The organism is Pseudomonas sp. B19(2017) (genome assembly GCF_002113165.1).
GTDB lineage: Bacteria > Pseudomonadota > Gammaproteobacteria > Pseudomonadales > Pseudomonadaceae > Aquipseudomonas.
Window position 1 is genome coordinate 1 of the sequence record NZ_NEJR01000002.1, and the last position, 55685, is coordinate 55685.

At 61.6% G+C, this 55685-nt stretch carries 51 protein-coding genes and 7 pseudogenes; 31 read left to right on the plus strand and 27 right to left on the minus strand.

The window, feature by feature from the left end; translation table 11 throughout:
- From CAF70_RS02955 to CAF70_RS02980, 6 genes and pseudogenes are all read left to right on the plus strand, one after another.
- A pseudogene (locus tag CAF70_RS02955) lies at positions 1 to 208 on the plus strand (channel protein TolC); the annotation flags it as partial.
- 277 nt (positions 209 to 485) lie between these two features.
- Complete coding sequence (locus CAF70_RS02960; protein WP_061302286.1) at positions 486 to 986, plus strand: hypothetical protein; 501 nt, start codon at positions 486 to 488, stop codon at positions 984 to 986.
- A 110-nt stretch (positions 987 to 1096) separates the two neighbouring features.
- Complete coding sequence (locus CAF70_RS02965; protein ID WP_085622658.1) at positions 1097 to 1396, plus strand: cytochrome c5 family protein; 300 nt, start codon at positions 1097 to 1099, stop codon at positions 1394 to 1396.
- A gap of 105 nt (positions 1397 to 1501) precedes the next feature.
- Positions 1502 to 2335, plus strand: coding sequence for a phytanoyl-CoA dioxygenase family protein (locus CAF70_RS02970; RefSeq protein ID WP_085622656.1), 834 nt, complete (start codon positions 1502 to 1504; stop codon positions 2333 to 2335).
- A 12-nt stretch (positions 2336 to 2347) separates the two neighbouring features.
- A complete protein-coding gene (locus CAF70_RS02975; protein ID WP_085622654.1) occupies positions 2348 to 2764 on the plus strand; it encodes a RidA family protein in 417 nt (138 codons plus the stop codon).
- 251 nt (positions 2765 to 3015) lie between these two features.
- Complete coding sequence (locus CAF70_RS02980) at positions 3016 to 3621, plus strand: TetR/AcrR family transcriptional regulator (protein ID WP_085622652.1); 606 nt, start codon at positions 3016 to 3018, stop codon at positions 3619 to 3621.
- Between the two features lie 84 nt (positions 3622 to 3705).
- Here the strand turns inward: CAF70_RS02980 and CAF70_RS02985 are convergent, their stop codons facing one another.
- On the minus strand, positions 3706 to 3978 hold the full coding sequence (locus tag CAF70_RS02985) for a hypothetical protein (RefSeq protein ID WP_085622650.1): 273 nt from the start codon (positions 3976 to 3978) through the stop codon (positions 3706 to 3708).
- A gap of 199 nt (positions 3979 to 4177) precedes the next feature.
- On the opposite strand from CAF70_RS02985, the gene CAF70_RS02990 reads away from it, so the two are divergent.
- The 6 genes from CAF70_RS02990 (at position 4178) to CAF70_RS03015 (ending at position 12439) form a co-directional block, all read left to right on the plus strand.
- Positions 4178 to 5653: an FAD-dependent oxidoreductase gene (locus CAF70_RS02990; RefSeq protein ID WP_085622648.1), complete on the plus strand. Its 1476-nt coding sequence runs from the start codon at positions 4178 to 4180 to the stop codon at positions 5651 to 5653.
- A complete protein-coding gene (locus CAF70_RS02995; protein WP_371915933.1) occupies positions 5650 to 6318 on the plus strand; it encodes a cytochrome c in 669 nt (222 codons plus the stop codon). The genes CAF70_RS02990 and CAF70_RS02995 overlap by 4 nt, the downstream gene beginning before the upstream one ends.
- A 326-nt stretch (positions 6319 to 6644) precedes the next feature.
- Positions 6645 to 8144 (plus strand): NAD(P)/FAD-dependent oxidoreductase, encoded by a 1500-nt coding sequence (locus tag CAF70_RS03000; protein WP_085622644.1) that lies wholly within the window; start codon positions 6645 to 6647, stop codon positions 8142 to 8144.
- Between the two features lie 76 nt (positions 8145 to 8220).
- The gene (locus CAF70_RS03005; RefSeq protein WP_085622642.1) at positions 8221 to 9852 is read left to right on the plus strand and encodes a 3-(methylthio)propionyl-CoA ligase; all 1632 of its coding nucleotides are present in this window, start codon (positions 8221 to 8223) and stop codon (positions 9850 to 9852) included.
- The gene (locus tag CAF70_RS03010; RefSeq protein ID WP_256573259.1) at positions 9849 to 10808 is read left to right on the plus strand and encodes an alpha/beta hydrolase; all 960 of its coding nucleotides are present in this window, start codon (positions 9849 to 9851) and stop codon (positions 10806 to 10808) included. Before CAF70_RS03005 ends, CAF70_RS03010 begins: the two co-directional genes overlap by 4 nt.
- Positions 10809 to 10858: 50 nt before the next feature.
- Positions 10859 to 12439, plus strand: coding sequence for a GMC family oxidoreductase (locus CAF70_RS03015; RefSeq protein WP_085622638.1), 1581 nt, complete (start codon positions 10859 to 10861; stop codon positions 12437 to 12439).
- 310 nt (positions 12440 to 12749) lie between these two features.
- Here the strand turns inward: CAF70_RS03015 and CAF70_RS03020 are convergent, their stop codons facing one another.
- From CAF70_RS03020 to CAF70_RS03070, 11 genes are all read right to left on the minus strand, one after another.
- Positions 12750 to 14174 (minus strand): coniferyl aldehyde dehydrogenase, encoded by a 1425-nt coding sequence (locus CAF70_RS03020; protein ID WP_085622634.1) that lies wholly within the window; start codon positions 14172 to 14174, stop codon positions 12750 to 12752.
- Between the two features lie 88 nt (positions 14175 to 14262).
- Entirely contained in the window at positions 14263 to 14913 is a 651-nt protein-coding gene (locus tag CAF70_RS03025; protein WP_061302297.1) for a hypothetical protein, read from the minus strand.
- Positions 14914 to 14946: 33 nt separating this feature from the next.
- The gene (locus CAF70_RS03030) at positions 14947 to 15600 is read right to left on the minus strand and encodes a c-type cytochrome (protein WP_085622632.1); all 654 of its coding nucleotides are present in this window, start codon (positions 15598 to 15600) and stop codon (positions 14947 to 14949) included.
- 9 nt (positions 15601 to 15609) lie between these two features.
- Positions 15610 to 17097 (minus strand): FAD-dependent oxidoreductase, encoded by a 1488-nt coding sequence (locus CAF70_RS03035; protein WP_085622630.1) that lies wholly within the window; start codon positions 17095 to 17097, stop codon positions 15610 to 15612.
- An 89-nt stretch (positions 17098 to 17186) separates the two neighbouring features.
- A complete protein-coding gene (locus CAF70_RS03040) occupies positions 17187 to 17903 on the minus strand; it encodes a hypothetical protein (RefSeq protein ID WP_085622628.1) in 717 nt (238 codons plus the stop codon).
- A 63-nt stretch (positions 17904 to 17966) separates the two neighbouring features.
- Complete coding sequence (locus tag CAF70_RS03045) at positions 17967 to 19301, minus strand: FAD-binding oxidoreductase (protein WP_085622626.1); 1335 nt, start codon at positions 19299 to 19301, stop codon at positions 17967 to 17969.
- 170 nt (positions 19302 to 19471) lie between these two features.
- Complete coding sequence (locus tag CAF70_RS03050) at positions 19472 to 20449, minus strand: YCF48-related protein (RefSeq protein ID WP_085622624.1); 978 nt, start codon at positions 20447 to 20449, stop codon at positions 19472 to 19474.
- A gap of 10 nt (positions 20450 to 20459) precedes the next feature.
- Positions 20460 to 22862: an RND family transporter gene (locus CAF70_RS03055; protein WP_085622621.1), complete on the minus strand. Its 2403-nt coding sequence runs from the start codon at positions 22860 to 22862 to the stop codon at positions 20460 to 20462.
- A 14-nt stretch (positions 22863 to 22876) separates the two neighbouring features.
- Positions 22877 to 24523, minus strand: coding sequence for a DUF1302 domain-containing protein (locus CAF70_RS03060; RefSeq protein WP_371915934.1), 1647 nt, complete (start codon positions 24521 to 24523; stop codon positions 22877 to 22879).
- Positions 24524 to 24546: 23 nt separating this feature from the next.
- On the minus strand, positions 24547 to 25971 hold the full coding sequence (locus tag CAF70_RS03065; RefSeq protein ID WP_085622617.1) for a DUF1329 domain-containing protein: 1425 nt from the start codon (positions 25969 to 25971) through the stop codon (positions 24547 to 24549).
- Positions 25972 to 26389: 418 nt separating this feature from the next.
- A complete protein-coding gene (locus tag CAF70_RS03070) occupies positions 26390 to 26758 on the minus strand; it encodes a hypothetical protein (RefSeq protein WP_143491538.1) in 369 nt (122 codons plus the stop codon).
- Between CAF70_RS03070 and CAF70_RS03075 the strand changes: the two genes are divergently transcribed.
- Together CAF70_RS03075 and CAF70_RS03080 are read left to right on the plus strand one after the other, a co-directional pair.
- Positions 26757 to 27791: an AraC family transcriptional regulator gene (locus tag CAF70_RS03075; protein ID WP_085622613.1), complete on the plus strand. Its 1035-nt coding sequence runs from the start codon at positions 26757 to 26759 to the stop codon at positions 27789 to 27791. The genes CAF70_RS03070 and CAF70_RS03075 overlap by 2 nt on opposite strands.
- A complete protein-coding gene (locus tag CAF70_RS03080; protein WP_085622611.1) occupies positions 27788 to 28885 on the plus strand; it encodes an AraC family transcriptional regulator in 1098 nt (365 codons plus the stop codon). Before CAF70_RS03075 ends, CAF70_RS03080 begins: the two co-directional genes overlap by 4 nt.
- 34 nt (positions 28886 to 28919) lie before the next feature.
- On the opposite strand, the gene CAF70_RS03085 is transcribed toward CAF70_RS03080, so the two are convergent.
- Entirely contained in the window at positions 28920 to 30698 is a 1779-nt protein-coding gene (locus CAF70_RS03085; RefSeq protein ID WP_085622609.1) for an acyl-CoA dehydrogenase C-terminal domain-containing protein, read from the minus strand.
- Positions 30699 to 31136: 438 nt separating this feature from the next.
- Here CAF70_RS03085 and CAF70_RS27540 point away from each other — a divergent pair, with 438 nt between their 5' ends.
- The 4 genes from CAF70_RS27540 to CAF70_RS03100 all read left to right on the plus strand — a co-directional run bounded on the left by CAF70_RS27540 (position 31137) and on the right by CAF70_RS03100 (position 34503).
- The gene (locus CAF70_RS27540; RefSeq protein ID WP_158090302.1) at positions 31137 to 31301 is read left to right on the plus strand and encodes a hypothetical protein; all 165 of its coding nucleotides are present in this window, start codon (positions 31137 to 31139) and stop codon (positions 31299 to 31301) included.
- Between the two features lie 153 nt (positions 31302 to 31454).
- Complete coding sequence (locus CAF70_RS03090) at positions 31455 to 32666, plus strand: acyl-CoA dehydrogenase family protein (RefSeq protein ID WP_085622607.1); 1212 nt, start codon at positions 31455 to 31457, stop codon at positions 32664 to 32666.
- An 11-nt stretch (positions 32667 to 32677) separates the two neighbouring features.
- Positions 32678 to 33706, plus strand: coding sequence for a phosphotransferase (locus tag CAF70_RS03095; protein WP_085622605.1), 1029 nt, complete (start codon positions 32678 to 32680; stop codon positions 33704 to 33706).
- A 26-nt stretch (positions 33707 to 33732) separates the two neighbouring features.
- Positions 33733 to 34503, plus strand: coding sequence for an SDR family NAD(P)-dependent oxidoreductase (locus tag CAF70_RS03100; protein WP_085622603.1), 771 nt, complete (start codon positions 33733 to 33735; stop codon positions 34501 to 34503).
- On the opposite strand, the gene CAF70_RS03105 is transcribed toward CAF70_RS03100, so the two are convergent.
- Positions 34451 to 34765 carry a helix-turn-helix domain-containing protein gene (locus CAF70_RS03105; RefSeq protein WP_256573258.1) on the minus strand — a complete coding sequence of 105 codons (315 nt, stop codon included), beginning with the start codon at positions 34763 to 34765 and terminating at the stop codon, positions 34451 to 34453. The genes CAF70_RS03100 and CAF70_RS03105 overlap by 53 nt on opposite strands.
- Positions 34766 to 35048: 283 nt before the next feature.
- Between CAF70_RS03105 and CAF70_RS03110 the strand changes: the two are divergent.
- A pseudogene (locus tag CAF70_RS03110) lies at positions 35049 to 35545 on the plus strand (hypothetical protein); the annotation flags it as partial.
- Positions 35546 to 35692: 147 nt separating this feature from the next.
- Here the strand turns inward: CAF70_RS03110 and CAF70_RS03115 are convergent.
- Positions 35693 to 36928, minus strand: coding sequence for an NAD(P)/FAD-dependent oxidoreductase (locus tag CAF70_RS03115; protein ID WP_085622599.1), 1236 nt, complete (start codon positions 36926 to 36928; stop codon positions 35693 to 35695).
- A gap of 346 nt (positions 36929 to 37274) precedes the next feature.
- Here CAF70_RS03115 and CAF70_RS03120 point away from each other — a divergent pair, with 346 nt between their 5' ends.
- Positions 37275 to 37469: an FAD-dependent oxidoreductase gene (locus CAF70_RS03120; RefSeq protein WP_371915937.1), complete on the plus strand. Its 195-nt coding sequence runs from the start codon at positions 37275 to 37277 to the stop codon at positions 37467 to 37469.
- Positions 37470 to 37486: 17 nt separating this feature from the next.
- Positions 37487 to 37837 carry a RidA family protein gene (locus CAF70_RS03125; RefSeq protein ID WP_085622595.1) on the plus strand — a complete coding sequence of 117 codons (351 nt, stop codon included), beginning with the start codon at positions 37487 to 37489 and terminating at the stop codon, positions 37835 to 37837.
- A 49-nt stretch (positions 37838 to 37886) separates the two neighbouring features.
- On the opposite strand, the gene CAF70_RS03130 is transcribed toward CAF70_RS03125, so the two are convergent.
- The gene (locus tag CAF70_RS03130; RefSeq protein ID WP_085622593.1) at positions 37887 to 38381 is read right to left on the minus strand and encodes a TorF family putative porin; all 495 of its coding nucleotides are present in this window, start codon (positions 38379 to 38381) and stop codon (positions 37887 to 37889) included.
- Positions 38382 to 38499: 118 nt separating this feature from the next.
- Entirely contained in the window at positions 38500 to 40221 is a 1722-nt protein-coding gene (locus tag CAF70_RS03135) for an amidohydrolase (protein WP_085622591.1), read from the minus strand.
- A 243-nt stretch (positions 40222 to 40464) separates the two neighbouring features.
- Here CAF70_RS03135 and CAF70_RS03140 point away from each other — a divergent pair, with 243 nt between their 5' ends.
- The 3 genes from CAF70_RS03140 to CAF70_RS03150 all read left to right on the plus strand — a co-directional run bounded on the left by CAF70_RS03140 (position 40465) and on the right by CAF70_RS03150 (position 44099).
- Entirely contained in the window at positions 40465 to 41376 is a 912-nt protein-coding gene (locus CAF70_RS03140) for a LysR family transcriptional regulator (RefSeq protein ID WP_085622589.1), read from the plus strand.
- Between the two features lie 237 nt (positions 41377 to 41613).
- Entirely contained in the window at positions 41614 to 42684 is a 1071-nt protein-coding gene (locus CAF70_RS03145) for a C45 family peptidase (RefSeq protein ID WP_085622587.1), read from the plus strand.
- A gap of 56 nt (positions 42685 to 42740) precedes the next feature.
- Complete coding sequence (locus CAF70_RS03150) at positions 42741 to 44099, plus strand: MFS transporter (RefSeq protein WP_085622585.1); 1359 nt, start codon at positions 42741 to 42743, stop codon at positions 44097 to 44099.
- 337 nt (positions 44100 to 44436) lie between these two features.
- Here the strand turns inward: CAF70_RS03150 and CAF70_RS03155 are convergent, their stop codons facing one another.
- Together CAF70_RS03155 and CAF70_RS03160 are read right to left on the minus strand one after the other, a co-directional pair.
- Entirely contained in the window at positions 44437 to 44811 is a 375-nt protein-coding gene (locus tag CAF70_RS03155) for a MerR family transcriptional regulator (protein ID WP_085622583.1), read from the minus strand.
- 72 nt (positions 44812 to 44883) lie between these two features.
- Positions 44884 to 45459 carry an NAD(P)H-dependent oxidoreductase gene (locus CAF70_RS03160; RefSeq protein WP_085622581.1) on the minus strand — a complete coding sequence of 192 codons (576 nt, stop codon included), beginning with the start codon at positions 45457 to 45459 and terminating at the stop codon, positions 44884 to 44886.
- A gap of 293 nt (positions 45460 to 45752) precedes the next feature.
- On the opposite strand from CAF70_RS03160, the pseudogene CAF70_RS03165 reads away from it, so the two are divergent.
- Positions 45753 to 46026 (plus strand): annotated as a pseudogene (locus tag CAF70_RS03165) (electron transfer flavoprotein subunit beta/FixA family protein); the annotation flags it as partial.
- Positions 46027 to 46104: 78 nt separating this feature from the next.
- On the opposite strand, the gene CAF70_RS03170 reads toward CAF70_RS03165, so the two are convergent.
- Together CAF70_RS03170 and CAF70_RS03175 are read right to left on the minus strand one after the other, a co-directional pair.
- Positions 46105 to 46533 (minus strand): DUF6691 family protein, encoded by a 429-nt coding sequence (locus CAF70_RS03170; protein WP_085622579.1) that lies wholly within the window; start codon positions 46531 to 46533, stop codon positions 46105 to 46107.
- Position 46534: 1 nt separating this feature from the next.
- The gene (locus CAF70_RS03175; protein ID WP_085622577.1) at positions 46535 to 46972 is read right to left on the minus strand and encodes a YeeE/YedE family protein; all 438 of its coding nucleotides are present in this window, start codon (positions 46970 to 46972) and stop codon (positions 46535 to 46537) included.
- 481 nt (positions 46973 to 47453) lie between these two features.
- On the opposite strand from CAF70_RS03175, the pseudogene CAF70_RS27800 reads away from it, so the two are divergent.
- The 3 genes and pseudogenes from CAF70_RS27800 to CAF70_RS03190 form a co-directional block, all read left to right on the plus strand.
- Positions 47454 to 47693 (plus strand): annotated as a pseudogene (locus tag CAF70_RS27800) (DUF2252 family protein); the annotation flags it as partial.
- Between the two features lie 52 nt (positions 47694 to 47745).
- Positions 47746 to 47952 (plus strand): annotated as a pseudogene (locus CAF70_RS03185) (cell division protein FtsH); the annotation flags it as partial.
- Positions 47953 to 47980: 28 nt separating this feature from the next.
- The gene (locus tag CAF70_RS03190; protein WP_085622573.1) at positions 47981 to 48406 is read left to right on the plus strand and encodes a potassium channel family protein; all 426 of its coding nucleotides are present in this window, start codon (positions 47981 to 47983) and stop codon (positions 48404 to 48406) included.
- Between the two features lie 242 nt (positions 48407 to 48648).
- Here the strand turns inward: CAF70_RS03190 and CAF70_RS03195 are convergent.
- A pseudogene (locus CAF70_RS03195) lies at positions 48649 to 48991 on the minus strand (cyclic nucleotide-binding domain-containing protein); the annotation flags it as partial.
- A 180-nt stretch (positions 48992 to 49171) separates the two neighbouring features.
- Between CAF70_RS03195 and CAF70_RS03200 the strand changes: the two are divergent.
- Together CAF70_RS03200 and CAF70_RS03205 are read left to right on the plus strand one after the other, a co-directional pair.
- Positions 49172 to 49741 carry a GNAT family N-acetyltransferase gene (locus tag CAF70_RS03200; protein ID WP_085622571.1) on the plus strand — a complete coding sequence of 190 codons (570 nt, stop codon included), beginning with the start codon at positions 49172 to 49174 and terminating at the stop codon, positions 49739 to 49741.
- 85 nt (positions 49742 to 49826) lie between these two features.
- Positions 49827 to 50273: pseudogene (locus CAF70_RS03205) on the plus strand (erythromycin esterase family protein); the annotation flags it as partial.
- On the opposite strand, the gene CAF70_RS03210 reads toward CAF70_RS03205, so the two are convergent.
- From CAF70_RS03210 to CAF70_RS03225, 4 genes are all read right to left on the minus strand, one after another.
- Entirely contained in the window at positions 50255 to 50950 is a 696-nt protein-coding gene (locus tag CAF70_RS03210) for a phosphoribosyltransferase (RefSeq protein ID WP_085622569.1), read from the minus strand. The pseudogene CAF70_RS03205 and the gene CAF70_RS03210 sit on opposite strands and share 19 nt — an antisense overlap.
- Positions 50951 to 51013: 63 nt before the next feature.
- Positions 51014 to 51658, minus strand: coding sequence for a hypothetical protein (locus tag CAF70_RS03215; protein WP_256573257.1), 645 nt, complete (start codon positions 51656 to 51658; stop codon positions 51014 to 51016).
- Positions 51659 to 51678: 20 nt separating this feature from the next.
- Positions 51679 to 53046 carry an MBL fold metallo-hydrolase RNA specificity domain-containing protein gene (locus CAF70_RS03220; RefSeq protein WP_085622565.1) on the minus strand — a complete coding sequence of 456 codons (1368 nt, stop codon included), beginning with the start codon at positions 53044 to 53046 and terminating at the stop codon, positions 51679 to 51681.
- Between the two features lie 2 nt (positions 53047 to 53048).
- Positions 53049 to 53963: a universal stress protein gene (locus CAF70_RS03225; RefSeq protein WP_085622563.1), complete on the minus strand. Its 915-nt coding sequence runs from the start codon at positions 53961 to 53963 to the stop codon at positions 53049 to 53051.
- A 184-nt stretch (positions 53964 to 54147) separates the two neighbouring features.
- On the opposite strand from CAF70_RS03225, the gene CAF70_RS03230 reads away from it, so the two are divergent.
- Entirely contained in the window at positions 54148 to 54696 is a 549-nt protein-coding gene (locus CAF70_RS03230; RefSeq protein ID WP_085622562.1) for a GNAT family N-acetyltransferase, read from the plus strand.
- Positions 54697 to 54725: 29 nt separating this feature from the next.
- On the opposite strand, the gene CAF70_RS03235 is transcribed toward CAF70_RS03230, so the two are convergent.
- On the minus strand, positions 54726 to 55652 hold the full coding sequence (locus tag CAF70_RS03235) for a universal stress protein (protein WP_085622560.1): 927 nt from the start codon (positions 55650 to 55652) through the stop codon (positions 54726 to 54728).
- Positions 55653 to 55685: the final 33 nt, after the last annotated feature.

Here is a 55685-nt window from a genome sequence, read left to right on the forward strand (position 1 = left end):
GCTGTACACCTCGGTGCGCGACTACAACAACAGCCGCTATGACTACATCCTCGACAACCTGAGCCTGAAGCAGGCGGCCGGCACCTTGAGCCCGCAGGATCTGCAGGACCTCAAGCGGTACCTGAAGCCGGACTACAACCCGGACAAGGACTTCCTGCCGCCGGATTTGGCGGCTGCAGCGCAGAAGAATCTCGAGCGCAGCCGCTGAGGCGTCTTGCTTGTGTATCGGGGTAGTGATAAATTCGACCCCAATGAGCCATTATAGACTCATATGATTCTAAAAAGACCCATTCGGGGTATCTCGCTACGCGTGAGGGGCTCACCTGGAAAGGGTAATCACGAAAGACTGCGCCCCTCACGCAACTACCTAAAGCCAGCACAGCTGTTTTCCCAGGACTTACTTCGCGAAAAATCGATCAGACGCTGACGACAGCACTGTTCAAATAATGCGCCGCCCTCCCCCGGGCAATTGCCAAGGAATAGAAATGCTTTTAAGAACCACCGCTATGCTACTTGCATTTTGCAGCCTGCCATTGTTGGCTGCCGAGCACGAACTTCCCTCGGGCAAGGACGTCATGCGACAGAACCAGGCACAGATACAGAACAACCTGGATGATGCCGACTACAAACGCAAAATCGTGGTTAAAAACAACATGGGCCTGGAGGGTCAGGAAAACGAAAAATTCTGGCCGATCTACAACACTTACCGTGCAGAAGCGCTGAAAATCAACAAGAACATCCTGGAAACCATGATCGACTACGGCCAGGCCTATAACAAAGGCTATGTGACCGATGAGCTGGCCACAGAGTTGCTCGATCGGATTTACACCCTCCAGGAAGACCACATAGAACTCCGTGAGAAGTACACACGGCGCATCGCTAGTGCTGTTTCACCTAAACGCGCCATGCGCTTCCTGCAGATTGAAACACAGCTGGATGCGCTACTCGAACTTGATATCAGCCGGAAAACTCCATTAGCGGAGTAAGTCAGCACAGTGATGCCCGCCCTGGACGAGATGCGTAGCAACTTCTCCAGCCAGGCGCGAGCGCTATAACAATATCCTTTATCTAAAAACAACATCTTGAGAGCATGACCATGAAAAGCGCCTTGGTATCTATATTTGCCGTCTGTGTGTCACTCACCTCCCTGGCCCATGCGGCACAGCCCCCAGAGAGCGTGTTCAATCGCAGTTGCCAGATGTGCCATAACGGCCAGCTACCGATGGCGCCGAAAAAAGGTGATGCCGAAGCTTGGAAGCCGCGGCTCGCTCAAGGCAAGGATGTGCTGGTCAAGCATGTCACGGAAGGTTTCAACGCCATGCCTGCCCGCGGCTTGTGCACGGATTGCACAGCAGAGGACTACGCAGCGGTGATCGAATGGATGTCCAAGCCTTGAGCTGATTGTTCTCAGAAACACATATTCACATAACTGTTGTTGTCATATATGTGACTGCTTGCTAGCCTCCTGGATACCTACAAAAAACGGTCCGGGAGGACGCTCATGCAAGACTCGATAAGCAGGGCTTTTCATGAAGATGGCGCCGTGTTGGTCAAGGGGCTTCTGAACCAGGAGCAACTGGCGCGCTGTCGTGAAGCGTATGACTGGGCCGTGGAAAACCATGGCCCCCATGCCACCCGAATGTTCGCTGGCACCACGCAGCAGTCGCATGTCGACAATGCCAACCCGGTGGCCAAACAGCGCCTCGAAGCGCTCGTCGAAACCCTGCCGTTGGGCAACCTCTTCGCCCGGATCTGGGGTTCGCGGAATGTCTGGTATTTTGCTGAAGAGGTCTTCCTGAAAGCCGGCGGGCAAGGCTCCCGGACTCTCTGGCACCAGGACACCTCCTACCTGCCCTGGGCCGGCAAGCATTGGGGCAATGCCTGGATCAGCTTCGAATCCATCCCGCAACGCAACGCGCTGGAGATCATCCGTGGTTCGCATCGCGGGCCACGCTACGATGGCACCACATTCGCCGACCCTGACGATCCGACCCAACCGCTGCACGACAACGGCGCCCTTCCCCGCCTGCCCGATATCGAAGCCGAGCGCAAACTCAATCCACAGGCCTACGATGTGCTTTCGTGGGCCACCGAACCGGGTGATGTGATCCTGCTGCATCCGGCATCCTTACATGGCGGTGCTCCGGTCGACAGTGCCTTCCCCAGCCGCCACACCTTCGTTTTCCGCTTCTTCGGTGACGACGCCACCTTCAAGCCGCTACCGCAGGACAGCAAGGCGGGATACCCACCGCAAGGCGTGCTGTTCACCGAAGAGCTCAAGCAGCTCACGGCCGGTGCCGCGTTTCGCCATCCCACCTTCCGCCAGGTTGTCTGAACAGGAGGCACCATGAACACCACCCCCTTGAAACGGCTATCGATCAATCCACCGCCAACCCAGCTGTTCTACGATCAGTTTCACTATTCTCAGGCAACCCGCGTTGGCGACCTCATCTGGGTATCGGGGCAGGTAGGCATCAACAGCGAAATGAAACCTGAAAGCGATGTGGCAACCCAGACACACCTGGCATTCCAGTCGCTGGCCAAGGTGCTGCAAGCAGCTGGTGCAGGCCTGGAGGATGTGGTCGAACTGACCACTTTTCACACCCGGCTAAGGGCTGACATGCCAGTATTCGCCAGTATCAAGGATGAATACTTCCCCTCACGGTATCCTTCCTGGACTGCGGTCGGTATCACAGAGCTAGCCCTGCCAGAGCTGGTTGTGGAGATTCGCGCGGTAGCTGTAGCAGGAAGCGGTAGCGCCTGACTCGGCGGTGGCTGGCAAAGGCCCGGCTGCCGCTTCAATCGGCGTGGAGAATCATTCCTGTCTTCAGGCAGGTGTAATCCACGCTCGATTTCTCTATGCTGAGCCGACCGTGGAAGCCAGCCACCTGATCCAGAAACGTCTTCGTCCTGAAATCCTGAGACCCCATGCCTGATTCCAAGTCACCTTCCAGACCAGCCACCACTTCTGCCGGTACGAGTGCACCTCGCAGTTCAGCGCGCCGGGGACGGCCCGTGGGCGACCGCGACGCCAAACGTGCAGAACTGCTGGAGGCGGCCATCACCGTGATCGCACGGGATGGCTACGCCGGGGCTTCGATGCGCAATGTCGCAAAACACGCAGGCTGCACCACAGGCGCGGTGACCTATTACTTTGCCAACAAGGAAGAGATGATCACCGAGGTCGCCCAGAGCCTGTTCGACCAGGTCGACACGATGCTGGCAGCGAACCAGGCGGAGATGAACATTCCCGCATTGCTCCGGCAGTGGATGGAGTGGGTCAACGACGGCGAGTCGACGCTCTGGCTTTCCTGGTTGCAATTGCTTACCCATGCCCGGCACGAACCGGCGTTCGCGCATGTCATCAAGCAGCGCTATGCCAGATTCCGCCAGGTGTTTACCGTAGTAATCGAGGCAGAGCAGCACCAGGGAAAAATCCGCGACGACATACCGCCCGATGTACTGGCTGACCAGATCAGCACCATCTGTGACGGCTGGCTGATGATGATGCCGATCGAGCCCGAGCGCTTCAGCGCCGAGCGCGGGAATGCCCTGCTCGATGCGCTCATCGCGCTGATAGCGCCACCTGCAAAGGGCGGTACCACGCGCAAGGCCAAGTGATCGAACCTGATCTGTAGCGCATGGGCCGGACAACAAGTCGTCCGGCCCTGGCCAATCGCGCCTTGCTTTGGCCGGTGAGACACTCTACTTGGATGCGTTCTTGTACACGCTCAGTGCCCTGTTGGCCGCGGCCAGGCACCCTTTGCCATCTCCTTTTTCCCGCGCTTCCTTGGCCTGCGCAATCAGTTTGCGAATATCCGTGGCCACACCACCGTGTTGACCGGCGCCCTCGGAACGCTCGATAGCGTCGAGCTGGTCGATCTTGGCAGTACAGTTGTCGGCTTCGGTCTTGTCCGCGGCATAGACCACTGGCGCGCAGATGATCGATGCAACGGCTATCACTTTCAACATCTTCATGGGTTGCTCCTCGGGTTGTGTGCAGCAAATTTGGATAACGCCGACTATTTAATATAGGTCGCGTAGCGTCCGACGCCCGATTTTCGTGGCAGAAACGATGACTGGACGCCCGCTCCCCCTTTGCACGACGATCGCGCTGCGCTATTTTACATAACTGCGGTTATCTAAATACAACAATAGCGTGCCGAGGCAAAAAAAAATGGACACAGAAGACACGTCTTCGCCGGCATGCCGCCGGCGTCTGCTTCTGCAGGCGCTCGCTGGCGTGGCGTTGGCAGGTGGTACGGGGCTCGCCGGGCGAGCGCTGGCCCAGACGGTAGAGGCAACCCCGCCAGATGTACTGGACGTGGTCGTCATCGGCGCCGGGCTTGCCGGCCTCACCGCAGCCAGAGATCTGCATCGCGCTGGCTGCACCTCCTTCGCCGTACTGGAGGCTCGGGATCGAGTAGGCGGACGAACCGTCAACCATCAGCTCGGCGGCGGTGTGATCGCGGAGGCCGGAGGGCAATGGGCAGGCCCCGGACAGACGGCCATCTTCGACTTGGCACGCGAACTGGAAGTAGAGACCTTCCCGAGCTACTACCAGGGCCGCAATGTCTATCTGGCGGGCGACGCCCGATACGAGGAAGATCTCAGCGCCGCCCATGGCAACCCTGTCACTGCGAAGCTCAACCAACTCTCGCGCAAGGTTCCGAGCAAGGAGCCGTGGACCGCAGCCGATGCGGTCGAAATCGACAAACTGTCGGTAGCCCAATGGCTGACGAGCCAAGGCATCGACAATGCCAGCCGTTTCAGCTTTGACACCTCCATAGGCCTGACCACCGGTACGCCGCCAGCCAGCCTGGCCCTGCTCCACTACCTCTCGCTTATCAACTCGGCCGACTGCAGTATGGAAAAGCTGGAGGGCTTCCATGGCGGCGCCCAGGAGACCCGCTTCGTGGGCGGTTCCCATGTATTGAGCACGCGCATGGCAGAGGCGTTGGGCGATCGCATGAGGCTGTCCAGCCCGGTACGCAAGATCGCCAACTGGGACAGGGACATCGTCGAAATCTACACAGACCAGGGGCTGGTCCGCGCCCGCCAGGTGATCGTTGCACTGCATCCCGCACTGTGCCACCAGATTGTCTTCGAGCCGGCTTTGCCCGAGGGGCGCGCGCAACTGCAACGGCTGTGGCCTGCCCATGCACCGATGCGCAAGACGGTGCATGTCTACGACCGGCCATTCTGGCGAGAAAAAGGGCTCAATGGGCAGATCAGCCAGGCCGATGGACCCCTGATCTTTTCCTGCGACAACTCGCCCGCCGATGGCAGCGTCGGCATCCTCTCGGCGTTCGTGCGCAGCGCCCAGCTAACACATGAAGCCGAACGGGCGAGCCAGACGCTGGCTGGCATTTTTGCCCAGGCATTGGGTGATGAAGCCTTGCAGTTCAGGCAGTACCACGATCACGACTGGGCCAAGGTCGACCCCTGGACCTTGACCTGCGTCGGCGCCATCCCTCCCGGTTTTCTCACCCGTTGGGGCCGCTACCTGAAACCTGCCGTCGGTCGGCTGATCTGGTCGGGCACCGAAACCGCTGACATCTGGGCCAGCAGCATGGATGGCGCAGTGCGCTCCGGCCACCGAGCTGCCCTGGAAGCGTTGCAGGCGCTGGTTGCCAATCGGAGGAACGCATGATGAAACGCGCTTTGCTGATAGGTGTTGCGGTCGGCGTTACCGGGCTTGTGCTGGCGGCAGTCATTGCCGGCCCGCAGATGCTGGCGGGCTATCGATTCATGAGTGAACTGGACAGCCACTACGCCCGCTACGACGCCGATGTCGGAACCTGGCCGCAACCCCAGGATACCTGCAACGCATGCCATGGGGCTTCCGGGCAGTCACAGAACGAGCAGTACCCATCCCTCGCGGGGCAGCAGGCCAGCTACCTCCAGGCACAACTCCAGGCATTTGCACAGGGCAAACGGCACAGTGCGCAAATGGAGCCACTGGCCGCCACATTGAGCGACGACCAGATCGCGTCGCTGGCGCAGTATTTTGCCCGACAGACGCCGCTGCGCACCGACACACCGGCGGCAGATGAGCGGTTGTCGGCCGAGGGCCAGGCGAGTGCCGCAGCGCGGGGCTGTAGCGCCTGTCATGGCAGCGATTTCATGGGCGGGGCAACTGGGCCGCGACTCGCCGGGCAGGGACAAGCTTATCTGCTCAGCCAGCTCCTGGCGTTCAAGCAGGGCACGCGGACGGACCCAAGTGGGGCCATGAACGCGACCGCCGGTCTGCTTTCACCAGCCGAGGCACAAGCGCTGGCGCACTACCTCGCAGGCCTCGCCGCCGCCAGCCGCTGACCTGTCGAAGGGCGGATGCTCTGCCTCCGCCCTTGTTTCAAGGCGTGATCACGCGAGCTTGGCTCCGCAGGCAAAAATCGTTTCGGACTTAAACATAACAGTCGTTGCGTTAAAGCCGGCAGCGGATTACAGTGCAGTAAAACAACAACAATCAACGGAGCTCATCGCATGCACGACTCCATTGCCCCACCCGCTGCCGTCCACGCTCCTCCGGGCCTCAGCATTGCCGTCTCGCGGCTGCCGAACGACTGCCGCGTGATCGCCTGTGCGCTGATACCCACCTTTCAATCAACGACCCGGTCAGACCCCGAAGGCGCGGAGATTCCATGAGCAACCTTCATTTCGATACCTTGATCATCGGTGCAGGCCTGTCCGGCATCGGCACGGCTTGCCATCTGATGGACGAGTTCCCCAACCGCAATCTCGCCATTCTGGAACGGCGTGAGTGCATGGGCGGAACCTGGGACCTGTTCCGCTATCCAGGCATCCGCTCCGACTCCGACATGCTGAGCTACGGCTACAAGTTCCGCCTCTGGGACAGCCCCAAGGTGCTGGCTGACGGTGCCTCGATCCGGCGCTACATCCAGGACACCGCAAAACAGTACGGCCTTGCCGACAAGATCCATTACGGCCTCAGGACCCTCGGTGCGAACTGGTGCAGCCAGCAGCGCCTGTGGCAATTGACGGTACTGCACGAAGCCAGCGGGGATATCCGGCATTACACCTGCCGATTCCTGCTCTGCTGCACCGGCTACTACAACCATGACGAGGGTTTTCTGCCCACCTTTCCAGGGGAGAACGACTTCAAAGGTGTGCGGATCCATCCCCAGCATTGGCCCGAGGACCTGGACTATCGCGACAAGAATGTCGTGGTCATTGGCAGCGGCGCCACCGCTGCCACGCTGATTCCGGCGATGGCCGACAAGACCCGCCATATCACCATGCTGCAACGCTCACCCTCGTACATCTACTCGCTGCCTTCGACCGATAAGCTCACGGCCGTGCTCTCCCGCATCATGCCTGCAAGCTGGGCGCTCGGCCTGGCACGCAAACGCAACATCATGTTGTATCGCGCCGTTTACATCGCCTGCCGGCAATGGCCACGCCTGATGCGCAGGATCATCCTCGGGCACGTGCGCCGCCAGGTAGGCCCGAATGCCGACATGCGCCACTTCACCCCGACTTACATGCCTTGGGACGAGCGCCTGTGCGCAGTACCCGACGGCGACCTGTTCAAAGCCATTCGCAACGGTCAGGCGTCGGTGGAGACGGACCACATCGAGCGCTTCACCGAGCATGGCATTCGCCTCAAGTCGGGCAAGGAACTGCCAGCCGACATCATCATCACTGCCACCGGGCTGCGCTTGCAGTTGCTGGGCGGCATGACCGTCTCGGTCGACGGCACGCCGTACCCGATCGGCGAGCAGATGACCTACAAGGGTGTGCTGCTGGAAAACCTGCCGAACATGGCCTGGATCTTCGGCTACACCAACGTGTCGTGGACGCTCAAGGTCGGCTTGGCCGCCACTTACCTGTGCCGCCTGTTCCGCTACATGGAACAACGCAACCTGGATGTCGTGACCCCTTACGACAACGGCAACAACGCGTTGAGCGACGGGATCCTGAACTCGATGAAGTCCGGCTACATCCAGCGTGACCAGCACTTCCTGCCGCGTCAGGGCCGGTCGCACCCCTGGTTCGTCTTCATGCACTACGGGCGCGACAAGAAGATGTTGCTCAAGGACCCGATCGAAGACCACCACCTGGAGTTCCAGCGCGCCCAGCAACAAGCACACACCCCGCGGCCCGCCAAGGTCACCGGTTGAACCACGACGCCCACGGCCTCGCCGCCAGTGTGTGAAAAACAATAAAGGTAAAAGGCTGAATATCATGCTAGGTCAAATGATGACGCTCCCGCTGACCATCCCTTCACTGCTGGAGCATGCACAGCGGTATCACGGCGATACTGAAATCGTTTCCTGCCTCCCTGGTGGCGCCCTGCATCGCTACACCTATGCCGACGCTCATCAGCGTGCCAGGCAAGCGGCCAACGCTCTGACCCGCCTGGGCGTCAAACCTGGCGACCGGGTGGGCACCCTGGCCTGGAATGGCTACCGTCATTTCGAGCTCTACTATGCGATTTCGGGCATGGGGGCGATCACCCACACCATCAACCCGCGACTGTTCCCGGAGCAGGTGGCGTGGATCATCGGGCACGCCGAAGATGAGGTGGTCTGCTTTGACGAAAGCTTCGCCCCGCTGGTCGCCCAAATCGCGGCGCAGTGCCCGAGCGTGAAGCACTGGATCGCCTTGTCGGACGCTGCGCAGATGCCGACCGCAGGCGAGACCCGCCTGCTGTGCTACGAGGAGCTGCTGGCTGCCGAACCCGCGACGTTCGTCTGGCCGACACTCGATGAGCATGCGGCCGCAGCGCTGTGCTACACCTCCGGGACCACCGGCAACCCCAAGGGCGTGCTCTACTCCCACCGCGCCACGCTGCTGCACGCGCTGTCCAGTTCCCTGCCCGACTCGCTCTCGCTGTCGGCCCGCGAGGTCGTGGCACCGATCGTGCCGATGTTCCATGTCAATGCCTGGGGGCTACCGTATTCGGCGGCCCTGGTAGGCGCCAAGCTGGTGCTGCCCGGTGCCGGCCTGGACGGTGAAAGTGTCTTCAGGCTGTTCGAACAGGAAGGTGTCACCTTCTCGGCCGGCGTTCCTACCGTGTGGCTGAGCCTTCAGCAGTACATGCAGCAGACCGGCAAGCGCCTGCCCAGCCTGCAGCGCCTGGTGGTCGGTGGTGCCGCCTGTCCGCCTGCACTGATGCGCAGCTTCGAACAGGAGTTCGGTATACGCATCCAGCACGCCTGGGGCATGACTGAAATGTCACCGACGGGCACCGTGAATACCCTGAAAGCGTCGCACCTGGGCCTGAACGAAGAGGCGCGTTTCGCCATCAGCATCAAGCAAGGCAGGCCACCATTCGGCATTGACCTGAAAACCGTGGACGATGACGGCAACGAGGTGGCGCGTGACGGCAAGACCTCGGGGGCGCTGGTCGTGCGTGGTCACTGGGTGGTCGATCGCTACTACCGCAGCGATGAATCCCCGCTGGTGAACGGCTGGTTCCCGACCGGCGACGTCTCCAGTCTTGACCAGGATGGGTTCATGCAGATCACCGACCGGGCCAAGGATGTCATCAAGTCGGGGGGCGAATGGATCAGCTCCATCGAACTGGAGAACATCGCCATGGGCCACCCGGCCGTCGCTGAAGCAGCCGCGCTGGGGATCGCCCACCCGAAATGGGACGAACGCCCTCTGTTGGTGGTGGTGGCCAAACCCGGAGAAGCACCGACCCGTGAAGCGATTCTCGCACTCTATGCCGGCAAGGTCGCACGCTTCTGCACCCCTGACGACGTCGTGTTCGTCGAGGCTCTGCCGCATACCGCCACCGGCAAGGTCAGCAAGATCCAGTTGCGCCAGGAGTTGCGTGACTACCAATGGCCGGGCTCACCAGCGCGCGAGGTGGCGTCATGAACGCCCCTGCAAGAAGCCGGGCCGATACCCGCGTCATCGACCCGAGCGAAGGTCGCTGGAAGCGCAGGCTGCTCAACCTGCTGTTGCGCCTGTCGGTTAAATCCCGCCACGGCATGGGTATCGATATCCAGCGCCTGCGCAAGCAGTTCGCGCAGCTGGATCGCCAAGGCCAAGCGCTACCAACGGACGTGCTTCGGACCAGAGTCTCGTGCAACGGTACCCCTGCGCACTGGCTGTCGCCGGCCAGTTGCAGGCAGGAGCGCGTGCTGCTGTACATCCACGGCGGTGCGTTCGTCGCCTACACCCCGCAGATTTATGCCGCGATGGTGGCGAACTGGTGCAGACCGCTCAAGGCCAGGGCGCTGATGGTGGACTACAGCCTCGCGCCCGAGTGCCCCTTCCCCACGGCGCTTGATCAGGCTCATGCCACCTACCGATGGCTGCTCGAACAGGGGACCAAGCCCGAACACATCGTGATCGCTGGCGACTCCGCCGGCGGCAACCTTGCGCTGGCGCTGCTGCAGCGGCTCCGGGACGAGGGAGCACAGCTGCCAAGCTGCGCAGTGCTGTTGTCACCGTTCCTCGATTTCACCCTCAGTGGTGCGAGCGCGCTGGGCAATGCCCGTCACGACCCGATCTTCACCCTGCCTTTCGCGATCGCTATCCGCGGCTTCTACGCATCGGCCGAAAAGCACTCGTCGCCTGAAGTGTCGCCCTTGTTCGGCTCCTTCGCCGGCTTGCCACCACTGCTGTTGCAAGTAGGCAGCACCGAAATGCTGCTGGACGACTCGGTCCGCGCGGCGGCCAGCGCGGCGGCGGCCGGAGTGCCGGTTCGCCTGGAAATCTGGCAACAGCTGCCACACGTGTTCCAGATGATTGCGGCGCTTCCGCAAGCCCTCCAGGCACAGCGCCATATTCTGGACTTCGTCAACGACCACACGAACTGGGATGGCTAGCGAACCTGTTCCTGTCCAGACCTCCCAATGATTCCCTCGAGAACAACAACATGGAATTCGATTATCTGATCGTGGGTGCCGGCTCTGCCGGCTGTGTCCTTGCCAATCGCCTCAGTGCCGATCCCAGTGTCGCCGTCTGCCTGCTCGAGGCTGGGCCGGAGGATCGATCACCACTTATCCATACTCCCCTGGGCCTGGCGGCCATCCTGCCAACACGCCACGTCAACTGGGCATTCAAGACCACCCCTCAGCCGGGTCTGGGCGGGCGGGTAGGCTATCAGCCCCGAGGCAAGGTGCTCGGAGGCAGCAGTTCGATCAACGGCATGATCTACATTCGCGGCCATCAGGACGACTTCAATGATTGGCAGGCGCTGGGCAACGAAGGCTGGGGCTTCGACGATGTTCTGCCGTACTTTCGCAAGAGCGAAATGCACCACGGCGGAAGTAACGAGTATCACGGAGGCGACGGCGAGCTCTACGTCAGCCCGGCCAATCGCCACGCTGCCAGCGAAGCCTTCGTGGAGTCCGCGCTGCGTGCCGGGCACACCTATAACCCCGACTTCAACGGCGCCACTCAGGAAGGCGCTGGCTATTACGATGTGACGATTCGTGACGGCCGCCGCTGGAGCACCGCGACGGCGTTCCTCAAGCCGGTCCGCCATCGCAGCAACCTTACCGTGCTCACTCATACCCATGTCGAAAGTATCGTCCTGCAGGGCAAGCAGGCGACCGGGGTACAGGCGCTGATCAAGGGCTCGCGCGTGCACCTGAGGGCGCGCAAGGAGGTCATAGTGTCAGCAGGCGCCTTTGGCAGCCCGCACTTGCTGATGCTCTCCGGCATAGGTTCGGCAGCCGAACTCGAGCCCCAGGGCATCGCCCTGCGCCATGAGCTCCCGGGCGTTGGCCAGAACCTGCAGGATCACGCCGACGTAGTGCTGTGCTACAAGAGCAACGACACTTCGCTGCTGGGCTTTTCCCTGAGCGGCGGCGTGAAGATGGGCAAGGCCATGTTCGACTACGCTCGCCATCGCAATGGCCCGGTTGCAAGCAACTGCGCCGAGGCCGGCGCGTTTCTCAAGACCGATCCAGGCCTGGAGCGCCCGGACATCCAGTTGCATTCGGTGATCGGCACGGTGGATGACCATAACCGCAAACTTCACTGGGGCCATGGCTTCAGTTGCCATGTGTGCGTGCTACGCCCCAAGAGCATCGGCAGCGTCGGCCTGGCCTCGCCAGACCCGCGCAAGGCGCCGCGAATCGACCCCAACTTCCTTGCCCACGACGACGATGTCACGACACTGCTCAAAGGCTACCGCATCACCCGTGACATCATTGCCCAGACGCCCATGGCCAGCTTCGGCCTCAGGGATATGTACAGCGCCGGCCTGCACAACGATGAACAGTTGATCGAACTACTGCGCAAACGCACCGACACCATCTACCACCCAATCGGCACCTGCAAGATGGGGCAGGACGAGATGGCCGTGGTGGATAGCCAGTTACGTGTTCATGGTATCGAGCGGCTGCGCGTCGTCGATGCCTCGATCATGCCGACACTGGTTGGCGGCAATACCAACGCGGCCGCGATCATGATCGCCGAACGCGCCGCTGAGTGGATTGCCCACGGCTGACACCCTCGCCCGGACTGAAACCGCCCTGCACCATGCCAGGCATGGGCGGTTTCCGCCTACCCGATCTCCCCTCCTCCCGTCTCCAAGCCTGCACACATCTGAACTGTGGGAGCGGGCGAGCCCGCGAACACCGGCAGAGCCGGTGCCATCCACTGCGCCGCCTGCTTCGCGGGCACGCCCGCTCCCACAGGTGCGCGAATGGATTGTGAACTGAACATAAAAAAAGCGCCCCGAAGGGCGCTAAAAAGGGCATGACGATCGTAGCGTCGACTCGATGTAGCCTCGTCAGCCCTACCCAGCAAACGTTTTCTCAACGCAACATCAGGCGCATCAGGGCCTGGGTCAGGCGACCATAGGGCGATTTGAGCAGGAAACTGCCATTGAACTTTGCCTGGTAGAACACCGGCCGCATCTTGCTGAACGTCTGGAACCCTTCCTCGGCGTGATAGTGCCCGAGCCCTGAATTGCCCACGCCACCGAACGGCAGGTTTTCCTGCAGCACATGCAGCATCACGCTGTTGACCGAAACGCCTCCGGACAATGTCTGGCGCAGCACCGTCTCGACCCGGCCGGCGTCTTCATCGAACAGGTAGAGCGCCAAGGGCCGTTCATGGGCGTTGATGTAGCCAATTGCGTCCTCGAGCTTGCGATAAGCCAGCACCGGCAACACGGGCCCGAAGATCTCCTCCTGCATGATCAGCATGTCGTCGCGCACATCGAATACCAGGTGCGGTGTCAGCTTGCCCGCCCGACGCGCGCCATCCACATCCGCCAGCGCCACCACGCGCGCGCCCTTGTCCCGGGCGTCCGTCAGCAGCGCCTCGACACGTGCCAGTTGGCGCGCATTGATCATGCAGCTGTAGTCGGGGTTGTCAGCCAACGGTTGCGGGTAATTTCGAGCCACCGCCGCCCTGGCATGCGCGAGGAATTCTTCCTCGCTGCCGGCAGGCAGGAACAGGTAGTCAGGCGCGACGCAGGTCTGCCCGGCATTCAGGCATTTGCCCCAAAGAACGGTCTCGGCAGCCTGCTTCAACGAGTAACCCGGGGCGACGATGGTAGGCGACTTGCCGCCGAGCTCCAGCGTCACCGGGGTAAGATTTTCGCTGCAATTGCGCATGATCTGTCGGCCTACCGCAGGCGAGCCGGTAAAGATCAGGTGATCGAAAGGTAGCCGGGAGAAACCGTCGTTGATACCTGCACCTGGCTGTATCACCGCCACCAGGTCCTGGTCGAAGCGCTTGCCCAGCAACTCGGCGAGCAAGCGACCATAGTGGCTGGAGTCGCTGGCCACCTTGATCATGGCCCGGTTACCGGCGGCCAGGGCGCCGCATAGCGGGCCCAACGTCAGGTAAAGCGGGTAGTTCCAGGGCGCCGCAATACCGATAACCCCGAGTGGCTGGGCCAGCACCGCAGCCCGCGCGGGCTTGAACCAGATCCCGACACCGCGCTTGCGCGGTCTCATCCAGCGTTTCAGGCAGCGGACGGCATGGTTGATTTCGCTGACCAGGCCGAAGATATCGAGCATCTTGGTCTCGTGCTCCGAGCGGTGGCCGAAATCGTTGGATATGGCGGCTGCGATCCGCTCGGCGTTCTCCAGCACCAGCGCCTTGAGCGCCAGCAGGTTGGCCCGCCGGGTCTGATAGGACGGGTAGCGTTCCTCGGCGAATGCCTGGCGCTGAAGCGCGAAAACTTCACGCATCCGCTCGACTGCCGGCGCGACTTGCTCGATCGACATTGTGTAAGTACTCCTGGTGGATCTCTTGGATCACTGCGACTGCAAACTGCGGCCGCACGGGCGGCCCCAGCATGGAAACCAAGGCGTGTCAGCGCGCTGGCACCGCTTGATGCTTTGCCCGCACCAGGGCGAAGTACGCGTAGTACAGCTGGATCATCATGAAAGACCAGCTGGCCAGCGCTATCGACATGAATACGGCCTTCGTGTCGTCCCCGGGTATGGGGTAGAAGTCATAGATGCAAGCCACCAGCAGCCCCAGCATCGCCGCCACCGTGACCCCGAAGGCGTGCAGGTACTCGCCGACCATCGCCAGGCGGCTGATGAAGTACGCCAGGTAGACCGTGTAGCCAGCCCACATGATGACGTAGAAGTAAGGAAGCGGCTTGATCATGAAATCAGCCTTGATCATCACGAACGTGCAGGCAAAAGTGATGGCAAAAATCAAAGCGTCCTTGCCCGCCGAAGGCCGGAAGCCATGGGTGACGGCCATCAGGCCAAGCACCGTGACGATCGGGATGCCAAAGCCGCGGGAAAACGCATCGCAGAAATACGAAATACCGTAGGAGAATTGCGACTGAGTCAGCAGGTAGATCAGGAAGTTGGTGCCGGAAAATGCCACGATCAACCATTCCAGGCCCAGCAGGAAGTTGCCTCTACGCAGGAATTTGATGCCGTAGGTGCTCCCGGAAACCACCAGGAGGACGCAAGTGAGCAACGCAAGAACATCTTTGGTTTCCATAGCTCAGGTCTCTTTCTTGTAGGTATGAAGGCTTTACTTCGGGGTGGCCGCCAAGGCGGCAAGGTAATGCGCCAGCGCCTTGCGGTCCTGTGCCGAGAGGGTCTGGGTAACCGCCTTCATCGAACCGGTTGGATCGACCCGGCTGCCTTTGGCAAAGGCGTCCAGCTGTACCAGCAGGTAGTCGGCACCTTGGCCAGCCAGACGCGGGAAAGCGCCTTGGCCCATCAGCTTCTCGCCATGGCAGGCAGCACAGGCACCCGCCTTGACCAGTTTCTCGCCTTGCTGGCGCAGGCCAGGATCAGGCTGGAACGTGCGGTTATCCATGGGCGTCTGGCGGGCGTAGTAGTTGGCAAGCTTGTCGATTTCAGCGTCACCCAGGCTCATCGCCAGTGGCTGCATGTTCGGGAAATGACGGGTGCCCTTTGCAAAGCCGTGCAACTGCGCCTTCAGGTAATCGGCCGGCTGCCCGGCCAGGCTGGGATAACGCTGGTGCTGCGAGCTCCCGCGTTGCCCATGGCAGCCGTAGCAGGCATCGGCCGTCTGGGGCCAGGGCCCGTCCGCTTCATAGGCCTGGGTAGTGCTGTCGATGTAGGTGACGAGGTGGTAGAAGCCCAGTAGGTCACGACCGAACAAGGCCAACAGGGCGACCAGCAACACTGCCGTACCCCACAACAATTTCTTTTTCATCGCTGCCCCCTATGCCCGACGCAGCGAGGCAAGCGCCTGCAGTGCACTTTGATGACCTGAACGCACGGCGCCATCCATGTACCCGGCCCAGATATCGGCAGTTTCAGTGCCCGACCAGATGAGGTTGCCGCACGGCGGACGCAACGATTCGCCATGCTCGCTCCAGAAACCTGGCGGAATCGCCGACACGCAGGTGAGGCTCCAGGGGTCTGCCAGACCCCAGTCATGATCGTGGTAGGCGACCGGCAGCAAGGCTTCATCACCCAAGGAACGGGCGTAGATTTCGGTCAGTACCTGCTGCGCAGCCTGGTGATCGGAGGGCAGCATTGCATTGACGACGAAGGCGTTGATCACACCAATTTCACCGTTGGGCGGGGAGTTGTCCCAGGCCCACAGCAGCGGCCCCTTGACCTGCATGGTGTGGCCGTTCAGGCCCTTCTCGCGCCAGAACGGCCGCTTGTAGACCATCGCTGTCTTGCGCGCCGGGCTGTGGGCCGGCCAGGCACGCTGCAGCGCCGCGCGCCCTTCCGGCAGCGCGGGCTCGAAGCGTACCTGGTTGCACAGGGCCGGATGGATTGCGACGATGACCCGGCGGGCGCGTATCAACCCTTGATCAGTGTGCAGCGTGACAACGTCGCGGTCCCACTCGCTGATCGCGCGCACCGGGCAGGCCAGGCGCAGCCGGTCGCCCAACTGCTCGGCCATGCGGGTGCACAGGATCTGCGAGCCACCAACGAGGCGGGTGCCCTGGGCGCTGTCCTTGATCGAGTCCAGCTTCATGTAGTCGCAGCTTGCCGAATTGATCATCGACAGGAAGTGCAGCAGGCTCATTTTGGCCGGCGCCACGCCACAGGTGAGCATGAAACTGGTGTCCCAGCCAGACCTGTCCTCGGGCTTGATATCCTGTTGCGCCAGCCAGTCACCCGCCGAGAGCTTGTCCAGTTCGTTGACCTTGGAAGATGCCCAGGGTTTACCGGACGGCACCAGCCTGGAGAGCTCACTGAGCTTGGCGCCGATGCGTTCATCGGTGCCGAAGGTGCCGTGCAGGTCGATCTCCAGTCGCCCCTCCCCGCCGAGCACCACGGTCTTGCCCTGGTAGTAGGTCGGGAACGTGTCCACCTGAAGTTCCCGGGCCAGGTCGGCGACGGCCGTCTGGCCGGGCCCGATCCACTGCCCACCCACCTCGGAGATGTAGCCTGAGCCCAGGTCGTAGTTGAGTACCCGCCCGCCGACCCGCTCACGGGCTTCCAGCACCTGGAACGAGCGGCAGCCAGCGTTCAGCAGATCGCGGGCCGCCGTGAGCCCGGCCATGCCGGCGCCAATGATGGCGACATCCAGGATGCCCTCCTCGTCGCCATGCGCAGCCGCCACAGGTTCGGCGGCGCTGGCCAGGCCGACATGCAGGCCGAGGCCGCCTACGGCGGCGGTGGCGCCAGCGAATTTCAGCAACTGCCGGCGCTTGAGATCCAGTGAATTGAAGGTAGGCTTTTCAGCCATAAAAGGAGCCTCACGCTATTGTTGTTCGATTGTGCTGCGCCACTGCGTGACGCTTCAGGTCCAGCAAGCAAGGGGTGGAGCGTTATCGTTCAGGCGCCCAGCGGCAGGCGCAGTGCCCGGCGTCGCAACTGCAACCCGAACAACACCAGCCACAACGGGAAGATCAGTACCACGAGCACCAGCAGGGCATTGGTCAGCGGATCAAGGGCCGCAAAGAAGCCGGAAACGAAGTACAGGCCGAAGCACCAGCCCACCACCTTCAGCGGCAGCAGTACCGAGCTGCCCCAACCGGCATTCTTCAAATGGCGCCCCACGACGATGCCCCAGAACAGGACGACAGGGCCTTCGCACCACCAGAGCCCGCGCTGGCTACCGACTGCAATGGTCGTCCATGCTGCCTCGGCGCCAGCCCGCACGGCTTCACTGCCCGTCAGGTGCAATTGGGCCAGTGGATCGAGCACCGAAAGCTGAAGACTCGCACCGGTTACGCCAAGCACCACATAGGTGGCGATGGCCAGCAAGGCCATGTCCCCGAGCGCACCCGCCTCATCGCGAAACTCGCGCCAGAAATACGCCCCCACAGCCAGCACTGGCAGGTAGAAACCCAGGATGTCGGCGAACATCGACAGCCTGAAGTACTGCCTGGCTTCAGCCGGCAGGGTCAGCATGGTCGCACCCTGCAACGTCACGGCCATGTCACCCTGAGTGACCATGAGCATGAAGCCGACATTGAGGTAGGCGCACAGTCCACCGATGATCGAAGCCCACGCGGTGAAACGCATGGCCTCATTCGAATAATTGTTCATTGCAACTCCGGGGTGATAGATCGGCAAGGCGCCGCGCCGCGAGCGGCCAGCGCCTGATCGCAGTTACGACGCTCGTGCCCGTCGATTGAGGGCGTTGTCGAGCAGGTTTACACCTGCCAGGGCGGCCTTCACCGCGCACCACTGCAAAGGTTCGGGAAGCGTCGAGGGGGTCTTGTGGCGCAGTGCCGTGAGCAAAGGCTGCTCGATGCCGCCGATACGTTCCGCCAGCAGGAAGCCGATCAGCGATTGGGTGCCAACGCCATGTCCCGAGCAACCAGCCGTGTAGTAGATATTGCTGTGCGGCCCGGTTTCGCCCACCACCGGCAAGGCGTCGTAAGCAAGGCTTATATAGCCGCTCCAGCACCTGTCGATCGCCACGTCGCGCAATGAAGGGAAACGGTCGTCCAGGGCTTGCCGCAACGCGGCGTACGCCGTCCGGTCCGGCTCGTTCGGGGTCTGCGAGCCATAGGCGTAACCCAGTTGCTTGGTGGTTATCAGGAGGGTGTTGCGTGCGGTCAGGCGGTGGCTCTCCATGGTCCAGTGGGGGGTCACGATGCCCTCCCGGCCCTGCCAACCCAAGGACTGCAGTTGCGTAACGGACAGCGGCTGCGTCTCGATGGCCGACACCCGCAGTGGCGTGACCTTGTCGCGCAGCAACCCCAGTTGCGGCGTGTAGGCATTGGTGGCCAGGACCATGACAGGCGCGCTTGCCGAACCTTTCTCGGTTCGGCAGGTAATGGTTGGGCCGTCACTGTAAGACAGCAGCTTGGTCTGCTCGAACAAGCGAACACCAGCCTGCAATGCTGCCCGGCGCAAACCCATGACGTACTTGCCGGGGTCGAGCGTGCCACCGTGCTGGATGCAACCGAAAAGGAACGCAGGCGGGATACCGCGAGCACGCATTTCATCGCGATCCACAAACCGTGTGACCGAACCCAGCTGCTGGCCCAGCGCCATGCTGTGACGCAGTCTCTTTTCCTGCGAGGGATGGATGACGGCACGGATGACACCGCTGGGCAGGTAATCGCAATCGATGGCCAGCTCACCCAGCCGTCGTTCCACGTAAGCCACGCCTTCATCGTAGAAGGACACGACCTTGCTGGCTTGGTCCGCGCCGAGCCGCTTGTGAAACAGTTCGAACTCGACGCCCATGCTGCCGGCAAGATAGCCAGCATTGCGACCACTGGCGCCGAAGCCTGCAAAAGCCTGTTCGAGCACCACCACGCTGGCACCGAGCGCGGTGAGCTCCAGGGCAGTGGACAGCCCGGCGAACCCCGCGCCCACGATGATCACATCGGCATTGATGTCATCCTCGAGCTCCGGCTGCAGATCGTCTGGTTGTTCGACCCATCCGCCGAGAAGGCGGAACTTGTCAACGTTGCTGCTGAGCTCGGACATGGTTTGCCTCCGAAATCTGTTGTTGTTTGGTCAGACTCTACTGCTGCGCCCTATTTAACGCAACAGCTGTTATGTTGTTTTTTACACGTATTCGTCATCAAATATGGAACGCTATTCGCAGGCTTGAATAAGCCCGGCCGCACCACTTGAAGACGGTGCGGCCGAGCGGGTCAGCGAGGGTTTCGACCTGAAGGCGGTTCGCTCACGCCATGGCGGGAAAACAGTAACGGCTGGCCGTCACCCTGTAGCAGCGCAGCAGTCAGCGAGACGCCGTCGCCACTGCGCGTCTCGTCGAAGCTGGCGCCGCCGTCCTGGCTGTTCACCAGCAGGCCATCAAGACCTGCCACCAGTACGTGCTTGCCCTCTGCCTGTATGGCGGTAATCGAGCTACGGCTGGTCAGAGGTATGCGCTGCCATGCACTTGCGTCCGATGTGCCGCGCAACAAGGTACCGCGTTGCCCGCCTACCAGCAGACGGCCATCCGGCAGCACGGCACCACTCCACAGCGAGCCCTGGTAGCCGGTGTCCAGGTAACGCCAGGTCTTGCCTCGGTCATCCGAACGCAGCAACTTGCCACGCTCTGCGGTGGCATAGACTGCCCCCTGCCCGTCACTGAACAGGCTCAACAGGTTGAGGTCGGCGCGACTGGCTCCAGGCTGGGGTTGCAAGGTGCGTTCGGTCCAGGTGACCCCACCGTCGTCGGTTGTCAGTATCAACGACCACAGCCCTACCGCCACGCCCTGCTGGCGATCGAAGAAGTGCACGGCGAACAGCGGGCGGTCGACATCGCTGTCGATGCGCTGCACCGCCCAGGTTTCTCCGCCATCACCGCTGGCCAGGATCGCGCCCCAGTGGCCAACGGCCCAGCCGTTGCTGGCATCGACGAAGCTGACACTGGTCAACGTGCTCGACAAGGGTACGCCGTGAGCCTGCCGGTAGCTGCGCCCATGGTCGTCGGAAAGCAACACGATGCCATGGTCTCCGACGGCCACCACCCGCTCCCCCGCTTGGCCCGCGCCCAGCATCATGGCGTGCGCGGCATTGCTGGCAGGTGCCACCGGCACCGCTTCCAGCTCCGCGGCCCAAGGCGCGGCCATTGGCATGGCCGCTAACAGGGCGATGCCCATGACCCGTTTCAGGTAGTGCATGTCATTCTCCTCAATGGGTCAGCGCGCCGACCATGCGCACCGGGCGCTTGCGTGGGAACACCCGTTCCAGCCAGACGGCGAACGCTGGCAGCACCGTCATGGCCATGACCATGTTGACCATGAACATGAAGGCCAGCAGCTTGCCCATGTCAGCCTGGAACTTGAGCTCGGAAAACGACCAGGTAGCCACGCCGACCGCGAGCGTAAGCGCAGTGAAGATGGTCGCGATCCCGACTTCGCGCAGGGCACAGGCCACTGCGGTGGCGATGGGCTGGCCGTGGGCCTGGTGCAACTGGATGCGGTTGTAGATATAGAACGCGTAGTCGACACCGATGCCCACCGCCAGAACCATCACCGGCAGGGTGGCGATGGTCAGGCCGATCTGCAGCTCCTTCATGAACCAGTAACCGATGAAGGTGCCGAGGGTCAGCGGCAAACAGCACACCAGCACTGCCCTGAGGTCGCGGTAGACGATGAACACCAACAAGGCGATCGCGGCATAGACATAGAGCAGCATTGGCGTTTCACTCTTCTCGACCTCCTCGTTGATCGCCGCGATCACCCCGGCATTGCCTGACGCCAGGCGCACGGCGATACCGTCCTGTGGGTAGGTCGTACGGAAAGTCTTCACTGCATCGATCACCCGGGAGATGGTGGTGGCCTTGTGATCAGCCAGGTACAGGTGCACCGCGGTCATGCTGCAATCGGTGCGCATCAGGCCAGGCAGGCGTCCCACCTCGGCGGCCAGAGACGAATAGTTCATCGGGTCGATGGGCACCGCGCTCATCTTCGGGTTGCCCTCGTTGTAGCCCTCGTTGAACTGGCGCATCGCCGATGAGAACGACGCCACCGAGAGCACCCCGGGTACCCCCTCCATGGCCCAGACGAAGCGGTCCTGGTACTGCCCCAACGCAACATCCTCGCAAGCGTTGGCGCTGCCATCCGGCCCTGGCCGTACCTCGAAGACCACGCTCAGCCAGTCGAGGCCGATGTCATAATTGCTGGCAATGGCCACTGCATCGCGATTGAAGCGTGAGTCCTCCCGCAACTCCGGCGCCCCTGCCTGAAGCGAGCCGACCACGCGATCATGGCTTTGCCACACAGCCATGACGAATACGGCCACGGCAACCACCAGCACCCAGCAGGCGTTGCGCCACTGCGCCAACCTCGCCAGGCCTTCCAGCCAGCGCGACCGCCGTTGGCGCGACACTTCCTCGGCAGCGGCGTAACGTGCATCGACCTTCAGCATCGAAGCCACCAACGGCAGCATCACCAGGTTGGTGACGATCTTGTAGGCGACGCCGAGCGAGGCGGTGATCGCCAGTTCACGGACCATGGGGATCGGGATCAACAGCAGGGTGACGAAGGACACGAGGGCGGTAACCAGCGCCAAGGTGCCCGGTATCAGCAACCCGCGGAAGCTGGAGCGGGCAGCCTGTGCGGCGGGCTTGCCATCGGCGATCTCGCGGACGATGTAGTTGATCTGCTGTACACCATGGGAAACGCCAATGGCAAAGACCAGGAACGGCACCAGCACCGCCAGCGGATCGAGGCCATAGCCCAGCAGGCGCAAGCTACCGAACTGCCAGACCAGCGAGGTCAACGAGCAGCCTAGCGCCAGCAGCGTGAAGCGCAGCGAGTGGCAGTACCAGTACACCGCGGCCGCCGTCAGCAACAAGGCCAGCAAGCAGAACTCCAGCACCGCCGCCGCGCCGTCGGCTATATCGCCAATCTGCTTGGCGAAACCGATCAGCTGGATCTCGAAGTCGGCATCCTCGAACGGCTGTCGTAATTGTTGCTCCAGCACACGGTTATAGGCCACATAGTCCAGGCGCTCCCCATTGACATCGTATTCGTTGAGCTCGGCAGTAATCATCGCACTGGTCTGGTCCCTGGAAACCAGGGTACCGATATACCCGCCCTGAGCGGTGGAATCAGCGATGCGCCCGATGATGGTGGCATCCAGCCGCTCGGGGGTCACAGTTCCCGGCACCAACGGATCGGCACGAAAGCCCTCCTCCGTGATTTCGTTGACGAAGGCGTTCGGCGTCCAGAGGGAGCGCACACTGCTGCGCGAAACGCTGGGCAGGAACGTGACTGCCTGAGTAACATCGGCCAACCGCCGCAGGCCCGCTTCGCTCCATATGCTGCCGTTGCGCGCCTTGACCACGATGGTCAAGCGGTTCGCGCCAAGCAGGTCGCCGCGGTATTGCTTGAATGTCTCGACGTACTCATGGCCAATCGGCAACTGCTTCTCGAACCCGGCGTCCATGCGCAGTTGCACGGCGAACCAGGCCATACCCAGGGTAAACAGCGCGAGTATTGCCAGCACCCAGCCGCGGTGCCCGAACAGCCAGGCCTCGGTGCATGCCAACGGGCCGCGCGATTGTGTTTCCTTGATTTGAATAGACATGTTCACAGCAGGCCTCACAAGGTGCGCGAAACGACGACACCTACGTAATCGCGATCACGGAACAACTGGTCATACGGGGTATCGCCGCCCATGAACTTGGCGTAGTTGAACGACACCTGCCAACTGGCCGGGTTACGCACGAAGTTGAGGTAAAGGTTCATGCTGCTGGCGTCTTCGGTGAATGTCGCCGAGAGGTTGGGAGTCCGCCCCCCGAGGGAACGCGAATAGAAGACCCCTGGCGTCACCTGCCAGCCTGGAAGCAAGGTGCCGTCGTAGGTGAGGCTGAAGTCCAGGTTGATTCCGGATGAGGTCTTGTCACCGTGAGCCTTCGGCGCCGTCGCAGGGTCCAGCTGCCAGGTATTGCCACCGGCGGCGATGATTTCACCGTCATAGCTGCGGTGCAGCCCCGGGTACTTGATGACCACCAGCTCGGTCAGCAATGTGCCGGTGCTGGCGCCGGTGAAATCGAGCAGTGTGGGCGAGTTGGACGGCGTCATGCTGTAAAGCCCGGTGAGGTGCCACTGGAACTTCTTCTCGTCCTTCCAGCACTTGCCGCGATTGTTGCTGCATAAATCCAGCACCGGGTTGAGCGGCACCGCATCCTTGGGCCGGTAGGACAGCTCGGTACCCACCGCCCAGTCGCCGATCGGCATGTTCGCGCTGATGCCGTAGAGCATGCGGTCTTCCGGATACTCCCACTTCTGCGCCACGGCGAAGGTGTCCGGGTCCAGCAGACGCATCGTCAGTGATGGCAGCTTGTCGTGGTAGCGCATCACGTACAAGCCGACGTTCAGGTCGCTGTCCTGGGGCTGCCAGCGTAGCGAAAGGCCCCATTGCCCGCTGTCGCGGGCGTCCTTGTCATCGAACCCGTAGGTCTTCATCCCGCTGCCCAGCGCCGAGGTGTAGGACCAGTAGCTGCCAACCGGTGGCACCTCGCTCTTGTTCCAGGCGAACTGGTAATAGGCCTCGATGTTGACCCCGCTACCGAGGCCCGATGCCAGGCTCAGCATCGGTGCCGGAAGCACCGCTTCCTTCAATTGCACGCCCGGGCGCGAGAGCGCCTGGATGTCGTAGGCGTTGGTGTTGTTGATACCGCCGAGCACGAACAGGCTCTCACCCCAGTTGATCACCTGGTTACCCAGGCGGGCGCGAACCCGCTGCTCGCCGATATCGAAGCCCTTGCTCACCCAAAGGTCGAGCAGGCGCGCCTTGAATTCCAAGTCATCGCGGGCGGCGCTGGTCAGCCCGTCCTTGCCAACGCCATCAGGGGTGTAGAACGACAGAGCGCCGCTGGTATCGGTGGCTGCGAAATCCCGGATCCAGCTGCCGCGAGCCATGAAGGTAAAGTCTTCCGGCATTTTCAGCAGCAGTTCATGGGTGCCTTTGAGGTAATGGGTAAACAGGTCACCCTTGTCGTAGTTGAGGTCGCCCTGGTCGCCGATACCGGAGGTCTGTGCCAGGCAGCCGCTGGGTGGATGATGCCCGCTGGTGCCCTGGTTGATCAGATTGCAACCCTGGGACTCGGTGCGGATACCCATACCGTAGGAAATCGTTGAATCGAACGAGCCCCTGATGGACTCGGTCTCGAAGGTGAACCCCATTGCCAGGGGAGTCATGCACGCAATAGCAAGGCCTGAAGCTTTTGTGATTGTTGTTTTCATGTCGGCGCTCGAAGTGGGAAAGTTCAACGTTCGCTGATGGCACGCAGATTGTCCGAGGTGTAGAAGTCACGCTTCAGACGTGGGTTGCCAGCATCCTCGGTGAGCCAGCGATGATCTTTCTTGCCAACGCCGATGGAGGTCATGTCGTAGAGGTAGCGGCCGTCGACCAGGTTGTACTGGACCTGGGCTTCCATATCGCAGGTGCCGGTCTCGTAGACAGGGATGGGGTAGCCCTCGCGAACTTTCCAGATCTGCCCCTGCTTGTCGTAGTCGACCGCAACCAGACCGTTCCAGCTGTCCTCGTCGATGTAGAACACACGCTTGGGTGCCTGGTGGCGCATGCCCTGGCGTACGGTCGCCTCAACGACCCAGACCCGGTGCAGCTCATAGCGACGATACTGCGGCGCAAAGGCGTTCTGCTGCGCAACATCCTCGATACGGGCGGATGAGTCATAAGCACCGAACGAGTTGTAGGGCACCAGAAGCTCCTGCTTGCCGACCAGCTTCCAGTCGAAGCGGTCCATCGGGCCGAAGAAAATGTTCGACTCGTCGATGGTGTACTGGTTGTCCAGGCCGATCTGCGGCGAGTCATAGGAATAGGACGGCATGCGACGCACCCGGCGCTGGCCAGGGAAGTAGTAGAAGGTGCTCGCCTGCTCGCCGGCCTTGGTCGTGACCACCCCGGCCTGGCCAGCCAGTGCAGCCGGCTCGTTGTAGGAGAAGTAGGTAGCGACCTCGAGTCGGTCGAACGAGGAGAACAGCGCACTGCCCTTCTGCCCCCACGGCGTGTACATGAACCAGTCGGTCGAGGTCTGCAACCAGCTCCCGCCGCCGGGACGCGGTGAAATGCCGGACACCGTCTTGGCCATGTCGAAGCCTACGCCGCGGTAGCGCATCTTCATGTTCCACATGACCTCGGCGCCGGTGGTCGGCATGGGGAACGGAATACCTGGAACATGAGCGTCCTGCAGCGCAACCCCGTCGGCGTCGAGCGTGGCGAAACCGACATTCTTGCGCGTATTGTCGACGACGAAGTCCGGTGCACCGCAGGTGCGTCGGGTCGGATAGACATCCATGCGGTAGTCGGGAATTTTCTTGAACAGCTCCAACTGGCCTGGAGAAAGCTGCTTGGCGTACTGCGCTACGTTTGCTGCGGTAATGCTATAGAGCGGCTTGTCGTCCTTGAACTTCCAGGACTGCCCACGCACCTGCCCATGACTCCAGCCTGTGTCCTGCTTGCCAGGTGGCGCCCAGGCGGGAATCACGCCATCGGCGCTGGCAGCGACTTCAGCGCCCAGGGGCGTCAGTTTCGTTCCCAATTGCGAAGCATCGTTCTGCGCAGCCTGCACTGCGCCACAGGCGGCCAGCGCCGCAAGCGCCAGTGCCAATGACCTCCCTCTGCAGGCAATGGAAGTTCCAACATCAAGGCGCTGATTCACATCTTTCATGCGAGGTTCCTCACGAGCTCTTGGCGACCGTTCGGCGTGCCTCGTTCGAGGCAGGACTGACGGCTGGGTTTGTTTCGAAGGCATGGTCAGATGACGACCACGCAAGGGTAAAAAAGCAATTTACTTGCCAATATTTTTTTATGTTAATTTTCAATATATTACAATTTTTATAACAACTGATATGTGCTACCTGGCGACTCAAATGCCCTTCTTTGCAGCATGCAGAACGGCGAGATGTGCAATTACGGAACATTTGTTACTTTAAATCAAAGGAGGATGATTTCGCCCGCTGCCCCAGGGCGAGTCCGAGCCGGGGCAGGCAGCGTTATCGAGAAAAGAAGAACAGCGGATGCACGCAATGGACGCTGAAGTACGTAGACAGGCTTTGGTCAAGGCAACGTTGAACGAACCTGTTGCCCTAATGCCGAAAGACATCGCCGATGCCGGCAACGGGATGAACGTGAGGGGTAATGCCTGGGCTCGCATTGGCGCGCACGGTCGACAGGTAGACACTGCCTGCACCCAGCACAACGAACACAATGACAATAAGCATTCTAGTCATGACGATCTCCGTAATCGGCGCTTCGCCGCAGCAGAGTTTGTTTTTGTTGGTGCGTCCTCTCCGAGTCTGACGGCCAGCATGCTCGAATGCTTCACATATCGCGCCACTAAACAGGCTTTTCATGACACCCTGGAAAGCCATGTTCCAGAGTGGTGGACAGCTGTTACGATGACTCATCACACCCCGGCCACTGCATGCGCACTGCCAGACCAGAACCTTCGACATGACTTCTTTCGTCCTCGACATCGCCCTGCTCGGTTTCGACGAGTTTTCGACCCGCCAGGGCCTGGATGCCCGCACACTGCTCGAAGAGGCAGGCGTAATGGAAGGCCGAACCGACCTGCCGCTCAGTGGCGAGCGCTTTGCCGCACTCCTGGAGCTAGCGTCGCGCAGGTCCGGCAATGCGCTGTTCGGCCTGCAGCTTGGCTTGCAGCAAGGGCTTTCAGCGCTGGGCACGCTGCACTATGTGATAAGCAGCGCTCATACGGTCGGCGATGCGTTGCAAGCTTTGATCCGCTATTTCCCTACCCACAGCAATGGCGCAGAGCTCAGACTTGAGCAACGGGGTAACCAGGCCTGGCTGCTCTATGATGTGATAGACGCAAACGTGTCAGTCACCCGGCAGACCGTCGAGCTTGCCATGGCGCTCGGCACCAAGATCATGGAGAGCCTCTTGGGGCGGGCCTGGAAACCCCAGGAGCTTCTGCTTCGCCACGCTGCCGGCGCCCGTCTGAACACATACCGTAGCTTGCTGGACATCACTCCGCGCTTCGACAGTGCGGTCAATGCCTGGGTATTCAATCACGCTCTGCTGACCCATTCACTCGGTGAGCGTGATGCTGGCCTGCAGGTGTTGATGAAAAACCATTATGACGAGCTTGCGTACCTCACCCTGCGCGAGCTACCCGCCCATGTACAACGGCTAATGCGGCACGGCCTTTGCGATGGGCAAGCCAGTGTTGAACACATAGCCGGGCAGCTTGCGCTCAGCCCGCGCACTCTGCAGCGCTACCTGCAAGCCGAGGGTACCCACTTCCAGGCTTTACTGGACGATACCCGGCAGGCCATGGCCAAGCGTTATCTCTGTGATTCCACCTTGAACCTGACACAGCTTTCCGCGTTGCTTGGCTACACCAGCCTGGGTGCCTTTTCCCGCGCATTTACACGCTGGAACGGCATCAGCCCGCAGAAATGGCGGCAACATCATCGCAATGGGCTACTGGCAGCACCGGAAACCCACGAGGTTTCGCCGCCATGAAAGCGGTATCCGCCGCGGCCAGCGAGCGCAGCACGACCACTGGCTCGTTCATCCGTGCGCTGGCGCTCAGCAAATTTACCGAATTCGCCAGCAATGAAGGGCTCAGGCCAACGGCGATGCTCCGGCTGATGGCTTTGCCTGTGGACGTGGAACAATTCCCCCAGCGGATCCTTGCCTACCAGCGCTACTGCGGGTTGCTGGATTTGTGCGCACAACACGCCGAGCTGCCGCTGTTCGGTTTGCGGTTCGGGATGCACCAAGGGCTGGCAGTATTCGGTGACATGCTCTATCTGGTCGGCAGCACCCAATCGGTAGGCGAAGCACTGCTGGAGCTCAAGGACAACTATGCAGTCTTCAATGGTGCGGTCAGCATGCAGCTCATACCTGCACGCGATCAGGTCTGCCTTGAGTTTTCAACGCCTCGGCAGTACGGCCCCGGGCAGTTCCATGCCGCAGAGCTGATGTGCGCCGTGGCCCTGAAGCTGTTGCGCGCAATGATCGGTGACGAATGGCAACCTGATCATGTGGCCTTCTCCCACGCGCCACTTGGCAGCGAGCTGGACTACAGGAGCATCCTTGGCTCACCTGCGATGTTTTCCTCGGCGTTTACAGGCCTGGTCTTTCCACGGGATGCCCTGTCGCTGCCACTGAACGCCAAGGACACAACGTTGCACCAGCTGCTGGAAACGCACATAGGCCGGATGGAGCGGTTGTCCAGCGCGGCACTCCCTGGATCCATCAAGCAACTGCTTCGCCACCTGCTTCCCAGCGGCCGTGCGACAGTGGACAAGGCCGCCAGCTGGATGGTCGTGAATCCACGGTCGCTGCAACGCCAACTCTTCGCCGAGGGCACGTCATTCCAGCAGCTTCTGGACGAAGTGCGCCAGGAATCAGCCCAGCACTACCTGCAGGATCCTGCCATCAGCATGAGCAGGCTGGCGAAGCTTCTGGGATATGCAGACTCGAGCGGCTTCAGCCGCGCCTTTCATCGCTGGTTTGGCCTCACCCCGCTCCAATGGCAACGAAAAACCGGGCTGGCCAGGCAACCGCGCCTGCTCCGAGGTCGAAAAAACTACAACGGCCTTGCCGAGTAATGCTGCCTGGCAACAATGTTGCCAGGCACATGGCTCAAAACTGCGAACTGTCCAGCAGATACAGCGATTCACTCCCGGCTTTCACGGAGGCTATCAATGAATGGATCCGAGGTAGCAGGCGGGCGAAGTAAAAGCGCGCGGTACCCAGCTTGCTGGCGTAGAAGTCGTCTCGACCTGCCTTGGGCAGCGCCGCATGAGCCATTCGCGCCCACATATAGGCGTAGACGGTGTAGCCGAAGACATGCAGATACTCGACCGAGGCAGCACCCACTTCGTTGGGATCGCCCTTGGCGCGGTCCAGGATCCAGGCCGTCAATTCCTCAAGATTGAGGACCGCAGCCTTCAATGGTGCGGTAAATTCGGCCAGTGCTGGTGGCGCCGAATGGATGAAACCCAGCACCTCGTCGATCAAGGTTTTCGCGGAGGCACCACCCGTTCCCAGGACCTTGCGGCCGAGCAGATCCAGCGCCTGAATGCCATTCGTACCCTCATAGATCTGGGTGATACGGCAGTCACGTACCAATTGTTCCTGGCCCCACTCGCGAATATAACCATGCCCGCCAAACACCTGCTGGCCGTGCAACGTGGCTTCCAACCCCATGTCGGTCAGGAATGCCTTGGCGACCGGCGTCAGCAAAGCGACGAGTTCTTCTGCACGCTTGCGCGCCTCGGCGTCTTCGCTGTACCTGGACGTGTCCAGTTGCATGGCGACATAGCTGGAAAATGCACGCCCGCCTTCGTTCAAGGCCTTCATGGTAAGCAGCATGCGGCGTACATCGGCGTGGACGATAATCGGATCGGCAATCTGCTGCCCATCGGCAGGTCCACTCGATGCCCGTCCCTGGACACGCTCACGGGCATAGCTGATCGCACTCTGATAAGAACGCTCGCCGGTAGCCAACCCTTGGACGCCCACTCCGAGCCGTTCGTAGTTCATCATGGTGAACATTGCAGCCAGGCCTTTGTTCGGCTCGCCGACCAACCACCCCAGGGCACCATCGAAGTTCATCACACAGGTCGCTGACGCCTTTATGCCCATCTTGTGTTCAAGGGATCCGCAACTCAGGCTGTTCTTTTCGGCCAATGTGCCGTCGTCATTGCTCAACACCTTGGGTACCAGGAACAGCGAGATACCCTTGGGACCGGCAGGGGCGTCAGGCAGCCGAGCCAATACCAGGAGCACGATATTTTCGGTCAGGTCGTGCTCACCGCCGGTGATGAAGATCTTGGTGCCGCTTATCGCGTAGCTGCCATCCGCTTGCGGCTCGGCACGAGTACGGATGATGCCCAGGTCAGTTCCGGCATGCGGTTCGGTCAGGCACATGGTGCCTGTCCACTGACCGCTGTACATCCTCGATAGATACTGGCCCTTTAGCGTTTCGCTCGCATGCGCATTGATTGCCATGCACGCGCCAGCGGTGAGCATGGGGTACAGACCAAATGACAGGTTGGCCGCATTGACGATTTCATCGACCAGTGTCGAGAGCATCTTCGGCATCCCCATCCCGCCATGGCTGGCATCGCCGGCGACCCCGCCCCACCCGCCCTCGGAAAAGGCCCTGTAGGCTTCCACAAACCCTTGAGGTGTCGTTACCCGCCCGTCTTGCCACTGGCAACCTTGCTCATCACCGGGACGATTCAGCGGTGCCAGTACCTCGGCTGCGAGCTTGCCTGCCTCGTTCAGGATCGCCTCGGCTGTTTCCGAGTCGATAAAGTCGTGCAGAGCAGGAAACTGGCCCCACAGTTTACTGGCCTCGAATACTTCATTGAGGATGAATTGCATATCCCGCAGGGGTGCTTGGTAATCAGACATGGCATTTCTCGAAAATGAGTTGGGTGATGCGCATCCCGGGAGCGAAGTGCACACAGGGCAACCGGATTACTGCTATTGCTGGAACGGGCGACAATTAAAGAAAACCATCGTTATGCTAATTCGTGGAATTGCTCGTTGGCAATGCCCTTTCGGCTGTGCTGTCGCTGCCCCATTGGTGTGCAGGCTCACCGCCCTGACGTGTAGAAAGCCGTCGGCGCCTGCCTGAGAACGGCAATGCGTGCCGAGATGCAGGTGCGCATCACACAGTCAAATCGATAACCAGAAAGCCCCACGGTGCCTCAACACCTCGAACGCTAATTCATGAATTGCACATTTTCTGGCGTGATCTGTTAAGTCTCTGCCGCGCGGAGCCTTTAGACTTCGAAGCACCTACAACAAAAACCGGCAACCAGCCAATCGCTGGACTCGGAGAGATTCATGCGCCGAATTGCGTTCATCGGCACGGTCACGCTTTTGCTCACAGGCACGTTGTATGCGGCAGAGCAAATCGTGCAGACCAGCCCCCTTTACCCTTGGCCTGTCTACCTGATGTCCAGTTTCGCGGACATCCTCAACCCCCTGCGCGATGCATTGGCAATCTAATGCTGATTTGCCCACATCCTTCATCCGACAAGCACGACTTCCAGTCGTCAAAGCCAGGGGCTTTGCGGTCGGTAATGCACTGCCGCATGAACCCTGCCCGCTTCAAACCCCCGTCAACGCAACACGCCCCCGCGTCCTATCGAGGAATACAGCATGCACTTTGAATACAGCCCTAAAGTTCGAGACCTTCTCGGGCGGCTTGAGCGTTTCATGGAAGATCACGTATACCCGGCCGAGCACGAATACCACGACTTCATCGAGCGCTCCGACAACCGTTGGGTCATTCCTCCGGTGATAGAGCAACTCAAGGCGCGTGCGCGCAGCGAAGGCCTGTGGAACCTGTTTCTGGCGAAGTTCGACGACTACGGCTCGGGCCTTACCAACCTGGAATATGCGCCGCTGGCCGAGGTCATGGGCCGCTCGTTCATCGGCCCGGAAGTGTTCAACTGCAATGCGCCGGATACTGGCAACATGGAACTGCTGGCCCGCTATGGCAGCGAAGCGCAGAAACACCAGTGGCTGCTGCCGCTGCTCAACGGTGAAATCCGTTCAGCGTTCGCCATGACGGAACCAGCGGTTGCATCCTCCGATGCCACCAACATCAAATGCCGCATCGAACGGGACGGTGATGAGTACGTGATCAACGGTCACAAATGGTGGACCACCGGCGCACCCGATCCCCGTTGTGCATTCCTGATCGTGATGGGCAAGACCGATCCCGATGCCCCGACGCATTACCAGCAGACGCAAGTCATCGTGCCGATGGATACCCCCGGCCTCAAGCTACTGCGCCCCCTGCGCGTGTTCGGTGACGATGATGCCCCGCACGGGCATGCCGAAATTCTCTTCGAGAATGTACGCGTTCCGGTTGGCAACCGGATCGGCGACGAAGGGCAAGGCTTCGAAATTGCGCAAAGCCGGCTGGGTCCAGGCCGGATTCATCATTGCATGCGCCTGATCGGATCCGCTCAACGTGCATTGGAGTTGATGTGCGCCCGGGTCGAGCACCGGGTAGCGTTCGGCAAGAAGCTCTCTGAACAAGGTTCGATACGCGAGGACATCGCTCGCTCGCTGTGCGATATCGAGCAGGCACGCCTGTTGACCTTGAAGGCAGCCGACAAGATGGACCGCACCAGCTACAAGGACGCGCGCGATCTCATCGCGATGATCAAGATCGTTGCCCCGACCATGGCGCAGCAGGTCATTGACCGCGCCATCCAGGCCCACGGCGCACTGGGTCTGTGCCAGGACAGCTTCCTGCCGCGCGCCTTTGCCAATGCCCGGGCCATTCGCCTGGCCGATGGCCCCGATCAGGTGCACATGGCCTCACTGGGCAAAGCGGTGATCAAACGCTACACAGCTTGAGGAACGACTACATGACCCACATTGAAAACCTCGACAGCGAGCGCCTGGGCGCCTATCTGGAAGCCGTTCTGCCCGGTTTCAACGGCCCCGTTGCATTGGAAAAGTTCGCTGGCGGGCAGTCGAACCCGACATACCGGCTACGCGCTGGCGGGACCGATTACGTGTTACGCAGCAAACCACGGGGCGCACTGCTGAAGTCCGCTCACGCGATCGACCGTGAGTTTCGCGTCATGCAAGCCCTGCGCAACACCGAGGTTCCGGTAGCCCACCCGTACCACCTCTGCGAGGATGCCAGCATCATCGGCAGCGACTTCTACCTCATGTCCTTCGTGGAGGGGCGGATTTTCTGGGACCCTGCATTGCCCGAGATCGAGCAAGCCCAGCGCGCTGCCTACTACGACGAAATGAACCGCGTACTCGCAGCTATGCACCGCCTGGACGTCGAAGCCATCGGCCTCGGCGATTATGGTCGAGCGGGTAACTATTTCGAGCGGCAACTCGTGCGCTGGACCCAGCAATACCAAGCCAGCGAAACCGATATCAACCCTGCCATGAACCAGCTCATCGAGCGGCTACCGGGGCTGCTGCCACCAGACGACGGACGCGTCAGCCTGGTCCATGGCGACTATCGCCTGGACAACTTCCTGTTCCACCCTACCGAGCCGCGCATCCTCGCGGTAGTCGACTGGGAACTGTCCACTCTAGGCCATCCCTTCGCCGACCTCGCCTATCAATGCATGCAGTGGCGCATGCCGAATGACGGCCTGATCCGAGGGTTGGGCGGCCTCGACCGCAACGCATTGGGCATACCAGACGAAGATACCTATGTCGCCGACTATTGCGCGCGCATGGGACTGGAAAAGATCGAAAACTGGAACTTCTACCTGGCATTCAGTTTTTTCCGGCTTGCGGCGATCGCCCAAGGTGTAAAAAAACGCGCCCTGGAAGGCAACGCTTCCAATACGCGGGCGCACGAAACGGGTGAGCTGGCCCGGCCGCTCTCGCAAATGGGGTTGGGCCTCATTGCCCCTGGGAACTGAAATTTCCGTTGTTTGGAGAAGATACGATGGTTAATGAACGTTTTTCGCTGGCTGGCAAAGTCGCTCTCGTCACCGGGGCTTCGAGCGGTATCGGTTATTGTCTCTCCCGCGGCCTGGCGCAGGCTGGCGCCACGATCGTGGCTTCGGCTCGCCGGCTCGACCGGATCGAGGCGCTGGTGCACGACATCCACAACAGCGGTGGCAAGGCCATCGCTGTCGCCATGGATGTGACCTCCAGTGACAGCGTACGTGCCGCGTTCGACGCTGCGGCAGCCCAGGTCGGCTTGTGCGACATCATTATCAACAATGCCGGTATCGCGGCCCCTGCCCCCTTCCTGGAGACCGACGAAATCTCGATGGATGCGGTGCTGGACACCAACTTCAAGGGGATCTGGCGTGTATCCCAGGAGGCCGCACGTAGGCTTGCCGAGGCAAAGCGCCCGGGAGCGATCATCAACATCGCCTCGATACTCGGCCTCGGGGTGCAGCCCGGTTACAGTGTTTATGCAGCGTCCAAGGGCGCAGTCGTCCAGTTGACCCGGGCACTTGCCAATGACCTGATGCGCTTCGGCATCCGGGTCAATGCCATTGCCCCCGGCTGGTTCGAAACTGAAATGAGCCAGGCATTTTTTGCCAGCGAAAAGGGGCAGGCTGCCATACGCTCGATGCCATCTCGACGCCTGGGCCAGCTGGACGAACTGCTTGGCCCGGTGATCATGCTCGCTAGCGAGGCGGGCTCCTTCGTCAATGGCGTGGTGCTACCGGTAGACGGAGCCCATCACACTCGTTTGGCATAGGCGTATTCCAGAACAACAGCTCAAGTGCAGCGGCAATCTGGATACGGTGGTCGACAAAAGGAACCGGCAACAGGTCCTGGGCACGCTCCAACCGGCGCAGCAGTGTATTGCGGTGAGTACCCAGTACTTCGGCGGTCTGGGTGATATTGCAGCCATTGGCCAAGAAGGCGTGCAATGAGTGCTGCAGCACTGCCGGCTCCGTCGCCAGCCGCCCCAGAGTGCTCAAGACGAACTGCCTGGCCGCGCGGGCGTCCTGGGTCATCAGAGACACCATCCGCACCTGATCGATTGTGGCAACGGCGGGGGCTCCCGCCAAACGGCCCATCAGTCTCTGGGTGGTCAAGGCTTCCATATGTGAGCGACGGAAGCCGTTCACACCTGTGCCCGGGGAGCCGATTGCCACGCGGATATCAACCCCGCATGCAGGAAAATGCAGCGCTTCTGCTCAAGGCCTTGGGTAGCCGCCCTGACACCGCCCCGCAGGTGGTGCAAGCCCTGACACAACTAGTCGATGGCGCCCAACTGGACGCAGGGAAGGAGGCATTGCTCGAGCATGTCAGCCAGTGCACGACAGCACCTCGCAAGCCATGGTGAGCGAGCTGACGAGCCGCTGCGAAGCAATTCTTGCCGCCCATGTGCAAGCGCAAGCGCCCTCGCCCGTCGCGAAGCCATGCTCCAGGGGCTGGCCGAACTCGGCTACGAAGTGCGCGAAGGCATGATCACCGCCTGGGCCGACTCGGGCAAGATAGTGCTGCGCAAGTCGGCCACGCCAGGCTATGGTGTGGAGCTGGGAGGCAAGGCCGAGAACGGCCGCATGCAGGTGCGTGCGGTGGCATTGAGCCGTGATCGAGACACGCAGCGCGACAAGGATATCGAGACGATCTGGTGCAACGAGTTCGGGCGTCTGCAGGCGATGCTTCAGGGCAATGGAAGCAAACTGCTGATCGAGCGAGCGATGGGAGTGGGAGAGACGCCACTTAAAGAAGTGCTTGCCGCTGAAGACGAAGACATGGCTGCTGCCGCACAGCTATGGACGAAGTAATTTGGCGGCGTCTATGCCGTAAGCGAACGGGCAACGCCGCCTGAAGGCGATCTGCACAGAGCCACTGATAGTCCGCCAGTTTGCTCCGATCGATCCTTCTGGCCTATAGGTACATCGGGATCAGCAATCGCATTCCCCTCTGCCGATCTAATCCAACACTTCGACTGCGGCCGCCCAAGCCTGCAATGCCTCGCAGGCGGCAAGCGCAATCTGCTCGTCGCTGCGGCCATCGAACTGGCGCTCGATCGCATCGGCGGCGATCAAACCGGCCACGGTCGGCGTACCGACGGCATCGGTAAGATCCAGCCACTCGCCCCAGCTTGCCGGGGTGTCGTACCAGCGCAGATAGCCCGAGGGCGAGCGTGGCCACCAACGCTGCTCGAACTGCATCACCACCTTTTCCACGCGCCCCATTCCCAGATGCGCCAACGCCTCACGCTGAGCCGCAGGCAGCGCTGGCGTGAAGACCAGGGTCTTCAGAACGCCCAGGGGTACCGTGCAGATACAGAAATCAGCCTGCTCGTCGTTGACCCGGACGCGGTTGCCGGACCAGTCGATATCGGACACTGGCTGGTCCAGGCGGATATCTAGTCCCGAGGCGAGGAGCGCGATCAATTGGCTGTAGCCCTCCGGCAGGAACCGGTCCCCATTGCCGACGCCCTCCTCGTCGAGCGCATTGACCGACAGTTCGGCCAAGGGCAGACAGGCTTCCAGAATGAGGTTGCCATCGATGGCAAAGCGGGTCGCGCGCGCCTGGTCGGTGGCAAGCCCCGACAGATAACGCGCAACCCCCTCTGCCAGCGGCAGGCTGCGGTCGATACCGCCAAGTAACGCGCGCCATGCCGCGTCGATATCCGGCACGGCACCCTCCCTGGCGGCGGCAAGCGGACAGTTGAAATCGGTTTCGACCAGCCTCATCCCCTGATCCTGAGCCAACTTTGCCAGGGAATTGTCATTGAACTGCTGGAGCCAGGCCGCTCCGACATCGACCCTGACCTCCCCCAGACTGACAGTGTGGGTACGGCCACCGACACGATCGCGCGCTTCCAGCACGACGCAATCGACACCTTCGGCCTGCAAGCGGCGCGCGGCGGCAAGGCCCGCGCAGCCGGCGCCGATCACAATCACCTGGCGCGCACCGGCAGCAAGCGCCAGTTCAGCGGCCCGCAGTCCGTCGTCCCAGGCGCCGTGAGCCATGGCCGGCGCTTTCGGGTTACAGGCCTCACCGGCGAGTACCAGCCGTCTACCCACGCACTCACCCAGCACCTGGCGATGGCGCGGTGTCCCTCCGGGTAGCAAGGTGCTATATGCCCCACGGCAGAAGGGATCGTTTCGCCAATGGGTGACATGCCAGGCGAGGGGTTTTCGCACGGTACTCTCCACGATCCGAGGTTGTTATATGGTCTAATTAATGTTCATTTTTCTGAATGTAGAAAGACGATAATCATCAGGTTATCTGACAATGATCTTTTCCAGCGACTCCCTCCAATTTTTCTGCTCGTGCTCGATGGCGGCTCTTTTTCCGCTGCCGCACGCAAACTTGGCCGCGTACGCTGGTCGGTACGTAGAAGACCTGCCGAGCTCTACGATCTGGGCAACGAGGTATCACGGGTACTGACAGAGCGAGCTATTGAAGCCTTGGGAACTGTCGAAGGGATCAACGGCTAATCGTTAATGCGCGAGATCCATCGAGGCAGCGCTGAAAATCTTTACCTCGGCGAGGCGCTGGCTGGGCTTTCGCCCGTCGCTGCCGGACTCGCTACCGGTCATTGGCGTCTCGCCGAACGAACCACGCCTGATTCACGCCTTTGGTCATCAGCACCTTGGCTTGACACTGGCGGGGGTAACAGGGCAACTGGTAAGCCAACTCATCGAAGGAACAGCGCCTGCATGGCTCGACGCGTTTTCCTCACGCCGTTTCTGACCCAAGGAGATTGACCCATGACCATTCAGCGCAAACAGATCAACCCGCGCATGAGCCAGATCGTGATCCACCGCGACACCGTCTATCTTGCCGGCCAAGTCGGCGAGACCGGCCAGACGGTGGCGGAACAGACCCGAGAAGCCCTGGCGCGGGTCGATGCACTGCTCGATGAGGCCGGCACCACTCGCCAGCACCTGCTTCAGGCCATTATCTGGTTGGCCGACATGGCAGACTTTGACGAGATGAATACCGTATGGGATGCCTGGGTGCCCAGCGGCCATGCACCGGCGCGAGCCTGCGGCGAGGCGAAGCTGGCAGATCCGCAGCTGCTGGTGGAAGTGATCATTACCGCTGCCGTTCCCCAGTAATGTCACGTGGAGCCGGGCTTGTGACGAGCCCGGATGGCCACCGAAAGGCTCAAGCTTCGGAACTCGTTTTCGACCCAGGCTGTGTGAAAACACCTGTGAAGAAAATCGATTGGTCGCCGTTGAAGTTGTCCGAATAGTTGCCGCCCAGCAGCACGCCCCAGGCGCGCAGTTCAGCATGGTACTCGCCGTAGTTGAAGTCGCCCTGGCGCGGGTACGCGTACTTGATGTACGAGGTGTCGAGGGTGACGTCGTCGTTGATCTGCCAGAAGTAGCCGGCGTAGTAGTCCAGCTCCTGGCGCGTACTGTTGCCGAAGCCGAAGTCGACGTTCGAGCTCCATACGCCTGCGTATAGGCCGCTGGCATGAGCCAGGGTCAACGAGCCCTGTAGGGCGGGATCGTTCTGGGTCTGGGAGATGCCGCGGGTGCGGTAATCGCTGAAAACGCCAGCCTTAGCCTCGAGGCTGAAATCGTCGTTGAGGTCGATGGCATGGGCCAGCGGGGCGCAGGCGAGCAGGCCACCTGCGATTAGGCTGCGTACGGTCATTCGGTGCTTTCCATTTATTGTTGTGCACGGTGTAACGGGGGAGTGGCGTTTTGCGGCTGCAGCTGCTCCCACAGGAACTCGTGTCGAGTCCGTGGAAGCGGGTTTCTCTGCGATGCGATCAGCGCTGGTAGATCTGCTTGCCGGCGAACCAGGTCTGCAGCACCTGGGTGTCACGCATCGCTTCGGGATCGACGTTGAGCACGTCTCGGTCGAGGACGATCATGTCGGCCTGCTTGCCCACCTTCAGTGAGCCGACCTGCTGCTCCAGGCGCATGGCGCGGGCGGCATTGAGGGTGTAGGCCTGGAACATGGTTTCGCGGTCGATGGCCTCGTCGGCATTGAGCACGCCTTTGGCGCCCTTGCGGCTGACGGCCTGGTAGATCGCCTTCCACGGCTCCGGGGTCGTGATCGGCCAGTCGCTTGCGCCGGCGATGGTCGCACCCGCCTTGTAAAGCGAGTGGGCCGGGTAGCTGTGGGCGAAGGCATGCTCATCGACATACGGCTTGACCAGGTCGACGTTAGTTTCGTCGGCACTGGCCCAGTACAATTGCATGGAAGCAATTACATCGAGCTGTTTGAAGCGTGGATAGTCCTGGGCGCTGACCATCTGTAAGTGTGTGATCGAGTGCGGGACACCACTGTGTCGCGCGCGTCGGGCCTGTTCTACGCCGTTGAGTGCCTCGCGCACGGCGCGATCGCCGATGGCATGCACATGAACCAGCCAGCCACGGGCATCGGCGGCATCGACCAGTTCACCGAAGTGCTTCGGATCCAGCAGCAGTTCACCGCGTTGGCCGGAGTTTTTGTAGGGCTCAAGCATCGCCGCGCTTTGCGCTGGCATTTCGGCAACGCCGTCGGCGAACACTTTGATGCCGGGCAGGGTGAGATTGCGTACACCGAGGAACTGCTGGCGTACCTTGTCCAGCTCATCCAGGTCGGCTGGGCGGGCCTTGGAGTCGGTCATCAGCAGTGCGGCGATGTGCGCTGTCAGTTCACCTCGTTCGGAAAGGTCCTTGTAGACCGGCAGCACGCCCAGCGAGTCGTTCTTCACATCCGCGCCGGGCAGCTCGTTGGCCAGCGGGTCCATCCAGCCGGTGATGCCCAGCTGCTTGGAGTAGGCCAGGGCCATGCGCCCGGCGGTCATCAGGGTGTCGTGGGACAGCGGCGGCAGCAGGTCGGTCACCGGGTAGTAGCTGGCGTCGGCCAGAAAGCCGTTGGGCGTGCCGTCCTGATGCTGGCCAATGGTGCTGCGTGCTTCGGTGGGCAACGCCGCGATGGTCTTGGCGTCGATCTTGGCACGCTTGAGCAGGGCCTGGTTGGCCCAGCCGGTGTGCATGTCGTTGGCGGCCAGCAGAATCGGCTGGTCGGCCCATTCGCCATGGTTGAAACGCTGCTCCAGAGCCGGGATGTCATCCCAGTAGGTGCCCGGTACGCCGCCGACGGTAAGGAACTCGCCACGCACGGCCTTGCCATCTTTTTGCCACCCACGCAGGCGTTGCTCCAGTTCATCTAGGGGGATCTGCTCGCCCATCAGGTTGGCCAGCTCCAGTTGCAGGCCCCCTTTGATGGCATGGGAGTGGGAGTCGAGCATGCCTGGCATCAGCACCTTGCCGCGCAGGTCGATGACCTGAGTGCCCTCGGCCTTCAGGCCCAGCACGGCCTGGTCGGATCCCACGGCAACGATCTTCTCGCCCTCGACCGCCACCGCTTGCTGCAGCGGTTGGCCTGGCTCGGCGGTGTAGACCTTGGCGTTGTGAAAGATCACGTCCACTGCCGCGAAGCTGTGCAGGGAAGTGCAGGCCAGGCCCGCGCTGATCGCCATCTTCAGGAGGTGCTTCATTCGGTGCCTCGTTCTTGTTGTGATTGCGCCGCAGCCTAGCCAACGCGCAAGGCCGGTTAAATGCGGCGATAGGCACAACTTTTTTCGCGATCGGGAAACAATCCCTTGCCTATCATTGCCATGGTGCAAGGCACACGCCGCTCGACGCCTATTCAAATCCGCGCTTTTTGCAGGCTTGATGGAAAGGCGTAGATCTTCGCGCACTCTCTCCAATCCCTCGCTTGTGCCGAACAGGAAGAAACCATGGACAAAATGACGGCCCTGACCATCTTCGTCGCCGCCGCCGAACACGGCAGCTTCAGTCGTGCGGCCGAGCAATTGGGCAAGACGCCTTCGGCCATCACCAAGGCCGTCGCCCACCTGGAGGCCGAACTTGGGGTGCGCCTGTTCGAGCGCACCACCCGGCGCATGGCGCTCACCGAGGCCGGCAGCCTGTACCTGGAAGGAGCGCGCCAGGCCTTGATGCACCTGCAACTGGTGACCGAGGAAGTGGAGCAGTTGCAGCACGAACTACGTGGCACCTTGCGCATCACCGCGCCGCCGTCGTTCGGCCCGGCGTTTCTCAACCAGGTGTGCTTTCGCTTCATGCGCGAACACACGCAGGTGCGCCTGGAGGTGAACCTCAACGACGCCAACGAAGACCTGATCGACGGCGGTTACGACCTGTCGCTGCGCGACGGCCCCACAGACCAGCCCGAGCTGATCGCCCAGCCGCTGATCGAAAACCGCGTGATCCTCTGCGCCAGCCCCGACTACCTGGCCCGGCGTGGCAAAGCCATCACCTTGGAGAATTACGCCCAGCACGACTGGTTGCTGCTGCGCCATCCTCTGCTCAATCGCAGCTTCTGGTGGGTCGAGCACGAGGGCCAGACCTTGCGCGTGCGCCAGCCCACGCCTCGACTGGTGAGCGACAACTTCGACTTCCTGCTTGCCTGCCTGCTCGATGGTCATGGCCTGCAGTTCGTGCCCACCTGGTGCGCCGCGCCCTATTTGGCCAAGGGGCAACTGGTGGAAGTGCTGCCCGACTACTGGCGGGCGTTGAGTGCCTTCGGGCCCTGGGTGCACGTGCTGTACCTGCCCCATCGGCGCAACACGCGCAAGGTGCAGGCCTTCATCGCCTTGCTGCACGAGCAACTGCGCAGCCAGGGGCTGTAACCAAGCCGCGGGATTCAGTTGTTCCACTCAGGCACAAAAGTTGTGCGGGTTGTGGCGATGATCGTCCGGGAGTGGCTCGTTAGGCTAGCGGTGGTTGCTTGAACACAGCTGCCACTTCGTGCCCTGTCCATTGCCCTGTCACTCTCACGCAGGTACATGTAACAGGGGGAGAGGCTGCCTCACTCTTTCCAGAACAGCAACGATGCCTCGAGCCTGCTGTACCAGGAGTTCCCCGCAGTGAAGATCCACACCCTAGTCACCGATATCCGCACGCCCGCCGAACGTGGTCGTCAGATCGGCGAGCGCTTCGCCGAGCAGATCCGCCATACCACCCAGCTGTACCTGGACTTCTTCCCCCGGGTGGGCGTGTCCCTGCGTGAGGCGCAGCGCATCGGTGAAAACAGCCTGGCCGCCCTGGAAGCCTGGAGCCCGAACCTGGCGGCCGAGGTGATCGGTCTGGCCAGCGGCGCCGACCTGCCGTTGTGGCAGCTGGCAAGCCTGAACGCCCGTACCGAGGTGCTGGCGGCGCGCACCCGTCACAGCGAATGTTCCACCACTGTGCATGCGCCGCGCGGCCCGCGTGCGCCGCAGACCCTGCAGACCTGGGACTGGCACGACAGCCTCTGCCCTCACGGCCTGATGCTGGCGCTGCACACCGAGCGTGGCATGAACGTCAAGCTGTTCTGCGAATTCGGCATGCTCGCCAAGCTGGGGGTGAACAGCTCAGGTCTGGGCCTGCATTTCAATATCCTCCATCACACTAGCGACAACGACAGCGGGGGGGTGCCAGTACACGCGATTGCCCGCCGTCTGCTCGAAGACGCCAGCAGTGTCGAGGAAGCCATCGAACTGGCCCGTTCGGCGCGGGTCAGCGCCTCCACCGTGCTCACCGTGTTCTCCCGCGAGGACAGCAGCCCGCGCGCCGTCAGCATCGAGCTAAGCCCTGAGTGCACGGCGCTGGTGCTACCGCGTGAAGACGGCTGGTTGCTGCACACCAACCACTTCCTCGACCCGCAGCTGAGCCTGGGCGAACAGGTCGCCGACCGCGCCGACACCCAGTGTCGTCTGGGGCACCTGGAGCAGGTGATCGGCCAGATGGGCAGCGCCGATCTGCGCGTCCGTGCCGAAGCCATGTGCGGCGCGCAAGGCGACAGCGCACCGATCTGCTTCCACCCGGACATGGCCATGCCCGATACCGAACGTTGGGAAACCCTGCTGAGCGTCGGGATCGATACCGAGCGCGGCGCGCTGGAATACGTAGCGGGCACGCCGCTGCAACTGGCCAAGGCTGGCTTTGAGCGTTTCTGAGCCCACCCGGTGCCACTTGAATAGGGCGGCACCCGCTGACAATGAGAACAACAACAATGCATGCGGAACATTCCAACCCTGCGTCGTCCCGGTCTGCGCTGCGGACCTTCTGCGTCTCCGGCATGGGCACTGCGCTGGAGTTCTATGACTTCATCATCTACGGCACTGCGGCTGCGCTGGTATTTCCCCAAGTGTTCTTCCCGCAAATGGACCACCTGACCGCGACCTTGGTGGCCTTCAGCGCCTTTGGCGCCGGCTTCTTCGCCCGTCCGCTGGGCGGTTTGGTGTTCGGCCACTACGGTGACCGCATCGGCCGCCAAAAGGTGCTGGTCGCGACCTTGCTGCTCATGGGCCTGAGCACCTTCCTCATCGGTTGCTTGCCAAGCCATGCCAGTATCGGCGTCGCTGCCCCGATCCTTCTTGTGCTGTTGCGCCTGATCCAAGGCTTTGCCGCCGGTGGCGAATGGGGCGGTGCCGCGCTGTTCGGCATCGAGTCGGCGCCGCCGGGCAGGCGAGGGTTGTGGGGCAGCTTCACGAGCATGGGCATCGGCGTCGGTGGCATCCTTGGCGCTGCGGTGTTCGCCATCGTCAGTGCCGCCTTCAACGACAACCTGGTGGACTTTGCCTGGCGCATCCCCTTCTGGCTCGGTGGCACGCTGGTGCTGATCGGCCTGTATGCGCGCCTGAAAGCTGCGGTACCGGTCCCCGCCCCCACGCTGAAGACGGTCCGCGCACCGATGGCCGATGCCTTGCGGCAGCGTCCACGCCAGCTGCTGCTGTGCACCGGGATCGCCTTTGGCTACTGCACCATCGCCTATATCGGCAGCACCTTCTTCCTGACCTACGCTACCCAGGTGGGCTTCGGCAGCACCCAGGCGTTGATGTTCGACCTTACCTTGTCGATCGCCATCGTGTTCTCCGCGCCGCTGTTCGGCTACCTGTCTGACCGTCTGGGTCGGCGCACGGTGATGGTGTTCGGTGCTGTGGTTATGGCGCTCGGGCTGTTCATCTTCTTCGAACTGGTAGGCATGATGAGCTTCGGTATTGCCCTGTTCGCCTACAGCTTGACCGGTCTGCTGATGGGCGCAACCCAAGGTCCCATACCATCGTTTCTGGGGGAGCAGTTCCCGCGCAATATGCGGTACTCGGGAATCTCGGCCAGCTATCAGATCGGTGCAGCACTGGGCGGCGGCACGGCATCTAGCATCGCCACTGCAATCCTTATCTTCACTGACCACAATCCGCTAGGCGTGGCGTTGTATGGAGCTGGCGCGCTGGCATTAGTCGCGTTGTGCTCGTTGTTGTTGCCCGAAACATCGCGACTGAGCATGGCGGAAATCGACGATGAACCTGATAGTGTTGCAGGGGGAGCGAGCTGGTGCGGAACCAGTACGCGTTGGCGAAAAAATAGTTGAATGTGTATTTCTGGATAGGAGGCGTCCGAGTCGAAGTTGATCGTGAGCTACAGAAGCTGCCTTCGCTCTTTACCCGCGTAATGCTTAAGGCAGCCCTCCCGACATGCGTGCCGGCCAGGTGTAAGCTTGGTCTACCCATCGTCTTGGCTCAGCGAATGTCCGCAATGGGTCGAAAACGGTCATTCGCGACCGGCAGCTATCGACTCATAGCTGCCTCTCAGCCCTACACGGCTGAGCGGATTCGTATACGGTTGATGTTTTTACGCCCGTATTGGCGGGTCAAACCCGCTCCTGCGGCGATCGCATTCAGATCGAAGCCAGCAACTCGTTTCGTTGCTTATGGCAGACGCTTAAGCCCGCACTGATGCCTGGCACCTTCAAGGCTTGCTTCAAACGCCTCTAGCCCAGCGTATAACTGTTGCAGCCCAGTGATTTGCCCCAGCACTTCACGTTTCTTGTCGGCAATGGCCTTGCCCGCCAACTCCCACGGCAAATCAGCACCCTGATGCCTCAGCAGAATCGCCTGCAATTCTTTCAGTTTGAAACCCAACTGCTGCGCGCATTTGATGAACGTCAGCAGCTCGACACTCTGCTGATTGTAAACGCGGTACTGCCCCTGGCGCTCGGGCGGCGGCAGCAGGCCAATCGCTTCGTAGTGGCGGATGGTCTTGACCGTGGTGCCCGACAGTTGGGCGGCTTTGCCGATGTACATGAATGTCCTTTTCATAAGGGAGCGGGGCATCATTGCATGGCGCCAGCGGTTCGGGAACCACATAGCCGCAGGTCAGCTGGCGATGCCTCGTGCCAGTTCGAGCCAGGCTCCACGCCGCCGCGCGCTGGAGCCGAGCAGCGGCCCGAACATCAAGGTACGCAGCGGTCTGATACCGCAGAACTGCAACGTGGTTTTGCGCACCTGGTGAAGGCCAGGCATGCGATACACCCAGCGGTAGTACCACGGCGGTGTATCCATCGTCACCAGCAGATGCGCCGTTCGCCCCTTGAGCAGTTGCTCGGGGAAAGCCTTGCCTGCCCTATACTGAAACGCGAAACCGGGCAGGAACACGCGATCGAAAAAGCCTTTCATCAATGCAGGGATACCGCCCCACCAAATGGGGTAGATAAAGGCTAGGTGCTCGGCCCAGGTGATGTCGGCCTGGGCCCTGAGCAAATCGGGTTCCAGAGGCTGCGCTTGCCGGTAGCCATTGCGTAGTACCGGGTCAAAGCTCAAAGCATCAAGCCGTAACACCCTTACATCATGGCCGGCACTTCTGGCCGCCTCGACATAACTCTCGGTCAACGCTGCACAGAAACTCTCGCTTGACGGGTGCCCCAGCACCACTAGTACTCGTTTGCTCATCATCACTTCGTCCTGAACATGAGGCATGCAGGGTAAAGCCTGCCCCTAACAGGAGAGTCAACTGCTCAGGCTGCTCTGGGCATATTGGCCTGCACATTCGGCACACCGACGGGCTTGTGGCCACGGTTGGCAGCCATGACAGAGTCGGTCAGTTCGCCGTCAAGTTGCGTGACACCGCGTATCAAGCGGATGTGGTCACCCGCCGCAGCGTTTCGCGTCCGCCCATCCTGCAGGCGTTCCTTGAAGACCTCGATGCCTGCGCCTCCCAGCCCGGCTACGCCTGATTCGCCCCGCTGGTCGGCTCGGGCGCCGTCCAGGAGCAGCTGCGCACCGCCCTGGCAGCGGGTGCCGACCGCGCCATCCTGGCCGTGGCCAAAGGCACTGAAAGCCGTTGTCGACAAAGAGCAGCCGCAGCTGGTTATCCTCGGCAAGCAGGCCATCGACAGTGATGACAACCAGACCGGCCAGATGCTGGCGGCGCTGACCGGCTTCGCCCAAGGCACCTTCGTATCCAAGGTGGAAGGCGCTGGCGACAAGCTGAATGTCACCCGTGAAATCGACGGTGGCCTGCCTGGCGCTGATTGTCACTCTGTTGCCGTTCGCTGAAACAAGGCCAAGGCCATTATGGGGCGCGCGGACATTGGTTATTTACGCCTGGCGGCTTTTGCCAAGTGCTTCCAAGCCATTGAACAACACCATCCCAGCCAGCATCGCAGCCACGAACAGCCCGCCTTGCCAGAACCCGCCGGCCAGCAGCACCAGGGCCGGCCCCGGGCACACCCCGGCCAGCCCCCAGCCGATGCCGAAGATCAGGCTGCCGCCCACCAGCCGTCCGTCAATGTCACGCCGGGCAGGCAACTGCATCGCGCCGCCGAGCAAGGCCACAGCATGTCGACGCGCCCAGGCCATGGGCAGCAGGGCTACACCGATGGCTCCCACCATGACCAGTGCCAGTGACGGGTCCCACTGCCCGGCGAGGTCGAGAAACCCCAGTACCTTGGCAGGATTCGCCATGCCCGACAGCAGCAACCCCATGCCGAACAGCAACCCCGCGATGAATGCGCTGATACGGGTCATTTCATGCTCCTGGGAATAGGTGACGAACCACGAAGACCGTGGCAAAGCCAGCCGCCATGAAGCACAACGTCGCCACTGCCGAGCGCGGGGACAGGCGAGACAGGCCGCACACCCCATGGCCACTGGTGCAGCCACTGCCATACCGGGTACCCAGGCCCACCAGAAGCCCCGCGACCATGAGCAACCAGGGGGCCGTACTGAAATGCACCGGCGGCATCGCCGAGAACGCTCGCCACAACAGTGGCGCCGCAATGATGCCCAGCAGGAACGACAGCTTCTCGCCTCGTCCTTCCCTCTCGCGCTGCAACAGCGAGCCGAGCAGGCCACTGATGCCGGCAATGCGCCCGTTCGCCACCACGAACAGCCCGGCGGCCAGGCCGATCAGTGCCCCACCTGCCAGTGCCGACCACGGTGTGAAGGCAGCCATATCAACATACATCTCAGTGCTCCCTATCGACCTGCAGAATTGAACCGGCTCCATCTTAACGCCGTGCCTGAACCACCGGAACCACCCCATCGCGGCGCCGCTTCTGCCCATGGACAGCCAATGATTGCTGCTAGACTTTGCAGACCTGTTCAGGATTCCATGACGCTGGATTGCCGGTTCAGCTCAGCTGAGTTCCGTTGTTCTTCAGGCCTACCTTCTGCACATGACCTTTGCCGACAAAGGTGCCGATATGTCTGAGTCCAGAAAACAGTCGAGCAAACCGCTACCCGAGATCATTGACGACCTCCGTGAAGACAAGGTGTTTCACTCGCGCAAGGAGCGGCTGGAAGCCGGCAAGCAGTTGCGCGACAGCGTGCCGCGGTCTGCACATGGGGTATGGAAAACCACTTCGAAACACCGCGACCCTGTGCAATTGCTGGAGCAGTCCAACCGTCACCGGCATCCGGAGCTGGTACCGGTGCGTTATGGTCGCATGCTTCGCAGCCCTTTTACCTTCCTGCGCGGCTCGGCAGGCTTGATGGCGCGCGACCTCGCCACACTCCCCTGCACCGGCATCCGTGTTCAGGCCTGCGGCGATTGCCATCTGCTGAACTTCGGCTTGTTCGCCACCCCTGAGCGCAACCTGATCTTTGATATCAACGATTTCGACGAGACGCTGCCTGCCCCGTGGGAGTGGGACATCAAACGGTTGGCGGTAAGTTTTGCCGTCGCGTCCCTGGACAACCGGCTTGACAGCAAGCTAGCCCGGCAGCTCGCCATGGCGTGCGCGCGAGATCGACCTCGCTGTCCGCGGCTTACTCGAAGAAGCCTATGGCCAGGCGCGGGCTTTGCTGGAGCAGCGCCGCAACGACCTGGACGCAGGCGCGCGTCTGTTGCTGGCCAAGGAGACCATCACCCCCGAAGAATTCCCGGCCTCGCAACCGCAGGCCAATGAGCCCGCCACCTATGTGTTGGTCGATGTCAGCAAATGAACCGTCAATCCTGGCCAGGGTACCCGCCATGCTCTCTGTGACACTGATCAACATGCTGGTTGTGATCCTGGTGGTGATCATTCACTACGAATGCCTGCTGCGCCTGAATGACTGGCTACCACAGCTCAAGGTCTGGAGCCGTTTTCGCATCGCGGCGGGTGTATTCGGCGCACTGCTGGCGCACGCCCTGGAGGTGTGGTGCTTTGCCCTGGCCTATTACCTGATGGCGCATGCCCCAGGCTGGGGCACGCTCAGCGGCAATTTCGACGGGAGTTTGCTGGACTGCGTGTATTTTTCCTTCACCACCTATACCACGATAGGCTTCGGCGATATCGCGCCGACCGGCCATCTGAAATACCTCACCGGCCTGCAGGCCTTGACGGGCCTGGTGCTGATCACCTGGACCGCCTCATTCCTGTTCCTCGAAATGCAGAAGTACTGGAAGGCCAAGTAAAAGTCGCAATGGGACACCCCCGCGTTAACAATCACTTTGACCTCGCTGTCGCCTGCCGCTTTGATCCTGATCAAAGTGCCACGATGGTCAGGGCCTAGGCTGATATCAGCAAGACATAATTACAATGCGAGGCAGCCATGAGCCGCGAGGGTGGTGCCAGCGTCCGCTTGCTGCAAACGTTGCCGGGCTCGGGCATCCAGCAATTCGGTGCGCCTGGCCCTTGGCAGCCAGCCATGCAGCGAGGAGATTTCCAAGGCCATGGCATAGCTTCGGTAATGACTGGCACCAATAGCGTCCAGCCCCAGCATTTCCCCCGGCAGGATGAAGCCGCTCACCCGTTCGGTGCCCTCGGTATCGAGCAGAAAATTCTTGATGGCCCCGGAGCGCAGGGCAAATACGTGCTCCATGGGCTCATTGGTCTTGAACAGGTACTCACCCCTCTTCAACGGGCGGTTACGGCGGACGATTCGCTCCAGTTTGTCCACTTCGTCAGCACTGAGGCTGGCGGGCAGGCAAAGGCGGCTCAACGAGCACACAAGGCACTTCACATGGGGCCTTGCCCCCAATTTCCGCAGCGCCCGACATGACCATGCCTCCGCTTTTTTGCAGGTGCTCATCTATTCAAGTTAGTGGCCCCTCTAAAGTTAGCGGTCGGTCCGACCAAGGGTCGGACGCTCGCGTGAAGCAATTGATAACGATCAAGTCAGCGCGGGCCCCGGTGCCGAAACTGGACTTCCTTGTTCATTCGACACAGAGGACATCGCCATGGCGCCTACCGAGACTTCCCGTGTGCACACAACGCCTTCGTTTCCCAAACCTTCGGGTGAATACTGGATCGAAGCCCTTGATAACGGCGTTCACGTGTTGATCAGGCCCTTGCAGGCCCAGGACCGGGAACGCGAAAAAGCCTTCATCGAACGGCTGTCCCCCGAGTCGCGGCATTTCCGCTTCCTGTGCCAGCTCAGAGAGCCCGGTGAGGCCTTGCTCGACCAGTTGATGAAGGTCGATCAGGATCGCCAGGCGGCCTACGTCGCCCTCGCCCACGTGGATGGCGAATTGCAGGAAGTGGGCATTTCCCGCTACGCCACCGCCAGCGGCAAGGATGAGTGCGAATGCGCCGTCACCGTCATGGACAGCTGGCAGCACCATGGTTTGGGGCGCCTGCTGCTCAAGCACCTGACCGACCATGCCCGGGCCAAGGGCTTGCGGCAGATGTATTCGATCGACGCGGCAGCCAACCAGGCGATGCGCGATCTGGCCAAGGCGGCGGGGTTCACCACCGCCGCTGACCCGGATGACCCTAGCCAAGTCATTCACCGGCTCTCCCTGATCTGACCCTGGGCCGCCGCACCCTGACGGGTCAAGGCGCGGCGGCCCGACTATGGAAGTATCCCCATGAACGGCCCTTCGAAGAAATTGATGGAAAAACCAGTTCAACATCGGCCAGCTTTGCCGCAGCGCTTTCGGGCATGACGCGGTGCTTATCGGCATGGCCACCGACCGCGGCCAAGTGGCCGCCGCCGATGACTGTGACGGCGACATGCGGATCAAGGAAATCCGCCCTTCGCGAAGCGACAGCTGGGAGCACCAGTTCCGCCTCGCAGGCGTGCCAGCCTGCCTTAGCGACTGGCGCGATCCACAGCGCAAGGAGCTGCGCCATGTGTTGTCCACGGCGCTGCTCGAACGCGCCATCGGCGTCATCTATCGCCCCGAGAGCGAACGGCTGAGCCACTACTTCGAAGCGGTGCTGGCCGAGCAGTTCGATACGCTGCTCTGGTTCGAGCAGACCCAGCCAGTGACTGCCCTGCCCTTGCCGAAACAACAGCATCTTGAGCCTGAGGACAAAACCTATCCGTTTGGTGTTTGAGAGGTACGAGGCTCGCCGAGCTCAGCAGCGTGCAGCAGCGCCAGCACTTGCTCATCCGACGTCTGCGGGAAATCCTGATACCAGTAACCCACCGAAACCATCCGCTCGGGGACCAGCGGGCACACCAGCTCATCCACTTCACCGTACAGCGCTTCGAGCGTCTCTGGCGGTGCGACCGGGATGGCTACCACGATCCGCGCCGGTGACTGAGCGCGCGCAGCCTGGATAGCTGCCCTCATCGTGGCCCCGGTCGCCAGGCCGTCATCGATGAGAATCACCACCTGGTCCTTGAGTTGCAGGGCTGGCCGCCCTCCCCGGTAGGCCCGCTCGCGCCGGGCCAGCTCCTCGGTTTCCCTGGCAACCACGGCGTCGAACAACGCGGGATCTACCGGATAGGCCCGCAGCATGTCGTCATTGAGGAAAGTGACTCCGCCGCTGGCTATCGCCCCCATGGCGAACTCGGGGTGAAACGGCATGCCGAGCTTGCGCACCACCAGCAGGTCCAGGCGCACGTTCAGGGCGGTCGCGACTTCGTAGGCCACCGGAACACCACCACGCGGCAGTGCGAGCACGATCACGTCGGGCCTGCCAGCGTAGCGGGCCAGTGGCTCGACCAGGCAACGTCCAGCCTGGCTACGGTCGACAAACAAGGTTGGCAAGGCAAGATCATGGGACATGAATACCTCCCGCGCCGCGATGGGCGCCTGTCATTGCAGCATCCGATGAGGTCAGTGAGGGTTTCAAGGCGTGGCTGCACGCCCCTCCTCGGGCAACAGGTCGAACTGCGCGAGGCAACGCTGCTCATCCGCGGGGGTCAGCGCCTTCAGGCCGCTCACCTCCTGCAGGGGCGTTTCGAACAGGGCCAGGCGCAGCACCCCATTGCGCTCCAGAAAGGTCTGAGCCATGCACGTGCACACGGGTTTGCCGACCAGCGCCGCAAGCTTCTCATCCTCGGGTACATCGACCTGGGCCTGCAGGTTGGCCGTGCAATTTTCCACGATCTGCGCCACGGAGCGCCCCGCCAGCCACACAGTGCCAGCACCGAGCAGGATCAGGAGCAGCAACACACTCATCAACCTGTTCGATTCCTGGGTGATTGAACGGAGCAACGCCAGCCTGGCCTGCCAACCCGTCTCCTGGCCATTGAAAATGGCCTTGCCGACCGTGCGTTTGACGCCCCGCTGCACCGCCCACCCCAGCGCCACACTCAACGCCAGCAGGCTCAGGAGCACCGCCGGATCGCGCATGGGCATGCGCCAGCTCGCGCTCAAGGCGCGATAGACGGACGCGGCGACGAGTAAAGCGACGATAGTCACGATCCAACCCAGGCTGCCCCTGGGCCTGTGCAACCAGGCCCGCAGTTTGGCCCTTGCTTGCGTACTCATGATTCACCTCCCGCACCCGGCTAGCGCACAGGGTCGATGGCGACGGTTTCCTGATACTCCGGCACGCAAACCTGCCAGCCAAGTTCGAGACTGATGCGCCGTCGCAAGGTGTCGGCGGCGTGCGGCTCGCCATGAATGACGTAGGTCTGCCGAGGCGGCCGGGTGAACCCGCGCAACCACTCCATGATTTCGTCGGCATCGGCATGCGCGGAAAGATTCTCCATGGCATGCACCTGCGCCCTTATCGGCACATCTTCGCCTTGCAAGCGCACGCTGTGAGCACCGGCGACGATATCGGCCCCCCGCGTGCCGCCGGCCTGAAAGCCCGAGAACAGGATGCTGTTGCGCGGGTTGGGGGCCAGCGCCTTGAGGTGGTGCAGCACCCGGCCACCAGTAGCCATGCCACTGGCGGCAATGATCACCGCAGGTTCGCGCAGCTGGTCAAGGTGCCTGGACTCATCGACCGTTCGCACGATATGCGTGCCATGGCACATGGCGGCGCACTCGGCCGCCGACAGCCGATGTTCGCTGCGGTACTGCTGGTAGAGGGCGGTTGCGTCGGTGGCCATAGGGCTGTTCAGGTAGACCGGGATATCCGGGATCAGCCGGTCGCGCTTGAGCGTGTACAGGTAATACATCAGCAGCTGGGCGCGGCCGACGGCAAACGATGGCACCAGGGTGATGCCATGGCGCAGCAGCGTTTCATTGATGACCTTGGCCAGGTACTGCGCGGTCGATTCGTCAGGGTGCTGGCGATCACCGTACGTCGACTCGATCAAAAGCACGTCCGCCGTCCTGACCAGTTCAGGCGCGCGCATGATCGGGTCCTGAGGGCGGCCCAGGTCACCCGAGAACAGCACGGTCTGGCCTTCGGCACTGATCTGCACCGTTGCCGCGCCCAGGATATGCCCGGCGGTGCGCATCAGCAGCTCCATGCCGTCGGCGATCGGCAACGGCTGATGCAACGCCACGGGGTGCAACAGTGCCAGGGCCCGTTTCGCATCCTGCTCGGTATAGAGCGGGCGCGCTGGCGTGTGCTTGGAGTAGCCGTGGCGGTTGGCATGCTCGGCCTGCTCTTCCTGCAAGCGCGCACTGTCCAACAGCAAGATTTCTGCCAGGGCACAGGTCGCCGGGGTGGCGTAGATTGGCCCGCTGTAGCCCTCACGCGCCAGCACCGGAAGATAACCGCTATGGTCAAGGTGGGCGTGGGTCAGCACCACTGCATCGAGGGCGCGCAGGGCCGGTGGCAGCGGCTCCCAGTTGCGCAGGCGCAATTGCTTGAAGCCCTGGAACAGCCCGCAGTCAACCAGCACGCGCGTGCTGTCGCGGGTCAACAGGAACTTGCTGCCGGTCACGGTGCCTGTACCGCCAAGAAAGGTCAGTTGCATAGCTATGGCTCCCAGGTTTCGGCCACGTCAGGGTGTACTGCGAGGACGCTGCAGGGCGGGTGGCCGACAATTCGCTCGGTGGTATCGCCCAGCAGCTTGTCCAGCCCTTTGGGCTGCACGATGCCCATCACCAGCGCATCGATATCCAGTGCGGCCACCTGCTCGCGGATCACCTGTACCGGCCCGCCTTCCATGAAGTGCCGACGCTCGGGCGCGACGCCCTCGGCGTCTGCCAAGGCGTCGAATGGCTCCTGAAGCGCTTCGCGCATCTCGTCGATCCAGGCCTGGGTCACATTCATGTCCGCGGCAAACACCCCGGCCAGGTTGTAAGCAGACAACAGGTGCAACGGCGCATCACACTGCAGGGCCAGCGCCTGGGCGGCGCGGATGAGCCCACGGTTGAAGTGCTCCTGCACAGCGGGTGTTTCGCTGAACGCGGTATCCACGGCAACCAGAACACACCGGGGCAGCGTGACGGACGACTTCGGCACAAACTGCGTGATGCCCTTGAACCCCCGCATCAAGGCGCAGTCCAGCGGCGTACTGAACAGCCGCGCCAGGGCCGAGGCGGTTTCGCTGTCCTTGATGACCATGTCGGGCTGCAGTTCATTGATGTAGTCGATGGCCATGCTGCGGATATCGTCTGCATTCAGGGTGTCGACCGTCAGCGTGATGCCACTGCCGCGATGCCGTTCGACCAAGGCGGTCAGCCTGGCCCGATAGTGTTCGTACTGGCGCTTGAGGTCGGCTTCATTGAGCCGCTCCTCACGCAGCAAGTGCTCCTCACTCGGTTCGAACAGCCCCAGCACATGCAAGCTGGCGCCACTGACGTGCGCCAGGGCCAGGGCCCTGCGCAGCGCGGCGGAATGCGCATCGACCTCGGTGAGCAGCACCAGCAGTTGTCGGTATTGACCCATGATGAACCTCCGGGCTTGCGCCACTGGGGTGTGATGCAGGCGATGTTCCGCTCACCGCCTCGATGGCGCTTGATGCAGATCAGAAAACTGCCATCTGCGCTGAACTTGACCATTGTCAGAACCGAACCGCTTGGTCACGTTACAACGGCTGCACCAGGCACTGATCAGGTCACCGGGAGGCAGCATGAGCGGGCAGCAAACTGAACAGGCACAAGCCTGTGAGCACTGGGTCGAAACGCTTGACGACGGTTCAGCCGTGCTGATCCGCCCGCTGCGCGAAGAAGACTACGAACGGGACAAGCGCTTCCTGAGCACGATCGCCTACGAAGCCAGGCGCTTTCGCTTCATCGCCGGGCTCAGCGGCGCAATGCCCAGTCTCGACCCACGGTGGATGCCGGTCGATCAGCATCAGCGTACGGCCTATGTCGCACTCGTCCACGTGGACGGCAAGTTGCGCCAGGTGGGCGTCAGCCGCTACGCCAGCATAGCGGGCAGCCTGAGCTGCGAATGCGCGGTGGCGGTCAGCGAAGACTGGCAGCGCAAAGGCCTGGGCAAGCGCCTGTTGCAGCACCTGATCGACGCGGCACGGCGCAATGGCTACCAGTGCATGGTCTCCCGGGACCTGGCGAACAACTACGCCATGCACCGGCTGACCAAGGCGCTGGGTTTCACCTCACGCTACCTGGGGGGCGATGTCAGCGAAATCGTCCACGAGCTGGACCTCAGCGCCTGAGCGACAAGGCCCTGACGGGCCTTGTACGGTTACCCCTGTGAATGCTCGGGCGAGATCACCAGCACACTGCTGGACAACCGGTACATGACACGCTCGGCAGTGCTGCCAATGAACCAGCCGATGCCATGGTGGTGATAACTGCCCATCACCAGCACGTCGATGTCATGGCTGTCCATGAACAATCCCAGGACCTTGGCCGGGTCGCCCATGTGCATGTGGCGGTGCTCGCTGGCGATGCCATTGCGCTCGGCCAGTGCCTGGAAGGCCTCACTCTGGGCTTCGTGAAGGGTCTGGGCGAGGTTGGAGTCGAATACGAACGAATGCTCGCGACTACCGCCGGCGTCCAGGTACATCGACCCCAGGTCGTAGACGTAGAGCAAGTCGATCTGGGCGTTGCACTGCACGGCCAGTTTCAGTGCCTCGCTGATGATCTGGTCATTGAAGCCTTCATACTGGTCTTCGGGCCTGGACAGGTCGACGGCCGCCAGTATCCTGCGCGGCAAGGCGTGGCTGGCTTTGTGTACCAGGTGCAACGGTATGCGCGTATCGCGCAACAACTGGATATCCAGCGACGTGAACATGGCGCGCATCCACCAGGGCTCGTGCTCGAACTCCTTGATCAGCATGGCGAAGGGTTGCTCGCGCAAATGCACCAGGATCTCGTTGAGCGGATGCTGCACCCAGACTACTTCGGTGGTGACCGTGAGGCCAGTACGCCGCATCGGTTGCGCCTGGCTTTCCAGCCACTCGCGGTGCTGCCGCACATAGCCATCGCGCATCACCGCCAGTGCCTGGTCATTGACCAGGCCCGCAGTGGCCAGCCCTTCGACATAGTCGAAAGCGACGATGTGCAAGGCCATGCCCTTGGCCTTGGCCAATGCTGCAGCGCGGTCATAGACCGGGGTTCGGCGCATCAGGGGCGATGCGATCATCAAGAGTCTTTGCGGGTTGTCCATGGCACACCTCTGCGGTTGGGAAGCGTGTTTCGA

Excerpts from the sequence above, each read along its gene's own strand:
- CAF70_RS03100 (WP_085622603.1), top strand. The coding sequence starts at position 33,733 with ATGGTTAATGAACGTTTTTCGCTGGCTGGCAAAGTCGCTCTCGTCACC.
- CAF70_RS03150 (WP_085622585.1), top strand. The coding sequence starts at position 42,741 with ATGCATGCGGAACATTCCAACCCTGCGTCGTCCCGGTCTGCGCTGCGG.
- CAF70_RS02960 (WP_061302286.1), top strand. The coding sequence starts at position 486 with ATGCTTTTAAGAACCACCGCTATGCTACTTGCATTTTGCAGCCTGCCA.
- CAF70_RS03005 (WP_085622642.1), top strand. The coding sequence starts at position 8,221 with ATGATGACGCTCCCGCTGACCATCCCTTCACTGCTGGAGCATGCACAG.
- CAF70_RS02970 (WP_085622656.1), top strand. The coding sequence starts at position 1,502 with ATGCAAGACTCGATAAGCAGGGCTTTTCATGAAGATGGCGCCGTGTTG.
- CAF70_RS03170 (WP_085622579.1), bottom strand. The coding sequence starts at position 46,533 with ATGACCCGTATCAGCGCATTCATCGCGGGGTTGCTGTTCGGCATGGGG.
- CAF70_RS03055 (WP_085622621.1), bottom strand. The coding sequence starts at position 22,862 with ATGTCTATTCAAATCAAGGAAACACAATCGCGCGGCCCGTTGGCATGC.
- CAF70_RS03045 (WP_085622626.1), bottom strand. The coding sequence starts at position 19,301 with ATGTCCGAGCTCAGCAGCAACGTTGACAAGTTCCGCCTTCTCGGCGGA.
- CAF70_RS03050 (WP_085622624.1), bottom strand. The coding sequence starts at position 20,449 with ATGCACTACCTGAAACGGGTCATGGGCATCGCCCTGTTAGCGGCCATG.
- CAF70_RS03060 (WP_371915934.1), bottom strand. The coding sequence starts at position 24,523 with ATGAAAACAACAATCACAAAAGCTTCAGGCCTTGCTATTGCGTGCATG.
- CAF70_RS03235 (WP_085622560.1), bottom strand. The coding sequence starts at position 55,652 with ATGGACAACCCGCAAAGACTCTTGATGATCGCATCGCCCCTGATGCGC.
- CAF70_RS03025 (WP_061302297.1), bottom strand. The coding sequence starts at position 14,913 with ATGGAAACCAAAGATGTTCTTGCGTTGCTCACTTGCGTCCTCCTGGTG.
- CAF70_RS03200 (WP_085622571.1), top strand. The coding sequence starts at position 49,172 with ATGGCGCCTACCGAGACTTCCCGTGTGCACACAACGCCTTCGTTTCCC.
- CAF70_RS03035 (WP_085622630.1), bottom strand. The coding sequence starts at position 17,097 with ATGGCTGAAAAGCCTACCTTCAATTCACTGGATCTCAAGCGCCGGCAG.
- CAF70_RS03220 (WP_085622565.1), bottom strand. The coding sequence starts at position 53,046 with ATGCAACTGACCTTTCTTGGCGGTACAGGCACCGTGACCGGCAGCAAG.
- CAF70_RS02995 (WP_371915933.1), top strand. The coding sequence starts at position 5,650 with ATGATGAAACGCGCTTTGCTGATAGGTGTTGCGGTCGGCGTTACCGGG.
- CAF70_RS03085 (WP_085622609.1), bottom strand. The coding sequence starts at position 30,698 with ATGTCTGATTACCAAGCACCCCTGCGGGATATGCAATTCATCCTCAAT.
- CAF70_RS03215 (WP_256573257.1), bottom strand. The coding sequence starts at position 51,658 with ATGAGTACGCAAGCAAGGGCCAAACTGCGGGCCTGGTTGCACAGGCCC.
- CAF70_RS03010 (WP_256573259.1), top strand. The coding sequence starts at position 9,849 with ATGAACGCCCCTGCAAGAAGCCGGGCCGATACCCGCGTCATCGACCCG.
- CAF70_RS03000 (WP_085622644.1), top strand. The coding sequence starts at position 6,645 with ATGAGCAACCTTCATTTCGATACCTTGATCATCGGTGCAGGCCTGTCC.
- CAF70_RS27540 (WP_158090302.1), top strand. The coding sequence starts at position 31,137 with ATGCGCCGAATTGCGTTCATCGGCACGGTCACGCTTTTGCTCACAGGC.
- CAF70_RS03135 (WP_085622591.1), bottom strand. The coding sequence starts at position 40,221 with ATGAAGCACCTCCTGAAGATGGCGATCAGCGCGGGCCTGGCCTGCACT.
- CAF70_RS03155 (WP_085622583.1), bottom strand. The coding sequence starts at position 44,811 with ATGTACATCGGCAAAGCCGCCCAACTGTCGGGCACCACGGTCAAGACC.
- CAF70_RS02990 (WP_085622648.1), top strand. The coding sequence starts at position 4,178 with ATGGACACAGAAGACACGTCTTCGCCGGCATGCCGCCGGCGTCTGCTT.
- CAF70_RS03020 (WP_085622634.1), bottom strand. The coding sequence starts at position 14,174 with ATGTCGATCGAGCAAGTCGCGCCGGCAGTCGAGCGGATGCGTGAAGTT.
- CAF70_RS03095 (WP_085622605.1), top strand. The coding sequence starts at position 32,678 with ATGACCCACATTGAAAACCTCGACAGCGAGCGCCTGGGCGCCTATCTG.
- CAF70_RS03040 (WP_085622628.1), bottom strand. The coding sequence starts at position 17,903 with ATGAACAATTATTCGAATGAGGCCATGCGTTTCACCGCGTGGGCTTCG.
- CAF70_RS03140 (WP_085622589.1), top strand. The coding sequence starts at position 40,465 with ATGGACAAAATGACGGCCCTGACCATCTTCGTCGCCGCCGCCGAACAC.
- CAF70_RS03030 (WP_085622632.1), bottom strand. The coding sequence starts at position 15,600 with ATGAAAAAGAAATTGTTGTGGGGTACGGCAGTGTTGCTGGTCGCCCTG.
- CAF70_RS02975 (WP_085622654.1), top strand. The coding sequence starts at position 2,348 with ATGAACACCACCCCCTTGAAACGGCTATCGATCAATCCACCGCCAACC.
- CAF70_RS02965 (WP_085622658.1), top strand. The coding sequence starts at position 1,097 with ATGAAAAGCGCCTTGGTATCTATATTTGCCGTCTGTGTGTCACTCACC.
- CAF70_RS03225 (WP_085622563.1), bottom strand. The coding sequence starts at position 53,963 with ATGGGTCAATACCGACAACTGCTGGTGCTGCTCACCGAGGTCGATGCG.
- CAF70_RS03065 (WP_085622617.1), bottom strand. The coding sequence starts at position 25,971 with ATGAAAGATGTGAATCAGCGCCTTGATGTTGGAACTTCCATTGCCTGC.
- CAF70_RS03125 (WP_085622595.1), top strand. The coding sequence starts at position 37,487 with ATGACCATTCAGCGCAAACAGATCAACCCGCGCATGAGCCAGATCGTG.
- CAF70_RS03190 (WP_085622573.1), top strand. The coding sequence starts at position 47,981 with ATGCTCTCTGTGACACTGATCAACATGCTGGTTGTGATCCTGGTGGTG.
- CAF70_RS03175 (WP_085622577.1), bottom strand. The coding sequence starts at position 46,972 with ATGTATGTTGATATGGCTGCCTTCACACCGTGGTCGGCACTGGCAGGT.
- CAF70_RS03105 (WP_256573258.1), bottom strand. The coding sequence starts at position 34,765 with ATGACCCAGGACGCCCGCGCGGCCAGGCAGTTCGTCTTGAGCACTCTG.
- CAF70_RS03090 (WP_085622607.1), top strand. The coding sequence starts at position 31,455 with ATGCACTTTGAATACAGCCCTAAAGTTCGAGACCTTCTCGGGCGGCTT.
- CAF70_RS03210 (WP_085622569.1), bottom strand. The coding sequence starts at position 50,950 with ATGTCCCATGATCTTGCCTTGCCAACCTTGTTTGTCGACCGTAGCCAG.
- CAF70_RS02985 (WP_085622650.1), bottom strand. The coding sequence starts at position 3,978 with ATGAAGATGTTGAAAGTGATAGCCGTTGCATCGATCATCTGCGCGCCA.
- CAF70_RS03230 (WP_085622562.1), top strand. The coding sequence starts at position 54,148 with ATGAGCGGGCAGCAAACTGAACAGGCACAAGCCTGTGAGCACTGGGTC.
- CAF70_RS03070 (WP_143491538.1), bottom strand. The coding sequence starts at position 26,758 with ATGTCGAAGGTTCTGGTCTGGCAGTGCGCATGCAGTGGCCGGGGTGTG.
- CAF70_RS03160 (WP_085622581.1), bottom strand. The coding sequence starts at position 45,459 with ATGATGAGCAAACGAGTACTAGTGGTGCTGGGGCACCCGTCAAGCGAG.
- CAF70_RS03130 (WP_085622593.1), bottom strand. The coding sequence starts at position 38,381 with ATGACCGTACGCAGCCTAATCGCAGGTGGCCTGCTCGCCTGCGCCCCG.
- CAF70_RS03080 (WP_085622611.1), top strand. The coding sequence starts at position 27,788 with ATGAAAGCGGTATCCGCCGCGGCCAGCGAGCGCAGCACGACCACTGGC.
- CAF70_RS03015 (WP_085622638.1), top strand. The coding sequence starts at position 10,859 with ATGGAATTCGATTATCTGATCGTGGGTGCCGGCTCTGCCGGCTGTGTC.
- CAF70_RS03075 (WP_085622613.1), top strand. The coding sequence starts at position 26,757 with ATGACTTCTTTCGTCCTCGACATCGCCCTGCTCGGTTTCGACGAGTTT.